Consider the following 42,845-nt stretch of genomic DNA (forward strand, 5'->3'; position numbering starts at 1 on the left):
TTGAGGACAACAAACCGGAAAGAACATCAAGCTGCTTAATATTATAAATTGCTAAATAAACTATGAAACTTAATAAATAATCTATTTAGTGATATCGCTGCCATAACACTGTTACTGGATTTAAATAGATATAACCTTCTAGCAGATAACCCCTGATTTAGTTATTCTTTCCGGTATGTTGTTACCACTTGGTTCAAATAATATGTTTCGCTACTTTCTCCTCACAATTTGCATACTATGCTCATGGGTAGCGAATGCCTATGAACTCAATTCTTATAGTAAGCTCAATCACATTGATAACTATGGCAACCTAGATTTAAGAAACAAACCATACTCATCTTTACCAAGTGGGCTTGTTGTAAAAGGTAACTTGAACATATCTAAAACCCCCATAACCACACTACCCAAAGGTCTAGATGTTGGCGGAAGTTTAGAAGCAACAAACAGTAGCTTAAAGAAAGTGACGCCTGGCGTATCCATTAAAGGCTATGCCAACTTACTCGGCAGTCAAATTGAGAGTTGGCCTAGAGGAGTCAAACTAGGTGGTTATCTAAACCTAACCGACACACCACTAAAACGCTTGCCTAGTCGACTAAAAGTTAAGGGCGATCTTAGCCTAATAAGAACACCGATCGAGTCATTACCAGAAGGGTTGGTCGTTGAAGGCAACCTTTATATTGGAGGCTCTGCGCTAAAAGAGTTTCCCGATACTATGACAGTTAAAGGCAATATCTTCTTAGGCGGCAACAGAATATCTAAGTGGCCAACCACACTAAACCTAGGCGGTGCAGTCGCCCCATGATGGTTTTCTAGACCTTGATGTGAGGAACGAGCTAAGAACTTATAAATAACACGCCTATGTTAAGTTCTCATTCACCTCGTTCCTCTGAACTGGTCGCTTTAGGTTAACGGATTATACTTCTTTGTTGTTAACCGGGTTCGCGTAGCTCGCCACGAGAAATTGCTGTGCGCCAACTGGTAACATCTCAAGCTTTTCTGCTAATTGAGATTTCACCTCATCGGTAACGCTTTCATCTTCGCGCCCTGCTGCAAGCAGGTTGATTGGAAATACGCGGTAGTTGTTGTGAATTTGGCGATCAATTTCACTTGCCAGTTCATCCGGTGTATCGAACTCTTGATCAACGACATCACCAAAAGCAACATGTACCTTGCCTTTGTAACCGATAATCCCCTGAATAATACTCTCTATATCCTCAAACTCCCCTTTCTCATAGCGACCATTTTCTGCTTTTTCAAACAGCTCTTTTGCCTTCGCTATATCACACGGGTCATTTTGATAAGAAATCGATACAGGAACAATCTTGAGTGAACGAGTATATTCACCAAAGCTCATTTTCTGCTTACGTCCTTCAACATGAAACATTTTGAGAATGGCTGGATCTGTGAAATCGTTCCCGTCCTTTGCACGGCCTTCCTTCTGAGCGATCCATATCGAATTGCCAGTATCAAGAGAGTGCTTAATATAGCTTGATAGCTGACCAAGGGCTTTCATCATTTCACGTGGGGCTTTGGCTGAGCGCTTAACAATGAAACTCTTGTTCAATCTCATCAATTCCGTCGCGCACGGTTTTTTCAGCAAGTTGTCACCAATCGCAATACGTACAGTACGATGATCACTTTGGTGTAGTCCGTAGTTAACTAAGGCTGGATCCATAGCAATATCGCGATGATTAGAAACAAACAAGTAAGATGTGTTCTTGTCTAGTTTATCTAAACCATCAAAAGTCACGCCATCTGTGGTCTTATCTAGCGTATCTTGTAGGTATTTTTTCACCTCGATTTGGATCGCTTCCACGGAGTCTAATTTACTCCACTTTGCCTTGAGATAGACACGAATCATCGGGCTCATCAGCGTTTTAAACCAACTCGCTTTGTTTGCAAAACGGTGCTCAATGATCGCACTGATAAATTCGTCGTCTTGAATAAGGCGATCTAACGCCGCTGAAATTTCATCGTCGTTGTAGGGACGAATATCAAAATAAGGATCTGTCTTAGAAGTCATTGTTCACTACATTTCAAAAAAAGCTGGCACATTCTACGCGGAGTTTTGCAAGCCCGCAGCATTTCTCCCCATACTTTTAACATGGTCATACCAGTAACATCACAAGATAATCCCCCAATTAGTCTTTATATCTGGTTGGCATTTGGGGGGTTTAGCGTTACCCTTAGCGCCCCGAAAACTCAGGTCTTTCTAATGAACTACGCGATTGAATTTCACAACGAATCATACTCCCTTCTCACCACGACAGCTCGCAAGAAGACGTTAAAACACAGCTTGTTAACCGTTGTTGAAGGACTCGCAACCATAAGATTGGGTAAACATGAGTATGCCATTGAGCCGGGTAACTCTTTTTGGATTCCTCAAGGATGTTTGAGTTCCATCACTTATTTTCCTAACTGTATTGCTGTTCGCTGTGATTTCTCTGTTCGTTTACGTGACCACTTCTCCTCGCAAGCTGGTTTTATCGAGCGTTCTCTGCTTCTTCAAGCTTCACTTGAGAAACTACGAGCATGCGATGTAGGAACATCACTTCATAATGACCTACTGCGTATTATCAAACATGAAGTGCTTGATGTTGAACCTAAGCTAGTCACATCTAAAGCAAGCGAAGCCTTGATGCAATGGACTCCAATGAGTAAAAATCATGCATTAAAAGAGCTCCACCTTGCTCTGTTGGTACGAGAAGCTCGTAAGAGAACGCTTTCAGGCATAAAAAAAGGGCGAGTAGTTGAAGATTTATTTGATGGCAGTGAGCAACAATGTGATCAACTAAGTGAACTATTGTTAGGCAAAAAACTGTAACCCAGAAAACGAAAAAGCGTGCACTGAGCACGCTTTTTCTTGATTTAGAATGGGACTTCGATTTGCATCATCCAGTTAGCATCGTAGTATTCGTGCCATCGATAATCAAATCTCATTCGAGGCTCTCCATCCCCTTTGTCTCCGAAGCCAACACTAAACATTAGTCCATGGCTTTTCAGCCACTCTTCTGTCGTCATGTCTCTTTCAAAGTCTCTCAGCTCTTCGGGCATCCAAATCCCTAACCCAAAGTAGTTCTTTTCCAAACTTTGAGTCAATATCGGAGTTTCTTCCGGCTTGATTGCCCATTGTTCCCAATAGTTTTCTATCGGCTCATCCAAAAGTACTTTAGGCTGATACCACCTCAGAGCGTCGGCATTGAGAACGCCTACACTATCAAAAAGGTCTTCGCAGATTGACATCGTATTATCGGCAAATACAACTGAACGATCTGATACGTAATTACATGCAGAATAAGCCTGGCTTACAACAAGCAAGGAGCATGTACTCACTAAAATCGTTCTGAACATAGATCTAAGACCTCTTATTTACCGGACGGCATTGTCTTATATAAGTCTTCATCAATCAATATACGGCTGACCGAAAGCGTCGTGTAGCAATCTATGCTATCGCCTTCGTTGATTGCATTGCGAATATCAGTACTTCGGACTTTCACCTTTTCTGGGCAAGCCATCACAGCCCAACGCTTGGTGATTTCTTCTGCTTTATAAAATTTAGCAAATTTGAAAAAATTATCAGGACCAATAACAAAAGTTATATCGGCCGTCGGATAAATTTCTTGAATTTTTGTCAGCAACGCAAAAGTCGTCACACTTTGCTCAGGTTGGTATAAAGTTTGCTCTAGATCCGAGCGTTGAACATTGGAAAGCGCCATATCCTTGATAAATGCATCGACAAGCCTGCACCGAGTTGGGTAATCCAACATATCTTTGCCCCATGCGTGTGCAATGCTTGGCTCTAGAAGCACAACATCGAAATGACTCAATGACTCGATCACGCTTTTGTGACCTAAACTCGGCGGGTTAAATGCACTACCAAAAACGGCGATTTTTTTCATATCCGGTGATTACCTGGTTGAAGAGAGTTTTCTAATCCAATGAATTCGGTATGATACTACTAATCTTTAGAGTTTTTTGACACCAATGCGACGTTTGTGAGCATTAAGTGAGTGTTTTATCACCGTTTAAGAATCATGAACGCTAGCCTCAGCGTGAGTATCTCTATGCAGGCTTGGTGTTTGATATGTTTGCAGGAAAAGGAACCCGAAATGGAACAATCCATCCGCGATGAAATGCGTGTACTACCATCTATCGATCCGCATTTTGAAATTGAACGTCGTGTAGCTTTCATCAAAAGTAAGTTACAAGAATCTGGTTGCAAGTCTCTTGTGCTAGGCATCAGCGGCGGTGTTGACTCAACGACGTGTGGTCGTCTCGCGCAAGTGGCAGTCGAGCAGTTAAACCAAGAATCGGGTGAAAATAATTACCAGTTTATCGCAGTGCGCCTACCATACGGCGAGCAACAAGATGAAGATGAAGCGCAGCTCGCTCTTTCTTTCATCCAACCAACGCACTCTGTATCGGTTAACATTAAAGCGGGAGTTGATGGCCTTCACGCAGCTTCTCACCTTGCATTAGAAGGTACTGATCTGCTTCCAACTGAAGCTGCGAAAATTGACTTCGTGAAAGGTAACGTAAAAGCGCGTGCTCGTATGGTCGCTCAATACGAAATCGCGGGGTACGTTGGTGGCTTGGTTCTAGGTACTGACCACTCAGCAGAAAACATCACCGGTTTCTATACCAAGTTTGGTGATGGCGCATGCGATATGGCACCACTATTCGGCTTGAGCAAACGCCAAGTTCGCGAAGTTGCTGCAACATTAGGTGCACCTGAGCAGCTAGTGAAGAAAGTACCGACCGCGGATTTAGAAGAACTTGCACCACAAAAAGCTGACGAAGATGCATTGAGCCTAACTTACGAGCAGATAGACGACTTCCTAGAAGGCAAGGCAGTATCGCAAGAAGTAAGCGACCGCCTAGTCGCAATCTACAAAGCAACTCAGCACAAGCGTCAACCGATACCAACGATCTACGACTAAATCGTGTAATTGCGAACGTAGACTCGTATCACCAAAATAGAAAAACGCCGCTAAATGATTTAGCGGCGTTTTTGTTTGGTGGAGCATTGTTTGGAAAAGCCAGACTAGATTAGTCTATGAGAGTCACGTCTGTTTCTGGGATGGCACAACACGCCAGCACTTTACCCATCGCACGTTCTTCTGCGCTTAATGCAGGTACTTCCGGATGGTCGACCTGACCTGATTCTAATTGCACCTTACACGCCCCACACAAGCCCGCACGACAGCTGTTAGTGATGCTCTTGCCTGCATTCTCAACTTGTTCAAGTAACGTTTGTTGGTTGTTCCCCATCAACTTAAAGCCGTTGAACTCAATCTCAACAATTTTCTCAGGTTTGGCCGTCGCAACGGCAACACCAAATGCTTCTTGGTGGTAGTTGTCTTCTGGTAGCCCTTTCTTCAGCAGAAGGTTCTTCGCTTTTTGCATAAAGCCATCAGGGCCACAAACAAACACTTGGCGCCGTTCAACATCTTTGATCTGTTTGATATGAGATAAACTAATACGCCCTTTCAGGCCAAACCAATCTACCGCAGGTTGAGTTAAGCAAATCTTCACATCTAAACCAGGATGTTGGCGTTTTAGTTCGTTTAACTCATCTTTGCACGGGATATCAATCTCGCTACTGCATTGATGGTAGAACACCACATCATCGAGTTGATTGTGATCAGCCAAGTAACGAACCATCGACAGCATTGGCGTTACACCGCTACCGGCAGACAGCAAAAGTAGAGGCTGTACAGAGTGTTCTTTTAGATGAAATTGGCCATCTGGTGTTTCCGCTTCCAGTACATCTCCCACCTGTAGATTATCAAGCAGTGCATTGGACACACGGCCGCCAGAAACACGCTTAACGGAAATGGCGTAACGGCCTAGGCGAGATGGACTAGAAGAAAGCGTGTAACGACGCCCAACTTTCTTACCATCGATTTCCACTTCGATAGGCAGATGCTGACCCGGTAAGTATGTTGGTAACTGGTCTTTACTCGGCTCAAGCCATAAGGTTACGAAATCACGCGCAATCTCTTCTCGCTCGACACAGGTGAGCGACATGAGATTAGGAGAGTTATCTGGATAGAACTCAGCGTCTTTGTATTCCAGCACTTCCACTTTGTCTCCCTGACGAATAATGCCTTCGTTAAGGGCAACAAGGTTTTGACCGAAGAACACACCACCACGTTCATTAGCACGGAACTCTTGCAGTGTTTTCAACGGTTCTTTGCTTTCTCGGAATGTACCGCGTTGAGTGTTAACGGTAGTAAGGATGCAACGCTCACAAGGTTTTACTGATTCAAATTCTACTTCACCAATTCGAATGCGTTTCCATGAGTCTTCTTCAAATGGCTTGGTATCAGACACCACAAGGTTGGTTCGAAACTGATCCAACGAGTGCTGTTCAGAGCTTCTGTGATTTAGCTCTTCCAGTGACGCTTCACTGATCACAAGTACTGGATAACCATCAGCAAAGCTAACATTGTGACCCAGCTTCTCTCTCACACGATTTGACTGCTCACCAGTAAAAAGCAACTCGACGCGAAGACCTAATACTTTGCTGAACCAATCATCCGCTCCGTCAGTAGTGGTATATGCCGTAAAATTGTCTTTCCAAACCGTTGCCGGAGCTTCCTGCATTTTGAAGTCTTGATAACGGATCTTTAATGGCTCTTCGCCCTGGCTGGTAAATACCACCCCATCTGGCAATAACGCTGACTTTATAGTCACCATTTGCGGAAATTTTCGAGCTGTAACCATCGAGCCGTCTGATGATGCAAGCATAAATCGGCGATCAAAACTCAATCCTTGTTTTTCCACCCAAGCGGAAGATAACGCGACACCTCCGACAGATTTAACTGGAAAAACATTAATTTGAGACAAAACTGATTGTGACATTGCCTTCTTCCTACAGGTACTTTCTAATTATTGGGCTATCATATCTTCATACGCTTAACGACCCAAGTGCTTATAAAATATCAATTTGTATTCGATATGTTCATATGGCAGTCACTTCGACTACTTAATATGTGTATTAGTGCGTCGCATTTTATGAATAAAGTCCCATAAATTTGCACAGTTTTGACGAAACTAGGATTGCCAAGATGTGATATTGAGCACATAATTCGCCAACTTTTTGACACCACAAATAACCTATCCGGAGCATAGACCATGGATACTAACAAACTGATTCTAATTCTACTTTGTATCTTCCTTCCACCAGTAGCAGTCTACATGGAAAAAGGTCTAGAGAAAGACTTCTTCATCAACCTGATTCTGACGTTCTTCTTCTTCCTGCCAGGCACAATTCACGCACTTTGGTTGACGATGAAGTAACCAACTGAGCTCCTACCGTAAAGAAATGTGAAAAATGGGGTGAAATGGAAGAGCAATTCCACTATCATCCTGTCGCCTAAGCGCAAGCGTTTGCTCTTGAGGTAAATGCAGCGTTTAGGCTCCAAACATAACTTTTTAATGGTGGGAGCAATTAATGACAACACTGACTATTACTCGTCCTGACGATTGGCACGTTCACTTACGCGATGGTGAAGTTCTAAAAGATACCGTTCGCGATATTAGCCGTTATAACGGTCGTGCACTGATCATGCCGAACACCGTCCCACCAGTGACCAATACTGAAATGGCGTTAGCCTACCGTGATCGAATCCTTGCTGAGCAACACGGCGAGCAGTTCGAACCTCTTATGGCGCTGTACCTAACAGACAACACCACGCCAGATGAAATCCGCAAAGCCAAAGCATCAGGCAAAATCGTTGCTGCAAAGCTTTACCCAGCAGGCGCAACCACCAACTCTGACTCTGGCGTAACCGATGCAAAGAACATCTACCACGTTTTTGAAGCGATGGAAGAAGTTGGCATGCTGCTTTTGGTTCATGGTGAAGTGACTCACAACCACGTTGATATTTTTGACCGTGAGAAGGAATTCCTAGACACGGTTCTTGCTCCTATCGTCAACGACTTCCCTAACCTAAAAATCGTTCTTGAGCACATCACGACTGCGGATGCGGCTAATTTCGTAAATAACGCCTCTGACAATGTTGCAGCAACGATTACCGCTCACCACCTGTTGTTCAACCGTAACCACATGCTAGTCGGCGGTATTAAGCCACACTTCTACTGCCTGCCAATTCTTAAGCGTAATACCCACCAACAAGCGCTTATCGAAGCAGCAACAAGCGGTAGCAAGAAATTCTTCCTAGGTACAGATTCAGCACCACACGCAAAAGGCGCAAAAGAGTCAGCTTGTGGTTGTGCAGGTTCTTACACTGCACACGCAGCGCTAGAACTTTACGCTGAAGTCTTTGAGAACGAAGGCAAGCTAGAAAATCTAGAAGCATTCGCAAGTTTAAATGGCCCTGATTTTTACGGTATCGCTCGTAACACAGACACAGTAACACTAGAAAAAGCAGCTTGGGATGTACCAGAAACTATGCCATTTGGTAGCGACATCGTTGTACCAATCCGTGCTAACGAAAAGATTGAGTGGGAAGTGAAGTAAGCACACTCACAAAATGAAAAAGGGTCATGCCACCATATTCGATATGGAAAGGCATGACCCTTTTCTTTTAGCTTCAATAAAACCTCAAAACAAAATTCGAGTTTATTTACCGCGAACCTTCTCCACCACAGTCCAAGCAGCAACCACAACTAGACCGGCAATCACACCAATCACGCCGTTGAGCAGTGTTGGTACAATCGCTGTCGCAACCGTATGACCACGGAAGTCCATAATGATCGGTTCAATAAGGTGATGAATCGCTGGCACGTTGTGAACCACAATCCCACCGCCAACTAGGAACATCGCCGCAGTACCAACAACAGCAAGCATCTTCATCAACTTTGGTGCAAATGCGACCAAAGCACCACCTAACTTGGCTTTCAACCCCTCACCATTAGAAGTACGTTCGAGGTAGAAGCCTAAGTCGTCAAGCTTCACGATACCCGCTACCAAGCCATATACGCCAATAGTCATCAGTACTGCGATTAAACTCACCACCAGAATCTGCGTCACGATGCTTGAACCGGTCACTGTACCCAAAGCAATCACAATGATTTCAGCAGACAAAATAAAGTCTGTACGAATCGCACCAGCCACTTTTCTTTTCTCGTATTCTTCTACCGATTCCCCAGTATTAACCTCTTCTTCCTTTTCTTCATGCTGATGCGCATGAGGAAAGAGTTTTTCTAAGATCTTCTCTGCGCCCTCAAAACAAAGGAACAGGCCACCCATTAAGAGTAATGGCATGATCAGCCAGGGAATAAAAGCACTGATCAACAAAGCCGATGGCACCAGAATCAATTTGTTTTTAAATGATCCTTTTGCCACCGCCCAAACCACAGGAATTTCTCGTTCTGACGCTACGCCAGACACCTGTTGCGCGTTTAGCGCTAAATCGTCGCCCAGTACACCAGCGGTCTTTTTCGCCGCCATCTTAGACATCAACGCGACATCATCCAATACAGCTGCAATGTCATCCAACAGTGTCAGTAAACTTGCTCCAGCCATTTATTTATCTCTTTTATGGAATTGAATAAGTAACAAAATGTAACACCATTAAACCACTCAGCAAAGTTATGATTTTGCAAAGAATAAGGTCACAAATTGTGTTTTCTATTGCCGTCGCTCTGAGACAGGACTAGTCTTGTCTTACCTTTCAAGCACACAAAAGAAAAAGTATAGATGAAAAGCGGATACACTTACCCAATCGGTACCCCAGGTCAGCCATGGGACGAAGCAGAACGTAAAGCTTGGCGTGAGCAACGTGACGTAAAACGTAACTACCAAGAAGAAGTCGTGACAAAAATTGATGCACTACGCGATCGTTTCGATGTCGAGCAATACGGCGCGCTTTCTTACAACGAAGCACGCTTCCCTCTGCTTTGTATCAAGACTCGCAACTGGGATGCTGCGAAACCTGTTGTTTTAGTTACCGGCGGTGTGCATGGCTACGAGACAAGTGGTGTACATGGCGCACTGAAGTTTGTTGATACGCAAGCAGACCGTTATGCAGAACACTTCAATATCGTTGTCGCACCATGTGTCAGCCCTTGGGGTTACGAAGTGATTAACCGCTGGAACCCAAATGCGATCGACCCAAACCGCTCTTTCTACGCAAACAGTCCAGCAGAAGAATCAGCAAACTTGATTAAGCTTGTTGCGACCTTGGGTGATGTTCTAATGCACATCGACCTACACGAAACAACAGATTCTGACGAGACCGAGTTCCGCCCTGCTCTAGCGGCGCGTGATGGCCTTGAATACATCGAAGGCATGATCCCAGATGGTTTCTACACTGTGGGCGATACAGAAAACCCGCAACCAGAGTTCCAAAAAGCAGTCATCGAGTCAGTAGCGAAGGTGACCCACATTGCCCCAGCGGACGACCAAGGCGAAATCATTGGCTCGCCAGTGGTGCAATTTGGTGTGATTAATTATCCAATGGTTAAACTAGGTCTGTGTGGCGGCGTTACCAACTGTACTTACGGCACCACAACAGAAGTTTACCCAGACAGCCCGAAAGTCACTGACGAAGAGTGTAACGACGCTCAAGTGGCGGCGGTTGTCGGTGGTCTAGACTACGTGCTCGCTCAGCTATAACAAGCGGTTCTTATATTGCTCCGGTGTTATGCCGGAGTATTTCTTGAACATAGCAATAAAAGGACTGGCTTGGTTGTAGCCCAGTGTCAACGCTACCTCTTTTACAGTCTGCCCCTTTCTCAGCAACTCCATCGAATGCAGGTAACGCACTCGCAATCGCCACTCGGTAAAGCTCATCCCCAATTCACTTTGGCAATGGCGAGCTAACGTACGCTCTGTAGTGTGCACCTTCTCCGCCCACTCTCCCAAACTAATTTCATCGGTTGGAGCTTCTTCAACAGCTTTTAAGATTGGCTCTAGGTACTTATTGTCAGTGGTTGGCAAAAAGTGATGCTCAACTTCTTGTTTGGCTAGCTGATCGAGAAGGACTTGGACAAGACGCTTATCTTCTTCGTTTTGAGCAACATTAATATCGCGCTGACGGAAATCTTCTACGATCGCCGAGACAATGGGCGTCACTTTGATCAAACTGGTTTTGGAGGGGAAGTGCTTCGTCAACTCTGGTGCAATATTTAAAGAGCAGTATTCCAATGGTTTGCGGTTATAGCTCTTATGTCGAATACCCGCTGGCACCCAAATCGCAAGATGAGGAGGAGCTAAGAAGCGAGTATCTTCCGCATCCATTTCTAAGATACCACCACTGATTAGTTGAACTTGCCCCCATGGGTGACTATGAATACGAGTTTCCGTATTCGACAGGAAGGCCTCAAAATTCATAAATACATCTGATGGTGCTCTATCAATCGATAATGACGGATGAAGATTCCTAGTGCTCTTTTTCAAATTTGTCTTCCTATCGCTTACTATGTCTTTCCAGAGATACTTTTCATTATAAAGACCTGTCAGACTAGCGCCATTAATTATTCTGCGATGAGGTTCTCATGGTTTATTTGCTTCCATTTTTTACTGTCATGATTTGGGGTGGGAATTCCATCGTAAACAAAATGGCAGCGAGTGCCATCGAACCAAGTGCCATGAGTTTCTACCGTTGGTTTGTCGCTATGGTACTTCTGACGCCATGTTGCTTACCAGCTGTGATCAAACAGCGTCATGTGATTCGCCCATATTTAGCTAAACTGGCGTTTCTCGCATTGCTAGGCATGGTCCTTAACCAATCGTTAGGTTACTACGCAGGTCTCACTACTACCGCTTCTAATATGGCGTTGATTACCTCTCTCGTTCCTTTGATCAGTGTTTTCTTGAGTGTGCCTTTATTGGGTAAATCAATTTCCATGTTGAGCGTAGCAGGTGGTGTAATTTCATTAGGCGGCTTGGCATTTATGCTTGGTCATGGCGACATTGCCTACTTCCTTCACCAAGATATGACCCAAGGTGACAGCTTGATGTTGTTGGCAGCTCTTTGCTACGCGATTTATTGTGTACTGCTTAAACGCTGGAAAATGCCTTTCAACAGTATGACTTTGGTTTACATGCAAGGCTTTTTCTCTTTGGTAATGCTTACTCCTCTATGGCTGAGCAGCGATCAATTGTTGCCGAATCAAAGCGCGCTGCCTTTGATCGCATACGCAGGTATTGCAGCCTCAATTTTCGCACCATTAATGTGGGTGAAAGCGATTGATTTGATTGGAGCAGATTCAAGTGCCATGTTCATGAACCTGATGCCAGTGGTTTCGGTGGCTCTTGCTTCGACCATGCTCGGTGAAGAAGTCCATGTTTACCACATCATTGGTGGCATACTGGTTATCTCCGGTGTTATCTTGTCACAAATTAAAGTACGTAGAAAAGGCAAAGTCATCGACTCAGAAGCTCAAACTGCAACGAGCTCATAACACCTAAAAAAGAAAAGAGCCATGAGGGCTCTTTTCTTTTAGCGTGCATTTGGACTAAAGTGCTTCAGCCTGCTTTTCCAATTCTTCACTTGTCTTTTGGCTAACAAACTCTTTGTATAGTGCAGCTTTATCCGTTGGATCAATATCCGTACCCGCCGTTACAGCAGAGTTAAACATCTTTTCTGATTCAATCTTTGGCATGACTACTAACGCGCAAATTTGCTCTACACCACCAATTTCAACTAGTGATACTTGCTCAACTTGGCTCTTTTGAATTGAAGTATTAGTAATTTGCTTCGCTATTTGCTCAAAAGACGTACCAGAAGCTTGACCATCAACTGAACTATTAATTTTTTGATAGTTCTTCTCTAACACACTGACTTTAATATCAAGGTTTTGAGCAAGCGTATTACGCGCTAGAGAAATAGCGTGGTTACGATCGACAGAAAAATTACCAGACGCCGTAACACAGTTTGACGCTGCAAAGCCATTCGCTGAAGTTGGGTTTAGTACCCAACTAGGCACATTGCTGCCTTTGTTGGTTTCCACTTTCGCCGTGTTTTCAGAACCACTTTGACTCGCACAGCCAGATAAGATCACTGCGCTGATAGCCGCGGTAAGAATTTGATATTTCATCTTCAATTCCTTTTAGATAATTGGGTTGGACTGCGCATGATAGGTTTTCATTCTATCGTTGACCTTTTTGAGATATTTGCGAGTCTCGTTATAAGGTAAGTTCTTGATAAGGTGTTCATATACCTCATCAGAGCTCATGGTATTGATTTTCTTAATCGCACTAGAAACACGTCGCTCACCAAATGCTTTGGCCACGTTACCTGACCCCGTGTTGTAAGCCGCAATCACACTGTAAGTCGCACTTTGTGGGTCTTTAATGCCTTTTAGGTATCGACTCTGAAGAATTTTTAGATACGCCGTGCCAGTTTCGATATTCAGGTTAGGGTCGTATAAGTCATTCGCTCTCATCGGCTTATCTTTACCACGATACAGCTTGTTCACGTCATGACCTGCGGTTGTCGGCACAATTTGCATCAACCCGTATGCCGGCACATGAGATTTTGCTTTCGGATTAAAATGCGACTCTTCATGCATGATCGCTAAAACAAGCGCAGGCGGTAGTTCACGCTTTGCACTTTCTTGTTGAATCGCTGGAAGGTACTTATTCGCGCGGTTCGCCAATGATGATTTTGGAATCTTGACCTTATACTCAACCACTTTTTGAGGCTGCTGTTTTAGCTTCTTCTCTTGCTGAACCAACTCTTGTTTCACAGCTGCGATGCGTTTTTCTTCCTGCTTCACCATTTGCTGTTTTTGCTGAACAATCACTTGCTCTTGCTTTTGTTCACTTAACACTGCACTTTTCTCAGCAGCAAAGATGTCAAGTTGACTCATTTGGCGCTCAGTTTGCGCTTCAATCTCTTTCTTTACCTCTTCGAAAGTCTTTGGTTCTACTTTAATTTCCTCAACGAAAACCGTTGTAGGCTCAGCTTTTTTAGGTTGAGTTACACCAACTTCTTCAAACACCTTAGCGTTTTTCTCGATAACGGCATTGACGACTTCAGCTTCAACAACTGGAGCTTCGGCCTTTTCTTCTTCCGCAGACGGTAAGTAGCTAACCGTAATCTCACCTTTCTCCAAATCAACAACGGTTCGTGCGTTATGTTGTTCGTCATAAACCACGACCACATCCGGAGAAGGTATTTTGGTGTCACCCCATTTTTGAATAGAGGCTTTCTGTTTTTTGTCCCAATCCGCTAAGTAAGCTTGCTGCCATTGATTGAACTCTTGAATTTGGGCGGCATACCATTGCTCAAACTCGTCCGTATCATCAGTGGTTAATTGTTCGATTTCTTGGTCCAGTTCAGCAAAAGGATCATTTGCAAAACTTGGTTGCACCACAATTAGGTTTAACAACGCAGCCAGTGCGCAATATTTCAATTTCATAAATTGAGTTACCGTAATTTGTTAAATCAGAAATAAGAAGACAGATCTCCGACACTCTCAGCTTGTTGCTCAAACATTTGATCTTCAATGTCTATCACCAGACGCTCACACTCTCGGCTTGGACACTGCTTTGCAATGAACAAACTTTCCTCAAGTTCTCCTTGCTCAAACTGCCATTGAGCTAGCCAGTGCTTGATTTCACTGTTGGAAATCGCGGGAACATCAACATACTGTTGATAATAATTTTCAGCTTTGGCCACGTCTGATTGAGATAAGAGCAAGGTGACTAAACCTGCGGCATCCATCGCAACGCTAGGTTCTTTGATGATCAACGGTAATATCGGCTTGATGTGCTGGTACTGCTTTGTTGAGTAATACGCAACGGCATAGTTCAGCGCTGTGGTTTGGAGATTGGTTTTGTAGCCAGTATCATTCACATTCGCACGGCACTGAGCTTGACTCTTACTCAGTGAAGAAAACTGAATATTGGTCAGTTCGTAAGTTAGACTCGCGAAAGGCCACGAATCTAAAGTTTCACGAATGAAACCACCTTCAAGCAACTCGTCTTCGTATTTTTTGCGAAGCTCTAAACCAAGCCCTTTACGACACAGTGACTTCATTTGTTTCGTAGTCAGGTCATGCTGCCTTTTCACTTCAACTGACACTTCTGAATCACTGGTTTTAAGCTCATAATCCGTGCCGTTGAACGACCAAGAATGAGAGTCGGAAGCAAAAGCTGGTAGACCTAAAAGGCCTACCAGAACAAGCAAGTATCTGTGGTTACAGATCATTTGCGTTACTCACTTGACCAGATGGCCCTTGAGTATTGTTGCTTCCGTCAGTCAGGCCACCAGTTGTTGAAATTTTGTGGTCTGAGCTTGCATTTTGACCTTCACGAACACGCTTTTTGTTTTCTGCAGCCGCTTGCTTTGCCGTCGCCTCTAAAGAAGGGGCATAGACCGCAACGGCTAACATCCAGTCACCATCGCTGCTCTTAAAGGTTTTAACAGAAACACCTGGAGGAACTTGACCCGCAGCAAATGATTTGTACGAATCAAAGCTCTTGATGTTGTTCATGAACGTATGTTTGTCTTCTGCCAATACTTTCGCATCTGCTGGGTTAACGCTCTCAGGTGGGTACTCGAACTGTTCATTCTTCTCTAACTGGTTCTCAGTGAAACCACCTTCCCAGTAAACTTGTTCACCTTGCATTACTGCAATCAGACCGTTTCTCGCTTTAGCTTGCGCCTGAGATTTAGACATACCAAGCAGCTTGCGCTTCACGCTCTTATTCTTGTTATCACGAATGATCGAAGAACCGAAACCAAGTACAAACGACTCGCCCGTTTCAGCGTTGGTAATCACTTTCGCACCTACAGGAGGCATCACACCCGCTTGCAGATCAGCGATGATTTGTTTGAAAATCACGTTCGGTTCTGTTGTCTGAGTCAGAGCACCCACTTTACGCTTCGTTTGCTCACGTGTTTTCGGCGTTGAAATCAAACTAACACGAACTAAGTTTTCACTCGGATCATCATACACATCGAACGTCACGTAACCTGCCAACGCGCCTTTTACTGACTCAGCACAGTTATCGCTCATCATGCTTGTGGTGTTTGCCGCGCCTTCTGTCGCAGTATCAATCACGTCCATGGTTTCGTTGATTGCTGTAGCACACATGTTGCTCATGCCTTCCATGTTTTCCACTAATTGCTTTTTCGCAATTTGGAAAGCTTTCATGTATGCGCCACGCTTAGATAACAACGTCGCGTTACGGTTTTCGTAAGTTTCGTAGCTACCAGAACCTGTAGATAGAATACCGATACCCGAGCCAACTGCGATCATCTTAACGCCATCACCTTCGTCTTCGATCAGGCTTTGGTGAGCAACAAGTACTGCGGCTTTCGGGTCTGCTGCCACAACGAGATCACCCACCTCTTTTACGTCATCTGTATTTACAGCTTGTGTTTCAGAAGGGGCATCGGTTGCAGGAACGAGATCATTAAGGTCAAAATCTACATTTGCATGTGCAGAAGCAAAGGCACTTGCTAGTACCAATGAAAGAAGTGTTTTTTTAAACATAAATATCCTGTAGAAGTCTTAAAGCACGTTGATTTGGTAATCGTTCAAAACACGTAGCTTGGACTGATAATTTGGCTGATGAATGCGCAACGTTGGCTGAATAAACTGAGCAAGGTCATTGGCGTTGTTTAATGAGCGAAGTCGGACAATCACCTTGCCAGAACGACTTTCAATCTTGATATCAGAAACACCGTTAATCGCACTAAGCAAGGTATAAAGTTGACCTTGTTGACCCGCCGCTTTCGGCGTAAAGATCAATTCTCGAACCGGGCCACCACGCATTGCCATCTTTTGGACTGCGCTATGTAACGCTTGAGTCAGCATTTTCTGGTTTTGATCGACAGCCAAGTGTACTGACGCTAGTTCATTCAGCATCCCCTCTTTGTTAGGAAGGGTCATCAGTGTTGGATCGTTGTGCCAATTACCGTATTCATTACCCGCTCGGTCTAATAGCTTAGCCGCCAATTCCAACTGCAAGCCGGAAGGCGTCACTTTCTCTTTTTCTTGAACTTGAAGAATGATGGTTGCCTGCTCTGGAGTACCAGAGAGATCGAAGCCCATCTGAGCAAGAGAGCTACTGAACGTGGTTTGAACAACCGGAAGGTGCGCATCCACGTAAACAGCAGGTTGCCCTAAGCTCTTGATAAGTTGAGCGATCTTAGCCTCAACCTTTTGGCGTTCAACAGACACATCGAGCGTCACGACAAGCACACCATTTGGTTTAGTTTGGCTAGAAATTTCGCTCCAACCAGTAATCATACCTTGCGATTGCATTGATAAGGATTGGACAGCCACATCATGCAAGTTAAAGTCATCACTGACCGCATTTGCCGACATGCTTGAATAGGTTTGCTGAAGGTAGCCAGATTTAACCATCACGCCCAAAACTTGGCTGATAGCACGACGAAATGCATCTTGCTCAGCCGCTTGGCGCGCACTTAAACCTTGCTTAGCGTTCGGGATACCCTCACCGATTACCACAACAGAAATCGTTGAGTCAGAACCCCAAACAATACCCTCGTCTGAGTCTTCTTCTGTTTGCGTTGGTGGCATAAGACGCACATTCACACAGGTATCATCGCCGTAGATTTCAGGTTGCCCAAAATCCGCAGTGATCATCCCTCTCTCGATTCCAGTTACTAACATTTCTCGAGCAGCTTGATTAAACTGTTCGTTGAGTAATTCGGAATCTTCAGAAGATAAAGAAAGTGAAACCTGCCCATTTAAAAATAGTCGCAGGTTATTGATCGCATCCGCTTTCGCCCCCTCTATCGCTAACGCACCACGACCATAGGCGCACCCCTGCTCAACAAGAGCCAGTGTTGACTGGCTCTTATCAAGTTCAAGCGCAACTACAGGTGCAGCCGAAAGCAATCCACCGAGGGTAAGACTAAGACTTATCCCTTTTGCGCCCATGTGCTGCGTTCCTTCATGAATTCCATCGGGACACCGACGCTAACTGCAAAGATTCGACGCTGACGATCTGGACGGTAAATACCCTGCTCAGCTTCGTCTTTCACTTGATCAGCAAGCTTACTGTCTTTCCAGCGTACGATTTTGCCTTGAGCACTTTGTTGGCTAGGGTTAACCGTTGCCACACCGATTGGCTCAACAAAACCTGCACTGTACTCAAACACAACCATGGTTTCATTTGGTAATACACCAGCATTTTGACCACGATCTAGCGAGATTCGGTCGCCTTTGATGCCCATAACTTGTGCTGTTGCCGGCATCTCTTTTAGCAGACGAGTCAACATGATATCGAAACCACGTGATGCCATTTCGTTCATCACGGAATCAACGTCTTTGCTACTGGTGTAGTTAAAGCCGCGGTAATAGTCACCATTTGCGATTACGGTTGTGAAGCTTTCTTTATCACGAACATCAAAGTTAGAAACACGGATCTTACCAATATTTGGGTAGCTCAGCTTTTCACGAGTGTACGGGTCAATAACTCCCGTCGTCATTTCCATTGATGTTTGGAATAAAGACTGCGTCGAACCAAAGAGCATATCGCCGGTTTTAAGCACGTCGACCTTCATGATGTAGTCCGTCGATAGCCTGTCACGACCACTCATTTTTTGTGCGACTTTTGCTGCACCTTCATCGGCAAGAATCTCTTCCATCGCCGCGTTTACTGACTTAGTGTCACGCGTCAAGATACGGAAACGGTTCACACCAGCAAATTGGTTTTCTAACGTGTTCTCAAGCGCTTTCGTTTCGAACTTACCAATACTTGAATGCATTGCATTGAATACATCGGCAGATTTTCCTTGAAGGCTCTCGCTAACGTCAGTTTGAACGTCACCGAAGTAAAGTCGAATAGTCTTTTTAGCGAGCGGACAACGGCTATCTTTCTCGTTTGCTTCGTAAGTACAGAATTGAAGACCTTGAGTGTTGAAGTATGCTGGCACTTCAATATCACTGTTGGTAAATTCAAACGCCGATTTACCAATGATTAAAGACGAGTTTCCTGCGTTGCTCTCAACTGCGTAAGTTTGTTGGCTGGGCGTGCTATTACACCCAGCTAAAACAAGACCAGCAGCGACAAGTGTTGCGATCTTTGAATATTTCATTACGACTTAACTTTCTCTGCTAAAACTTTGTCTAGGTTCTCTAGTTGCTCGATTGTGTTTTGGTCTAGAGAAATCATGTCGTTTGCATCGTAAACAAGAAGAGAACGTGCTTTCATCTCGTTGTAAGCTTCAACAACTGGCACTTCTTCTTTTGCTTCTGCATCCGATTCGCCTTCTTCTTCAGACTCATTCGATAAGAAAGAAAGTGCGTTGCCTAAACCAGCCATTGCAGAATCTTGAGCAATTACAGCCGCGTTGTCTGAAGCGATAATTGCAATTTCAGCCGCCTCAAGCGCGATGTCTTTCGCTAGCTCAACGTTCTTGTCAAAGATTGAATCAGACGCAGCTTTGTACGCTTCAACTTGTGGACGAATTTTCTTGTTTTCAGCTTTGCCTTCATCGAATTGATTCATCGCAACAAGAAGCTCTTCATCGCTCTTATCAGCATTGATCTTTAGGAAACCTGCTACGTCTGCATGCTTGTCAGCTAGTGTACGGTAGTCTTGGAATACAGCACATTGGCGCTCTTGAATCGACACCATCACTTTAGACACTTTATCTACAGCGTAAGATACTGGCGTGTACTCAGAGCCTAGCTCGGTACAAGATTTAACAAGAGCTGCACTCATTTCGTTGCGGTCAACCGTCGCAGACTCCATACCTGGCATTGAAGAACAACCTGCTAGTGCGGTAGCAAATAGAGAAGCCATGACTGTTTTTTTAAACATTTTTGTATCCTTTAGATCAATACTGAATAGATAGACTTATTAGTAAGCTTTTTAATTATTTTTTGCTCAGCAGCGTGCTTTGCCGCCGCAGAGCTAGCTTGGGATTTACCTAACACGGTGATTACCTTTTGGGTCACCATATGAGATGAATTTGAATCGAAGACTTTGAGTTGAAGACTTTGCTTGGAGACAAAGTCTTTACCTTGTCGTCCCTGCTGGGATTTCGTCTTGATATAAACGGAGATACCACCATGATTCGACGCAAATGCGTGACGTGATAGCAACTCGTGAATTTGATGAGAAAAAGCATCATTCGATGCGACAAACGAAATTGAGAGCATTGCTCTCTTTGCGTTCATCGCTTCGCTAATCTGTAAGTGCTGTGCACGGTATGACTCTGCAGCATCGGAATCTAAAATACCGAGCACATCAAGCTGAACAGAACTTCTTGTCACTAGCTCTTCAGCATGAAAGTAGTCCTTCACACCACGCCAGTTGTTGCTGAGATTTTTAAGTTCTATCGCAGCCGTTTGGTACGACGCAGTCAAATCATGCTCAACCTGTTTCTGCCAGGTTTTCTTACTCAGCCGATAACGATACTCACAACCTTTTTCACCACATTTGTGACTTAAAACTTCCAAGTGCGGAACTTGGATAGGGAGCGAGTGAATAGATGAATCCTGAGAAAAAAATGAGTCGACACCACGAGAAGTTTTAACAATAGATGACTTTTCATTCACTTTAATAACACTAATCAAGTTAAGTGCCAATTGCTTCTTAGCATCTTTTAGAGCGACATGCTCAGAGTCACCAAACCCTGAAGCATAGAGATACCCAGAGTCCACATCAGCATATATCTTTATACTAATTAACGAGATAGCTAAAGCGAGACTTAGAGAACGAAACAAGAGACTAACCATAAAGTGTTATTTAAAAGCGGGCAAAACCATACGAAATAATTAAACTATATGCAATTGAGCAAACAATCACCAAATAACGCCTAAAGTGAATACTTATTCAAATAGACATTTATGTGATATGCATTCCATAACTACAATTTCTTACACAAGCCTTACAAATAAAGACACGCCAATCTCAAAAGTAAGATAATCAACCAGGCGAATATTCAATTAATTGAATTAGTGTGTTTATTATCAAAAGTGTATTTTTTTAATAAGTGTGACTTATATTTTATCTATCAAATGATAAAACTCGAATTTTGAATGATTTTTAACCAGATTTTGAATTGCTAAATTCAAATAGATAATGTAGTGATGTAAGAAATGTTTTACTGACATATTTAAGAGCTATTGCATTGCTGTTACATTTAAGCTGGATAACTAACAAAGGAATGACAGATGAGCAGCGGTCAAAGAGACATTACCCTTCGTTTTCTTGCTGAGCCAGGAGACGTAAATTTCGGAGGGAAAGTACACGGTGGTGCGGTGATGAAGTGGATCGACTTAGCCGCTTACGCATGCAGCGCAGCTTGGAGTGGTAAATACTGTATAACTGCTTATGCGGGTGGTATCCGTTTCGTTGCACCAATTCATGTTGGTAACTTGGTAGAAGTGAGTGCAAAGGTTATCTATACAGGCCGTAGTTCAATGCATATCGCGATTGATGTACAAGCAAGTGATCCCAAAGAGCTCAAAAATCGCCTGACTACACACTGTATCGTTATCATGGTTGCGGTCGATGAGGATGGAAAACCTACCGATATACCTAAGTGGATTCCTGAATCAGATGAAGATAAAGCTCTAGAGCAGTCAGCAATACGCCTAATGAACATGCGCAAAGAAATTGGCGAGGAGATGGAAGCACACGTCAAATATCTCAAATAGTTTGCTTTACTGTGGAGCGATGACTTACTGGCTTTAATCGCTCCTCAATACTCAAAATTTTGCTCCTCTACCCATCATTTAAACAGTCCTGTCCCCTTCCCTTTGTCATATTTCTTTCACTTTATTTTGCTTAAATCTCTGCACTGTCAGGAAGCTTGAGCGTAAGCCTTGAAAATAATTACAACTCTTAGTGAAACAACACTTACTAATCTTAAAGCCGTCGAATATCAATGGGTAAGGACCATGTATGTTGAAGGGTACAAAGACGAAGAAATAAACCATTACATCCAAACTTGCTTTGGAGGTGATGCTACCTTTGCCGATCTATTTCGCCGCGTTGCATTACAACAAACAAGCTTATATACGTTACTTCAATATGTTGGATGTGCACCATCAAGTCGAGAGTTCTAATTGTCTCTCAACTAGCTAAATGTAAGCGAACCATCTCCTACTATTTATGTGAAGTGCGACGCACGGCGTTCTAACCGTACTGTGTAATCCTTTGCAAAACCGCTAATCTCATCTGACTAAAAAGACGATTTATAGATACAAAAAAGCCCGAGCTAAAACTCAGGCAATGGTTACAAAAACTGTTAGTGATTTTCATAGTAAGGAACAAAGCTAACAGCCAGCTATGCGTAACGCCAATGGCTAATATTACTGATCGGCGGCCAAACCAAGAATGTAATATCAACGCTATGTAAAAGGGCGACCATTGGTCGCCCTATTTTTGTTATTCCGTCTATACTTAGCGACCAAACTAAGTATTAACCTTTCACACCACCTGCTGTTAGACCACCAACAAGCCAGCGCTGTGCAAGTAAGAATACTGCAGTAATTGGCACTGCTGAAAGAACCGCAGCAGCTGCAAAGTCACCCCACAAGTAGTTTTGAGGATATAGGTATTGCTGCATACCAACTGCCAATGTGTAAGAGTCTACATCAGAAAGCAGTAGAGATGCTACCGGAACTTCACCAATCACCATAATGAATGACAGGATGAACACTACCGCTAGGATAGGCACAGACAGCGGTAGAAGTACCAGTCTAAACGCTTGCCAAGGTGTTGCACCGTCCAGTGCAGCGGCCTCTTCCAGAGATGAGTCAATACTCTCAAAGTAGCCTTTGATTGTCCAAACGTGCAGTGCGATACCACCCAAGTAAGCGAAAATCAAACCACCATGCGTATTCAATCCTAGGAACGGAATGTACTGACCTAGCTTGTCAAACAATGCGTACAGAGCTACAAGAGCAAGTACAGCTGGGAACATCTGGAAGATCATCATCGCTTGCAGGATGGTGTTCTTGCCTTTGAACTTCATACGGGCAAATGCATAAGCCGATGTAGTAGACAGTGCCACAATGATGATTGAAGAAATGCCACCAACCTTAACTGAGTTCCACAACCAAGTCATAACCGGGAATGGAGGTGGTGTCACCGTGCCGTCAGCATTAGTAACTGCAATACCTAACGCTAGCTTCCAGTGATCCAGCGTTGGGTTGTCTGGGATCAGGCTACCCGTTGCAAAGTTACCTTCGCGGAATGAGATAGCGATGACCATTAATAAAGGGAAAATAATCAGTGCTAAGAACGCCCACATTGCGGCGTGCGTAGCCCATACACGATACTTTAATGACTTACCTTGTACCATTGCCATTGTAATGTCTCCTTAATCTTGAGCTACTTTAGTTACACGCAGGTTGATAAGTGCTAATGCGCCAACCAACAGGAAGATAAGCGTTGCTACTGCACTTGCCAGACCAAAGTCCTGACCACCCGCACCTTCAAATGCGATACGGTATGTGTAGCTAACCAATAAGTCGGTGTAACCTGCAGGTTCTGAAGTACCGATCATGTTCGGACCACCACCTGTCAACAATGCAATCAGTACAAAGTTGTTGAAGTTAAACGCGAAGCTGGCAATCAGAAGCGGCGTTAATGGCTTGATCATCATTGGCAGCGTGATACGGGTAAAGTTTGAGATAAAGTTAGCGCCATCGATTGCCGAAGCTTCATACAAGTCGTCCGGAATCGCTTTTAGCAGACCCATACACAGAATCATCATGTAAGGGAAACCTAGCCAAGTGTTCACAATTAAGATCATTGCTTTTGCCATGAATGGGTCAGAGAACCACGCAGGGCTGATACCAAACAAGCCTTCAAGCAACATGTTGATCTCACCAAAGCTTTGGTTAAACAAACCTTTGAAGATCAGGATGGAGATAAATGCTGGTACGGCGTATGGCAAGATAAGTAGTAAACGGTAAACGGAGCGGCCTTTCAGCTCTTCCCACTGAACCACACTCGCTAGTACTAGGCCGATAATGAGAGTAAACAATACTGATAGTGCAGAGAATACAATTGTCCAGATGAAGATACTGATGAACGGCTCTTTGATACCATCATCTTTCCATACGCGTTCAAAGTTGTGTGAACCGATCGTTACGATGAAACCTGGTGAAACAGTGTTACCGACAAACTGGCCGTTTTCATCGACTGGCTGGTAGTAACCGACATCCATATTAGGACGTAGAGTCTCTTGAGTACGGTTGTTGTATAGCGTTTCGCCATCATCTTGTAGCGTGTAAAGAGGAACCACAGCCGCAAACTTACGAAGACCGCTCATACGGATGTCATCACCATTTGGCAGGTGTAAATCAACACCACTTAAAGCACTACGGTTTTTAACGATCGTTTTAATTGGTTCTTTGTCGCCCGTTGCTTCTGTGATTGGTGTTAAGTCTAAATCTGTCGCAGAAAAGCCTTGCAGCTCAAAGGTTGGCGTTGCTAAAAGCGCTTCGCCTTTCTCAACCACAATTTGGTAACCCTGCTCATTTTTGTACAGTGTGAATGGGTAACTATCACCACTTTGGAATGTTCTATCGAGCAGTACCGTCTGTGCACGGTCAAATGAAAGCTGGTTTTTCGCACTGTAGTTGGTGAACGCCAAACCTATGGTGTATGCCAAAGGGAAAAGGATGAAAAGGATCATCCCTGCGATACCAGGGTAAATATAACGGTGAGCATAAGTCTTCTTGCTACCGAAAATAAACAACGCTAAACCGGTAAGAATTAGTGTTAGCAATGCAAACGCAATCTCACCGCGAGAATACATTAGAATTGTTGCGTAGCCATTGATGATGCCGACTGTGCCTAATAGTGCCCATTTGATAAACACTTTTTTGCTGCTCGGAAGGTTGGCTTCTGGTGCTGTCATAGCATTTGTACCTTGAACTGACTGCATAGGGAACCTGCTAGCGAATATAGAATAAATATAGAAAAGTAAGGAGGAGTTGCCCCCTCCTTAAAAGGGTATTACAAATTATTTAGTCATTTGTTTTTCTGCATCTGCTAGAGCAGCATCTACAGTTTGACGACCGTCTACAACGTTGATGATAGCGTTCTTAGCAGCACCCCAGAATGCGTTCATTTGTGGGATGTTTGGCATGATTTCGCCGTTCATCGCGTTATCCATTGTTGCAGCGATACGTGTATCTGAATCTAGTTCACGTTGGAAAGAGTTCAACGCTACCGCACCTAATGGTTTATCGTTGTTAACCATACGTAGACCATCGTTAGTCAATAGGTAGTTTTCGATAAACTCTACTGCTAGGTCACGGTTAGGTGATGCAGTGCTGATACCAGCAGTTAGAACACCAACGAATGGCTTAGAAGACTGGCCTTGGAACTTAGGAAGTGTTGTTACGCCGTAGTTGATACCAGATTTCTCGATGTTGCCCCAAGACCATGGACCGTTGATAGTCATCGCTGCAGTACCTTGGTTAAACGCTGACTCAGATACTGAGTAGTCCATATCTGGAGAGATAACTTTGCTATCAACTAAGCCTTTAACGAAGTTCATCGCGTCTTTCACGCCTTCTTTCGCAATACCAGCATCTTTCACATCGTAGCCTTCAGATGTGTATTTAAATGCGTAACCGCCGTCAGCAGCCATTAGTGGCCATGTGAAGTACGGTTCTTTTAGGTTCCACATGATTGCAGACTTGCCGTCTTTCTTAAGTTTTGCGTCTAGCGCTGCAACTTCTTCCCATGTCTTAGGTGGGTTTGGAACAAGGTCTTTGTTATAGATTAGAGATAGAGACTCAACCGCTACTGGGTAGCCGATCAATTTGCCGTCGTAACGTACTGCATCCCATGCAAAATCAACGATGCCTTCTTGGATGTCTTTAGAAGGTTTGATCTCTGCTAGTAGACCAGCTTCTGCGTAACCACCAAAACGGTCGTGAGCCCAGAATACGATATCAGGACCATCACCAGTAGCCGCTGTTTGAGGGAACTTATCTTGAAGGCCGTCTGGGTGAGCCACTGTTACTTTAATACCAGTGTCTTCTTCAAACTTTTTACCAACTTCAGCTAGACCATTGTAGCCTTTGTCGCCGTTGATCCAGATCGTTAGTTGTCCTTCTTCGATGGCAGCATTAGCACCAAAAGAACCCAAAGCAACAAGAGTACCTAGTGCTAGAGCGCTTAATTTTTTCATGTTCGTATCCTTTTTATATTTTTGATGTAGGGCTAGTCCATTGAGGTTCAGCCGTATTTCGACATATATCATCTGAAATATTCCAATATGTCTCATCCTCCTAATCCCTACGCCCTTGTAATTATGACGTATTTTCGTGATCTGAATCGCCAAGGGTTAGCGACCCAAATCACAAAATGAACACTTCTTGTGATCGATTTCACCTTTAGGTCGAGCAATAATGTGATATCCGCCCAACTTGCTCTCTACTCCTCCTTTTCCACTCCTCCCTGCCTACTCCCCCTGCAATTATTTCTATTGGGAGGATGTAGCAGTGAACAGAATCTTAGAAACTGCAGTCATCCAAGAGTGGATGGTAAGAACCCTTTCCCAGCAGTACCTACCCTATAGGTAACAAGATTTGCTGGTTTTGCATTGCCATACGAGTGGAATGTCATTATTGGTGTTGTTTGTGGTAATTATTTCACGGGGGAGACAACACGAATAATGTGGGGGAGAGAAACTCGTACTTGGCCTTGGTGGGTAGCGCTCGTTAAGAGTTTTATATGAGCGCTACCCTGTTTTTCTTACCTCCATTAATAACTTACCGATTCCTACTGTTACTGCTCGCTAGAAAATTCATATAATGATGAGCGGTGAAAAATAAAAATTGATCGAGGACGAGCTACATGGCGAGTGTCACGTTAAAAAATGTTTGTAAAGCGTATGGCGACGTACTGATTTCTAAGAACGTAGACCTAGAGATCAACGAAGGTGAATTCGTTGTTTTCGTTGGTCCATCTGGCTGTGGTAAATCTACCCTTCTACGTTGTATTGCCGGTCTTGAAGACATTACTTCAGGTGATTTGTATATTGGTGACGAGCGCATGAACGACGTAGAACCATCCAAACGAGGTGTTGGTATGGTATTCCAGTCTTACGCTCTTTACCCACACCTAAACTTATATGACAACATGTCATTTGGTCTTAAGCTGGCAAAAGCAGACAAAGCTGAAATTGATAAGCGCGTAGAACACGCAGCTGAAATCCTTCAACTTGGCCACCTACTAGAGCGTCAACCAAAAGCGCTATCAGGTGGTCAACGTCAACGTGTTGCAATTGGTCGTACCTTGGTTTCTCAACCAAACGTATTCCTTCTTGATGAACCACTTTCTAACCTTGATGCTGCATTACGTGTAAACATGCGTGCGCAAATCACCAAACTACAACGCCAACTAGGCTGCACCATGATCTACGTAACGCATGATCAGGTAGAAGCGATGACCATGGCAGACAAGATTGTAGTACTAGATGGTGGTTACGTATCCCAGGTTGGTAAACCTCTAGAGCTATACCACTACCCACAGAACCGTTTTGTAGCTGGCTTTATCGGCTCTCCAAAGATGAACTTCATGAGTGTATTCATTGATGAAGTAGAAGCGGAGCGCGTAAAAGTACAACTATCGAATGGTGTGTCATTCTGGATTCCAGTAGATGGAACCACAGTAAACCGTGGTGACCGCATGTCTCTAGGTGTGCGTCCTGAGCATCTGCTTTCAGCGTCTGAGTCTGATGCAACCATTCACGGTGAAGTAATGATTGTAGAGAAGCTTGGCAACGAAACTCAGGTTTACCTAAACCTTGACGGCGCTGATGCCGACGTCATCTACCGTCAACCGGATACATTACCAGTAGAAACTGGTGATAAGCTTGAAATTGGTATTCCAGCTCATCGCTGCCACCTTTTCCATAGCGATGGCCGTGCATGTAGACGCCTATACAAAGAAAATGGCATCGACGTAGAATAAGAATTCAATCACCTTTGCTTGCTACCAATCCCTCTCACTCGAGAGGGATTTTTTGTTTTCAAACCAATTAACCACAATCACGAACTTCAGCTCTCTACTTTATCGTGAGTTTAAATGAGCCAGAGTAAACCTTAGTTTTTACTACAAAGTCCCTCCTCTACCACTTTTCCCACTCAACTTTCTAAAAGTACTATTTTTTTCTTAACTCAACTGAAATCAGCCCAGAGTGAAATTTCATGCTTATTTCCACTTAACTAAAGAGTGTGAATTCCTACACTATTTTGCGCTATTCAGCTCCGCCATTCTTTGTTGTGGCACTTAATTACAAGCCGAACTAGCCCTTCAAAACCACCCTATAAATCACGGATTTTGAGAAACGACACTCAAGGGCGGTAGCATGCGTAAAAAGGAATTCGCTTATGAAACACAAAGGTTTGATACGCTCTCATGAAATGGAATTCGCCTTTCTATATAGAGTTGCAGACTTATTCGTCATTATTTCTCTTATGGTGATATTTCTCATCACTGGCCCCCAAACTATCGCAAAAGACTCTATCATCCTATCTGGCGTAGCGAGCCTTTCATTTTTGGTTTTAGCAGAAAGCGGAAAACTCTATCGCTCATGGCGTACCAGTTCGTTTAAAGAGCAAGTCTTTATCGTTTGTATCTCATGGTTTGTGAGCTGCGCTTTCTTGTTCATCGTTGTTTATTACTCTCAAACTTACACGCTATTCAATAAATCGCTCATCACCAGCTGGGTTCTATCTACACCAATCTTCTTAATCTCATGGAGAATGATTGTGAGAAGCCTGCTCTCTTACCTACGCAAGCAGGGATACAATACTAGAACCGCGATTATCGTCGGGCAAACACCTCACGGTCTTACACTAGCTCAAGAGCTAAAAAAACATGGCGAGCACGGTGTTGTATTCGATGGATTCTATGATGAACGCACGCCAGATCGACTCCCTAACAGTCCTAACTATCCAATTAAAGGTAACGTAGCCAACGCTCTTGAACGCGCCAAAAACGGTGAGGTTGATTACGTTTATATCGCAATGCCAATGCATGCAAACGAACGCATTACGACTTTCCTAAACCAGTTTTCTGACACAACGGCGAATACCTATCTTATTCCAGATTTTTTCACCTACAACTTACTTCATTCTCGTTGGGATCAAATTGGTGACGTACAAACATTAAGTGTTTTTGATACACCGTTTTCTGGCTTTGCAACGTGGGTGAAACGAGTAGAAGACATAGTGCTGTCGAGCCTCATCTTGCTGCTTATTTCTCCCCTTCTAATCGCTATCGCTATAGGAATAAAACTAACTTCAAAGGGGCCGGTTATTTTTAAGCAAGATAGATACGGATTAGATGGCCGTAAAATAGCCGTTTGGAAATTTCGTTCTATGACCACGATGGAGCAAGGTAACGACGTAAAGCAAGCAACAAAAAACGATCCTAGAATCACCCCGTTTGGAGGGTTCTTACGCCGAACTTCACTTGATGAATTACCACAGTTTATCAATGTACTTCAGGGCACGATGTCTATCGTTGGCCCGCGTCCACATGCAGTTGCACATAACGAAGAGTATCGCCAGATAGTCAATCGATACATGCTCCGTCACAAGGTTAAACCGGGTATTACCGGATGGGCTCAAATCAACGGTTACCGAGGAGAAACGGACACCCTAGATAAAATGGAAAAGCGTGTTGAGTTCGACCTAGATTACATTCACCACTGGTCGGTATGGATGGACATCAAAATCATCTTTATGACTGTCTTCAAAGGGTTCACAGGCTCCAATGCGTATTAAGTCACTTACTCTCGCTACGGCTTTTGTCCTGGTATCTAACAACCTAAAAGGTGAACCGATGTCTTACGCTACGGAATCAGGACTTGAACTGACTCCGAAACTAACGTTGGACTACGAATACAATGACAACATAGCCAGGATAGAGAAGAATCATTCTCCAGCAGTATCGATTTATTCTGCTATTCCAAGTATCGATATCGCCATTGAACGCAATTTATACAAAAGCCTACTGAGCTATAAGTTGAATTCGGGGATCTCTTCCGATGAAAGTAACGACTTCAATGATCATACCGTTAGATGGTTTAACCATTTCGAGTTCAATCATAGAAACCGATTTAATGTGCGATATCAGTATCAACGCAAACATGAGAATCGTGGTGAAGGTTTGACTGAAGGACAAGGGGATACACTTCCCGACCTTATTTATTTTCAAACTCATCAGTTGAACACCAAATATCGATTTGGCGCTAATGGCGCGCGTGGAAACATTGAACTAGGCATAAACTACCTCGATAAGCGCTATATCAACTACCGTGAAAATCTACCATTTTCACTAACTAAAAAAGCGAAATACAACGACTTTCGCTCACCTTCAATGATCGCTGAGTTCTATATGAGAATGGCCGCTGATACTTACTGGTTGATTGGTACCGAGCAAAAGAAAACAACCTACTTAACGCCTAATCCAAACCAAATTTCTCGTGACGGTTTATCTTCCACGTATTTTACAGGTGCGAGTTGGGAAATTTCTGGTAAGACAACGGGGATTGCACGTGTAGGTATGCAAGACAAACACTTTAATTCAACACAGAGACAAGACTTTACCGGCCTAAGTTGGGATATCGGTGCTGAATGGACACCACAAAATCAAACTCTAATCCGCCTATCAACCAAACAAGCAGCAATCAATCCAGATCTATATGGCGACTACAACCTACAAACCCGTATTAATTTGGCAGTTGAACATAACTGGAATAGTTACCTTAAGAGCGAATTCTCAACCTTCTATCTCAACGAAGACTACACCGGAGTCGACAGAGAGGAAGACTCTTACTCGCTAAAGGTCGGCATTGATTACCAGTTTAGGCGCTGGCTTAGCGTTAGTGCCAAATGGCAATTCTTAGAAAAAGAGTCTAACTGGGCTGGTTATAGTTATGACCAAAATCTGTGGTCTCTCGCTTTTTACCTTTCTCTGTAGCAAGGATAGAACAACATGTTCAGAACTATTTTTATCTTATTTTTGAGTTGCATGCTCAGCACCGCCTTTGCCGAGCCTATCGAACAAAATTATGTGCTTGATACGGGAGACAGTATTTCGATCCAAGTCTACGGTGAACAAGACCTTTCTATCGAACGCATTCTGATTACGTCTGATGGCTACTTCGACTACCCCTATTTAGGTCGTATTAAAGCTATTCAAAAGACACCAAAACAACTAAAGGAAGAGCTCGAAACTGGTCTCAAGGGAGACTATCTGATTAATCCCAAAGTGATGGTTACGATCACCAGTTTTCGACTATTTTTTGTCAACGGCGAGGTACGAAAACCAGGCGGTTTTGCCTATCAGCCAGGATTAACCATCGAGAAAGCCATCGCACTCGCTGGAGGGCTAACCGATCGGGCCTCAAGAACACAAATTCACCTTACGCAGCACTCTACTGGTAAAACAATAGAGAAGGCAAAGATGCAAAGAGCAGTTGAGCCCGGTGATATTTTGTTTATCGATCAAAGCTTTTTCTAACACGCAGGCACCACAATGAATGGAACTCACATGACAAGCCCTCAATCAAATACTGCTGAACTCATTCGCTTTAGCCTGCATTGGCAAACACTAAAAAAGCACTGGTTCAGTATTGCATTATTTACACTGATCTTTTCTTTAGCCTGCACATGGCACATCTACTCAAAAAAGTCGGTTTATCAATCGACCGCTACTCTACTCATACAAGAACAGCAGAAAAGTGCTCTCTCCATTGAAGAGGTCTATGGCGTAGATACCACCCAGAAAGAATACTTTCAAACTCAAATCGTGATACTGAAATCTAATCATATTGCGGAGAAAATTATCAACGAGTTTGAACTTACTCGTCATCCCGAGTTTACTGGCACCAGCAAAGTCAAAAAGCTGTTCAATGAACTTAAGTCGATCCCATTTGTTCAGCAGGCCTTGAATGTATCACCAAATCCAAAAGAAACATCGCAGTATTCAAACTCTTTTTACCAGGCACTTCATTCATATAAACGCAAACTAGATATTGAACCAATACGAAATACACAGCTCGTAAAAATACACTTTCGCTCAACTGATCCACAGCTAGCGACCGATATCGCTAACGCAATCGGGCAGGCCTATATCGACTCAAATTTCGAAGCCAAGCTTGTTGTGACTCAAAATGCCGCGTCATGGCTGACAAACAACGCGAATAAGCTAGAAGAGCGCTTGCGTTCATCAGAAATAGCATTACAAAACTACCTTCTTCAAGAAGGACTTATAGATATCAACGGTATCGATGATATCTATGCTAATGGACTAGAAGAGCTCAATAAGAAACTAAACGTTGCTGTGAATAAGCGAATCGAAGCCCAAACGCTCATTGAGCTATTGCAGAGTAAATCATCACAAAACCTGGATAGCCTGTTATCCATAAATGAATTTGCAAACCACGCACAAATCAGAGATTTAAAACACTCAGAGGCTCAAGTTCAGAAAGCATTGTCCGAGCTTTCACAGCGATACGGGCCAAAGCACGACAAAATGATTCAAGCGACAGCACAACTTAAATCCATTCAAAGCCGCGTGCGTCAGTTGATTAAAGAACTGTCCATGAGTAAGCAGCAAGACTTATTGGCAGCAAAGGCACAGGAAAACCTCCTGCGAACAGAGCTAAATAACAAAAAGTCTGATTTCCAATCCCTTGGGAAGCAAAAAGCAAAATACGACCAACTCAAAAGAGAAGTCGAAACTAACAAAAACCTGTATGAAACGTTCTTGAGCCGCCAAAAAGAGACAACCGCAACCAGCGATTATAAGAATGTGACCGCTCGATTTACTGATCAAGCGATCACCCCTCTGCTACCAGTTGCGCCAAAGCGCATCAAATTGGTGGCAATAGCATCAACATTTGGATTCATCATTGCCTGTGTGTTAGCTCTTATCATCGAAACATTGAGAAATGTAGTAAGAACCCCGCTTGAAGTAGAAGAAAAACTAGGGGTGATTTGCTTAGGTTCAATACCTAAAGTCAAACAGTTTAAATTGCGTAAAAATGGTATTAATCACCGCGTATATAACCATGAAAAAGAAACGCTGTTCAGGGAAGCCTGTCGCTCTATTCGCACATCATTACTACTTAAATTGGTGAATAAGAAACAGCAGGTCATCCCTTTCACATCTGCCATTCCAAAAGAAGGAAAAACATCGACCGCCATTAGCATGGCAACGTCACTTTCATCGATGGAGAAGGTCATCATCATTGATTGTGACCTAAGAAGACCTTCGATAGCTAAACGCTTTGAACTACAAGAAGATAGCGTGGGCTTAACGCACCACCTAACCATGGGGGTCCCATTATCAGACTGTATATATCATATAGAAGATACCGAACTAGATGTATTACCTGCAGGGCTCCATTCACCAAACCCACAAGAACTACTCTCTTCATCTCAGTTTCAGACTCTGATAGAGCAGCTCTCTACTCAATATGATCGAATCATCATTGATACTCCGCCACTTCTGTCTGTCTCGGACGCGCTCATTATTGGCAAAATCGCAAACGGCTTGGTTACTGTTATTCGCTACGAATCAACCAAAGTTTCACTCGTTAAACTCGCCCTTTCAAAACAGTTTAGCCACTCAATCCCTATATTGGGCTCGTTAATTACTCAGGCTCAATTCGAAGTTGGTGAAGCGCAATATATAAAACGATACGCATACCAGTAATTACATAAGGGAGAGTTTAAGTGAAAATTTTGCATATTATTAATGACTTATCAAAAAATGGTGGCGCTCAAAGATTCCTAATCGACCTCGTATCGCACTACGAGCCGCATTTGAAGATTAAGGTTCTCATCCTATCAGATGAAAATGAGTACCAGGCTGAGCTAGAGGAATGTGGCGTCGAATGTCTGAGTTGGAAATCCCTTACTTTAGCGCAAAGGTGGAAGCTGCTGCGTTGGCCTGACCTAGTTCATGGCCACTTGTACCCTTCGATCTATCTAGCCCTCCTTGCGATTGGCAAAAAAAGGTTACAAACCGAGCACAACACGACAAATCGCAGAAGAGACTACCCGATGCTCAAGTTTATGGAATATTGGCTATATAAAAGTTTCGACATGACGATTTGTATTACGGGTCGAGTTCAAGAAGAGCTCATTAGGTTCATGCCAAAATACCAAAGCAAGTATAGCGTCGTTTACAACGGTGTTGAATTAAGCAAGTTTACGATGCAACCAAAAACAAGACACTCTTTTGCTAATGATAAAGTGTTCAAAATAGGCATGGCTGGCCGTCTACATAACCATAAAGACCATGAGTCTTTATTACGTGCAATTCAATCTTTGCCGCAGAATTATGAGCTCCATTTGGCTGGTGGAGGCCCCAAGCAAGAAGAGTTGCAAGCACTTGCTACATCGTTAGGAATAGAGCAACGAGTACACTGGTATGGTGTTATCTCTGATATACCGAATTTTTTAAATAGTTTGGACGTCTACGTCCAGTCGTCTTTGGTTGAGGGGTTTGGCCTAGCCTCTGTGGAAGCTATGGCGAGTGGTTTGCCCGTATTGGGTTCCGATGTCCCTGGTTTAGATGAAGTAATTGGCCATCCTAACTACCTTTTCCCTACGGGATCACCCATTGAACTTGCAAATAAAATTCTGACTATTACTGGTGATATTAACGCGTACAACAAAGCATGTTGTTACTCCGTAGAACGTGCCAGCCTATATACTATCGATAAGTTTCGGGAGGGATATTATGCAGCCTACGCTCAACTATGTCCCGAGAAGTAAGTCATATAGTTATTTAGCTGCTTTGATCCTTGCTCTATTTTTTATCCCAATAAAAGTATCGATATTTGGCATAAAACTGGCGCTTTCCGATCTCGCTAGCCTCGCATCACTTAGTCTGTCTTTACTTATCATTCTTGAAGGGAAAGCCACACGACTATATCACCCATGCTTTGGCTTTCTACTCTGCTTCATTGCCTATATCGGGCTTAATGGTTTATTAAACCAAGTGCCTACCAAATTCATAATAACTGAAGCAACTCAATGGCTAGCAATCCTAAGCTTGTTAAGCGTCCTCTATGCTTACAAGCTCTTTGAAGACAAACGCACCATCATTTGCTTGATTCAATGGCTGTTTTTGATTTGCTCCTTTGTCGCAACATGGCACTTCATACAAGGATACCAATCTGGCTTTAAGTTACTTGGGACCAGTAAGTATGCGTTTGGTGCTCTCTGTGCCCTGCTTTACATCTATCGCAGCCATGTGTCTTGGTTCAAACTTATGATGCTATGTGCCTTTGCTATGCTGATTCTTTCCCAGGAAAGAAAGGCACTACTCGCATTTTTCTGCATGGTCGCTTTTGATCAAGTGATATTAAAAAAAGAGCAAAATAAACGCTCAAGCAACTTGCACTTTGTTTTACTTATATCAACCTTACTTTTGATCGCCTTAACCTTCTGGTCTTCTGTCTTCTACTTCGGTTCAGAGCAGTTATCAGAACTACTAGAAATTACTCGAGAAGACATCGTTTTTGCTAATCAAAGTGAGGCCCGCTGGGTATCTAACTTACATAGAAAGCTTTTGTTAGTTAATGGCACTGACATTTTAATGAATAATATTATGCTTGGCGTCGGTGCAAAAATGTTACCTTCTTATATGATCAATTACTTTACCTACGATCAACTCGCCATTTATACGCATAACTTTATACTCGACACTTCTATTGAGTATGGCGTAGTGGGTATTGCTATCCTATTTGGTGGCTATTTGTCTTTCATATTAAAAGGGATAAAAACCTTAGATAAAAATAGGTCAACGGTACTGCTTTCTATCTACTCTTTAATCATGGTCTTTTTTGTTGCTGTTAATACAACCATCATTTTACTGCTTTTAATACCAGTCGCAATGAGCCACCACTCACATACATTTCAAACCAAACTCACTGTAATCTCTGAATAATATTACCATTTAGAAATCAAGGAAGAATTAATGAAGTATTCTATTCGTCGACAATTAGACAAAAATAAATATCTTAGTGAAGATAATTTTGTACTTGTTTACCAAATGGGCAAGGTTGGGTCGTCTTCGATCGAGCACTCATTAAACCTCAATAATATCCCTAGTTATCATATCCATACATTTGATGATCATGAAGAGTTTCACATGTATCACAACACCCATGATGTCAAAAAATTTTTTGAGCCAACTAAGCGACTTGCTTACCGTTTGGTGCTAAAACACCGCAAGCACCTGCTTCAAAAAAGAGAAAGCTTAAAAATAATCACATTGGTTAGAGACCCTGTTGCCACGGTATTGTCACGTTTCTTTCAAGACTTACATATACAATTTATCGAAGGAAAAAAGAACGAATCTATCCATAATGATATGAATGCAACTTATCTTCATCTCGAATATTGCTTTGATAATCACATTAATAAAAGCTACTTTTCAAATTGGTTTGATAATGAGTTAAATAGAAATTTCAATATAGACATATTCAAACAAGAGACTGACAAATCACAGCCATCCTTCCGATTTAGTAACAACAATCGAGATGTTCTATTAGTAAAATGTGAATCTCTATCAAAATTAGACAGTGAATTATCTAACTTTCTCCAGATAGACGACTTTAAATTAACAAATAGTAATGAAGCCAAAAATAAATGGTATTCAAATATATATTCAGATTTTAAGAAAAGGTACGACTTCTCAAAGTTATTTTATATGTACGATCTTCCTCTATATCGCCATCTCTACTCCGATCAGGAAATAGAACAGTTTAAGAGTAAGTGGTTAACGGCGATGGAAGGTACCCGATAATGAAAAAGATTCTCCACATAACAGAAGCATTTGGCGGCGGTGTACAAACCGCACTTTATAGTTATCTTCAATCTTCTCGAGCTGAGCCATACCAACACTTTCTCTTTGCCCGTGCTCGCCAAGAAGATATGACTAGAGAAAGTGGTGAAGATGAATTTCATCACGTTCAATGGAGTCAAGGTAATGTCCTCCAGTTTATGTTGAATGCAAATAGGTTTATCGAGCAAGTTCAGCCCGACATTGTTCATTTACACTCAAGCAAGGCAGGATTTCTTGGTCGCTTCCTCCGCTTCGGCAAAGCACAACTTGTCTATACACCACACTGCTACTCATTCGAACGTAAAGACATAACTCCTCTTGAAAGAGCTGTTTATCGGACTCTAGAAAAACTTTTGATTCAGCGTATAGATATTGTCGCTGGTTGCAGTCAGCGTGAATGTGATTTGGCATTGCAGTTAGGGGCTAAAAAGTCAGAGCTATTAAACAACTTTGTGACGTATACTGATATCGCTAGCCCCCCTTCTATCGATACTGATACCATCAAAATCACAATACTTGGTCGTGTAGCGCCCCAAAAAGACCCTCAATTTCTGATTGATACTCTTACAGAGCTAAAGCATCTACCGATAGCTAGGAAGTACACGGTAAATTGGATTGGCGGAGGTGACTCTGAACTTGAAATAGCGTTAAAAAACTGCGGTATAAACGTCTCAGGAATGCTACCTCGAGACGAAGTAATGACTCGCCTGAAAGAATCCGACTTGTATTTACACACAGCAGCGTGGGAAGGCATGCCATTAACGATCCTTGAAGCATCCAAACTGCACGTCCCAATGGTAATCCGTTCTATCGGGGCAACCGAAAACCTCAACTACCCATTTTTGGCAAAAACGCCCAACGAAATGGCTAAGCAGATCGCTCACTGCATAAATCATTATCACGACATAGATTTCGAGTGTTTTTCACAAGAACTCAACCACACTTTCAGTGAAAATAACCAGCGCCTCGCGCTCGTTAATATTTATGGTTAGGGTCTGTTGACCTTGCGAGCTGATTTTTGCAGCGAATTGTTGGGGATTTATACAAGGCAGAGACTTTGATGTGTAGCTAGCCTACATGAGAAGTCGATAACGAAGTAGAAATAACCAACAAATGCTGCCCAGAGGGTTCGACTAAAATCGTTTCATGCTTTGTTAAGGAGTATTTGCTTAGAATGACTAGGCTACACACTCCTTGCCTCGCTTAAAACGATTTTATCTCGAACAAAACTTAACCACGAAAGATCAACAGACCCTAGTAATGCAAATTAGAGCCTTTAATTATCTAAAAGAATATAGCCGCTACAAAGATAAGTTATTCAGCTCACTCGTAATTGCTGGTGCGTTGAGAGTGGTTAGCTCGGCTTGCGCCATTTCACTAACCATTTTGGTGGCGCATATTTCAAATGCTCAAACCACAGGTGAATTTTTCCTTATGTTCAACCTGTTGTTTTTTTTTATCTATCGTTGGTCAGCTCGGATATGACCATGCCTTACTGAAAACGAATGCAATTGCTCATAGTAACCAACACAGAACACAGCAATGTAAAAACCTTCAGGTTGCCCTGCAAAATAGCCTGCTCTTCTGTTTACTGCTTTGTGGCTTGGCATTCATGGCTTTTCGATTGTTTATGTCGCAAACAACGATACCAGAATCGACCTTTATAATGATGCTTTTCGGTGTACCACTGGTCGCTTTCAGCCAGCTTATTAGTCGCGCCTTGCAGGCACAGAACAAGCTGTTTTCATCGTTATTTTCATTTCAACTTGGAATTAACAGCTTAATAGTATTGGTGCTAATCAGCATACCGCTAAAAAGACCATTAAGTAGCGATGAGCTTATGGGAGTTCTGCTAACAGTAATTGCGGTAGTGGCGATGCTCTCTGCCATTTTGGGAATTAAATCCGGCGCTCTTACTTCAATAAAGCCAGCACGCAACAAGGCATTAACCAAATCAGCTCACGAAATATGGCTAGGAAATATTGTTTTGCAATCCGCACAATGGCTGAGCCTACCGATTGCTGCGCTGTTAATTACATCAAGTGAACTGGGTTTACTCGCAACAGCTCAAAGAACATCACTTGTTGTCGGTTTTATACTTGTCACAATTAACTTTGTATTTTCACCTAAATTTGCTTCTTATTATCAACAAAAAGAGCTCAACAAACTCAAAAGGTTGAGTCATCTATCCTGCCGATTAAGTCTGATGGTATCGGCATTTCCTTTAATAGTCTTACTACTCTATTCCGAATACATCATGAGGTTGTTTGGTGATGAGTTTGCCTCAGCAGCATCGCTATTAAAAATACTCGCGCTTGGGCAAATGGTTAATGCAGCAACGGGGTCAACAGGCTGCCTCTTACTAATGACAGGGTTTGAGGAAACAGTAAGAAAAATCTCCTTTACTTCATCATTTATTCTCATCGTTTTGCTGGTTGTCTTCACTTATCTTTTTGGCGTTCTCGGCTCAGCCTGGGCAATAACTATCAGTACGACACTGCAAAATCTCATGTTCCTTTACTACGTCAAAGTCAGGCTAGGATTTTCACCTATAGGCTAACAACCATGCACTTCACGCTTTCACGAATCATTTTTATCATTGTCATTCTCATCGCCTTGTCTCTCACCACATGGAAGAGCTCAAGCTTTTATCATCCAGAATACCTTTACTTCGAGAATTTTTTTGGAGGCTCCATTACATTTCATGCCCTGTTTAGCTTCCTAATTGGACTCACATCCGTATTCAGCTTTCCAACTCTCACTCGTACGACAGGCCATGACCTTTTTGGGATTCGACTCCTAATCCTTTTACTGCTTATTGTCTCCCTAGAGGAGTTCAGCCAACTATCTATTGCAACTCGCTCTTTTAGTTTTGACGACCTTAGCACCAACTGGATAGGTACTATCTTTGGCTATTTCTGTGCCAAATTTATAAAACTCGTGGCTAATCAGTAGCTTTTTCGACCCACTCTGCACTCTAAAACGACAAACTATACGCCTCGAAATAGCAACTCAACATAGGCGTCTTTGGTGAGTACTTTTTTGGATATTTTTCTTAAAGGGCGAGATATACTCTTGCCCTATTAGATTAATATGAGCATCGGTTATGTCTTCACATCCAACTAAAATCACCTTCTTTGAGTTCCTAACGCCACTTATCACTGCAGGTAAAAAGACGATCACGATTCGTGATGAATCAGAAAGCCACTACGTGCCAAATACCGAAGTGGAAGTATTTACCCTAGAAACAGACCGCAAAGTATGTGACATCAAAATCCTATCAGTGGCACCACTGAAGTTTGATGACATCAATGAGTTCCACGCAGAACAAGAAGCGATTGAACTGCCAAAACTGAAAGAGCTTATCCGCGAGATCTACCCGAACATCGATGAGCTGTATGTCATCGAATACGAACTGATCAAGTAAGACCCACAAAAATCTAGACGACTGGTCTAATCGCTTTTATAGTATTAGTCATGAATGCAAAAACGAACGATACACGCCAACACATTCTTGATGTCGGCTACCAATTGGTAGTGACCAAAGGATTTACCAGTGTTGGACTCTCTGAACTTTTAAAGGTAGCAGATGTGCCGAAAGGCTCTTTCTACCATTACTTTAAGTCAAAAGAGCAATTTGGTGAGGCGTTGATTGAAGATTACTTCGCACGCTACCTTAAGATGATCACTGTCCACTTTACCGAGAGTGAAGGCTCTGGTTGCGAGCGTCTATTGAGCTACTTCGAGCGCTGGATGGCAATTGAAAATGGCCAATGTAATGCCAACAAATGCTTGGTGGTGAAGTTGAGTGCCGAAGTCTCTGATCTTTCAGAAGCGATGCGTGCAAAACTGGCTTCTGGTGCCACGCAAGTGGTGCAAGCCATCGAAAATTGTGTCCAAGTAGGCATTGAAGACGGCTCTATCCAAGTTGAGTCAGCAGAACAGACTGCCCACTTGATTTACCACCAGTGGATTGGCGCTAGTTTACTCAACAAACTGTATCAAGATCGTTCCGGTTTAATGCGCAGCCTTGAGAGCACTAAGAGTATGCTAAAAGGCAAATAACGAACCACACTTAATCCGCCTTATCTTTACCCAAAAAGTACGGCGGATTTTTTAGGAAACAAAACTAGACGACTGGTCTAATAATTAATATAGGAACTTACCATGACCCAAACGCTTAACCGTCAAATCGTATTGGCTAACCGTCCAAAAGGTTCGCCAGTCCCAGAGAACTTCCGTTTAGAACAAACTGCCATCCCTACTCCAAGTGATGGTGAAGTGCTTCTGCGCAGCGTATACCTATCTCTCGACCCATATATGCGCGGTCGAATGAATGAAGGCAAATCCTACGCAGATCCTGTAGAGCTAAACGACGTGATGGTTGGCGGGACCGTTTGTCAGGTCGTGGAATCGAAGAACTCTGACTTCCAAGCAGGCGAATGGGTGGTAGCTTACACAGGCTGGCAAGATTACGCGCTATCTAACGGCGAAGGTCTGTTTAAATTAGGCAGCGAGCCGACGCATCCGTCTTATGCCCTTGGTGTACTTGGTATGCCAGGCTTTACCGCTTATGTGGGTTTATTGGAAATTGGTCAGCCTAAAGCTGGCGATACCCTAGTTGTCGCAGCTGCAACCGGTGCGGTTGGTTCTATGGTTGGTCAAATCGGTAAGCTAAAAGGTTGTCGTGTGATCGGTGTCGCGGGCGGTGCGGAGAAGTGCCAGTACGCCAAAGAAACACTCGGTTTCGATGAATGTCTTGATCACACCGCTGAAGACTTTGGAGAGCAACTAGCAGCAACATGTGACAAAGGCATCGATGTCTACTTCGAAAACGTAGGCGGAAAAGTCTTTGATGCCGTATTACCTCTGCTTAACGTCGGTGCTCGCGTGCCACTTTGTGGTTTGATTTCTCAATACAACGCGACAGCGTTACCAGAAGGTCCAGATCGTATGTCGATGCTGATGGGTAACATTCTGGTCAAACGCATCAAGATGCAAGGCTTCATCATTTTTGACCACTACGAGCAAAGCTACACAAACTTCGTCAAAGATGTAAGCCAATGGCTAGCAGAAGGCAAAATCCACTATCGTGAACATTTAGTGGAAGGCTTGGAAAACGCGCCTGAGGCTTTCATCGGTCTTCTGCAAGGCAAAAACTTCGGCAAGCTTGTTATTCAAACGAATCAACCTGTATAAGAAAGGATTCTTCTATGATTAAACTGCATCATTTAAATCAGTCTCGCTCAAAACGCATCATTTGGTTATTAGAAGAACTAGGTGTAGATTACGAGATCGTGCCCTACCTTCGTGACAGCGTCACCTTTCTTGCGCCACCTGAGCTAAAAAGCATTCATCCACTCGGCAAGTCACCTGTATTGGAAGATGGCGAGGAGATCGTTACAGAGTCGGGTGCAATCACTGAATACTTAATTGAGAAGTACGCGGACGGGCGTTTTGCACCAGAACGTGGCAGCAAAGCTTACACGCAATACATTCAATGGATGCACTTTGCAGAGAGCTCAGCCATGGTTCCATTGCTTCTCAAAATGTTTGTCGCTAAAGATGGCGCGCAAACGAATTTCCTAGCGGACTATGCAGATGCGGAAACCATGAAAGTCATGGGTTACGTTGATCAAAGCTTAGAGGGGAAAAGCTACTTTGTTGAAGAACGCCTAACCGGTGCTGATTTCATGATGTCGTTTGTCGTTGATGTCCTGAACAAGTTTGGTGTTATTGAGCGTTTCCCTAACATTCAACGCTATGGCGCACAGCTTGCGACTCATACTGCGTTCCACAAAGCAGAAGAGCTTGAAGTAACATTTGGTTAACCTTTAACTTCCCGCTTAGTTTTCTTCTTATTCATCCAAAAACGGGAAACAAGCGGGAACATCAAAGATTAGGGTCTGTTGACCTTTTGCGGTTAAATTTTGTTCGAGATAAAAGCGTTTTAATCGCGGCGAGAGGTTTGTAGCCTAGTTATTCTAAGCAAAATCCTCTCAACAAAGAGTAAAACGCTTTTAGCCGAACCCTTTGGGCAGCGTTTGTGGCTCCTTTCTACTGCGTTATCGGCTTATCAGGT

Annotated in this window: 40 protein-coding genes; 23 read left to right on the forward strand and 17 right to left on the reverse strand. The window is 43.2% G+C overall.

Annotated elements, in window-relative coordinates:
* Window positions 1-202: 202 nt before the first annotated feature.
* Entirely contained in the window at window positions 203-802 is a 600-nt protein-coding gene (locus ACTS60_RS14585) for a hypothetical protein (protein ID WP_440888818.1), read from the forward strand.
* 111 nt (window positions 803-913) lie between these two features.
* Here ACTS60_RS14585 and ACTS60_RS14590 read toward each other — a convergent pair whose 3' ends face one another.
* A complete protein-coding gene (locus tag ACTS60_RS14590) occupies window positions 914-2,023 on the reverse strand; it encodes a 1-acyl-sn-glycerol-3-phosphate acyltransferase (RefSeq protein WP_440888819.1) in 1,110 nt (369 codons plus the stop codon).
* Between the two features lie 192 nt (window positions 2,024-2,215).
* Between ACTS60_RS14590 and ACTS60_RS14595 the strand changes: the two genes are divergently transcribed.
* Window positions 2,216-2,824 carry an AraC family transcriptional regulator gene (locus tag ACTS60_RS14595; RefSeq protein WP_440888820.1) on the forward strand — a complete coding sequence of 203 codons (609 nt, stop codon included), beginning with the start codon at window positions 2,216-2,218 and terminating at the stop codon, window positions 2,822-2,824.
* A gap of 44 nt (window positions 2,825-2,868) precedes the next feature.
* Here the strand turns inward: ACTS60_RS14595 and ACTS60_RS14600 are convergent, their stop codons facing one another.
* Both ACTS60_RS14600 and ACTS60_RS14605 read right to left on the reverse strand, forming a co-directional pair.
* On the reverse strand, window positions 2,869-3,351 hold the full coding sequence (locus ACTS60_RS14600) for a hypothetical protein (protein ID WP_440888821.1): 483 nt from the start codon (window positions 3,349-3,351) through the stop codon (window positions 2,869-2,871).
* Window positions 3,352-3,365: 14 nt separating this feature from the next.
* A complete protein-coding gene (locus ACTS60_RS14605; RefSeq protein WP_440888822.1) occupies window positions 3,366-3,899 on the reverse strand; it encodes a nicotinate-nicotinamide nucleotide adenylyltransferase in 534 nt (177 codons plus the stop codon).
* 210 nt (window positions 3,900-4,109) lie between these two features.
* Here ACTS60_RS14605 and nadE point away from each other — a divergent pair, with 210 nt between their 5' ends.
* Window positions 4,110-4,940, forward strand: a complete 831-nt coding sequence (nadE, locus tag ACTS60_RS14610; RefSeq protein WP_440888823.1) for an ammonia-dependent NAD(+) synthetase — start codon at window positions 4,110-4,112, stop codon at window positions 4,938-4,940.
* Window positions 4,941-5,049: 109 nt separating this feature from the next.
* Here nadE and ACTS60_RS14615 read toward each other — a convergent pair whose 3' ends face one another.
* Window positions 5,050-6,867 carry an MOSC N-terminal beta barrel domain-containing protein gene (locus tag ACTS60_RS14615; protein WP_440888824.1) on the reverse strand — a complete coding sequence of 606 codons (1,818 nt, stop codon included), beginning with the start codon at window positions 6,865-6,867 and terminating at the stop codon, window positions 5,050-5,052.
* 273 nt (window positions 6,868-7,140) lie between these two features.
* On the opposite strand from ACTS60_RS14615, the gene ACTS60_RS14620 reads away from it, so the two are divergent.
* The gene (locus ACTS60_RS14620; RefSeq protein ID WP_005453437.1) at window positions 7,141-7,305 is read left to right on the forward strand and encodes a YqaE/Pmp3 family membrane protein; all 165 of its coding nucleotides are present in this window, start codon (window positions 7,141-7,143) and stop codon (window positions 7,303-7,305) included.
* A gap of 154 nt (window positions 7,306-7,459) precedes the next feature.
* On the forward strand, window positions 7,460-8,488 hold the full coding sequence (pyrC, locus tag ACTS60_RS14625) for a dihydroorotase (protein ID WP_440888825.1): 1,029 nt from the start codon (window positions 7,460-7,462) through the stop codon (window positions 8,486-8,488).
* Window positions 8,489-8,590: 102 nt separating this feature from the next.
* On the opposite strand, the gene ACTS60_RS14630 is transcribed toward pyrC, so the two are convergent.
* Window positions 8,591-9,496, reverse strand: coding sequence for a DUF808 domain-containing protein (locus ACTS60_RS14630; RefSeq protein WP_440888826.1), 906 nt, complete (start codon window positions 9,494-9,496; stop codon window positions 8,591-8,593).
* 174 nt (window positions 9,497-9,670) lie between these two features.
* Here ACTS60_RS14630 and ACTS60_RS14635 point away from each other — a divergent pair, with 174 nt between their 5' ends.
* Entirely contained in the window at window positions 9,671-10,588 is a 918-nt protein-coding gene (locus ACTS60_RS14635; RefSeq protein WP_440888827.1) for a M14 family metallopeptidase, read from the forward strand.
* On the opposite strand, the gene ACTS60_RS14640 is transcribed toward ACTS60_RS14635, so the two are convergent.
* Window positions 10,583-11,371, reverse strand: coding sequence for an AraC family transcriptional regulator (locus ACTS60_RS14640; protein WP_010452704.1), 789 nt, complete (start codon window positions 11,369-11,371; stop codon window positions 10,583-10,585). The two genes, ACTS60_RS14635 and ACTS60_RS14640, sit on opposite strands and share 6 nt — an antisense overlap.
* Before the next feature lie 98 nt (window positions 11,372-11,469).
* Here ACTS60_RS14640 and ACTS60_RS14645 point away from each other — a divergent pair, with 98 nt between their 5' ends.
* Window positions 11,470-12,378, forward strand: a complete 909-nt coding sequence (locus ACTS60_RS14645) for a DMT family transporter (RefSeq protein ID WP_440888828.1) — start codon at window positions 11,470-11,472, stop codon at window positions 12,376-12,378.
* A gap of 54 nt (window positions 12,379-12,432) precedes the next feature.
* Here ACTS60_RS14645 and ACTS60_RS14650 read toward each other — a convergent pair whose 3' ends face one another.
* Genes ACTS60_RS14650 through ACTS60_RS14685 form a run of 8 tightly spaced genes read right to left on the reverse strand, consistent with a single transcriptional unit; the run spans window position 12,433 to window position 20,571 of the window.
* The gene (locus ACTS60_RS14650; protein ID WP_440888829.1) at window positions 12,433-13,014 is read right to left on the reverse strand and encodes a hypothetical protein; all 582 of its coding nucleotides are present in this window, start codon (window positions 13,012-13,014) and stop codon (window positions 12,433-12,435) included.
* Window positions 13,015-13,026: 12 nt separating this feature from the next.
* The gene (locus tag ACTS60_RS14655) at window positions 13,027-14,340 is read right to left on the reverse strand and encodes a transglycosylase SLT domain-containing protein (RefSeq protein WP_440888830.1); all 1,314 of its coding nucleotides are present in this window, start codon (window positions 14,338-14,340) and stop codon (window positions 13,027-13,029) included.
* A gap of 26 nt (window positions 14,341-14,366) precedes the next feature.
* Entirely contained in the window at window positions 14,367-15,131 is a 765-nt protein-coding gene (locus tag ACTS60_RS14660) for a hypothetical protein (protein ID WP_440888831.1), read from the reverse strand.
* Window positions 15,121-16,422, reverse strand: coding sequence for a hypothetical protein (locus ACTS60_RS14665; protein ID WP_440888832.1), 1,302 nt, complete (start codon window positions 16,420-16,422; stop codon window positions 15,121-15,123). Before ACTS60_RS14665 ends, ACTS60_RS14660 begins: the two co-directional genes overlap by 11 nt.
* Window positions 16,423-16,440: 18 nt before the next feature.
* Window positions 16,441-17,838 (reverse strand): hypothetical protein, encoded by a 1,398-nt coding sequence (locus ACTS60_RS14670; RefSeq protein ID WP_440888833.1) that lies wholly within the window; start codon window positions 17,836-17,838, stop codon window positions 16,441-16,443.
* On the reverse strand, window positions 17,820-18,998 hold the full coding sequence (locus tag ACTS60_RS14675; protein WP_440888834.1) for a hypothetical protein: 1,179 nt from the start codon (window positions 18,996-18,998) through the stop codon (window positions 17,820-17,822). The genes ACTS60_RS14670 and ACTS60_RS14675 overlap by 19 nt, the downstream gene beginning before the upstream one ends.
* On the reverse strand, window positions 18,998-19,726 hold the full coding sequence (locus ACTS60_RS14680) for a hypothetical protein (protein ID WP_440888835.1): 729 nt from the start codon (window positions 19,724-19,726) through the stop codon (window positions 18,998-19,000). The genes ACTS60_RS14675 and ACTS60_RS14680 overlap by 1 nt, the downstream gene beginning before the upstream one ends.
* Window positions 19,727-19,737: 11 nt before the next feature.
* Window positions 19,738-20,571 (reverse strand): hypothetical protein, encoded by an 834-nt coding sequence (locus tag ACTS60_RS14685; RefSeq protein ID WP_440888836.1) that lies wholly within the window; start codon window positions 20,569-20,571, stop codon window positions 19,738-19,740.
* A 513-nt stretch (window positions 20,572-21,084) separates the two neighbouring features.
* Between ACTS60_RS14685 and ACTS60_RS14690 the strand changes: the two genes are divergently transcribed.
* Window positions 21,085-21,570, forward strand: a complete 486-nt coding sequence (locus ACTS60_RS14690; RefSeq protein WP_440888837.1) for an acyl-CoA thioesterase — start codon at window positions 21,085-21,087, stop codon at window positions 21,568-21,570.
* A gap of 767 nt (window positions 21,571-22,337) precedes the next feature.
* Here the strand turns inward: ACTS60_RS14690 and malG are convergent.
* The 3 genes from malG to malE form a co-directional block, all read right to left on the reverse strand.
* On the reverse strand, window positions 22,338-23,228 hold the full coding sequence (malG, locus tag ACTS60_RS14695) for a maltose ABC transporter permease MalG (protein WP_440888838.1): 891 nt from the start codon (window positions 23,226-23,228) through the stop codon (window positions 22,338-22,340).
* A gap of 12 nt (window positions 23,229-23,240) precedes the next feature.
* Entirely contained in the window at window positions 23,241-24,815 is a 1,575-nt protein-coding gene (gene malF / locus ACTS60_RS14700) for a maltose ABC transporter permease MalF (protein ID WP_440888839.1), read from the reverse strand.
* A gap of 78 nt (window positions 24,816-24,893) precedes the next feature.
* Window positions 24,894-26,072: a maltose/maltodextrin ABC transporter substrate-binding protein MalE gene (gene malE / locus ACTS60_RS14705; RefSeq protein WP_440888840.1), complete on the reverse strand. Its 1,179-nt coding sequence runs from the start codon at window positions 26,070-26,072 to the stop codon at window positions 24,894-24,896.
* A 668-nt stretch (window positions 26,073-26,740) separates the two neighbouring features.
* On the opposite strand from malE, the gene malK reads away from it, so the two are divergent.
* The 15 genes from malK to ACTS60_RS14780 all read left to right on the forward strand — a co-directional run bounded on the left by malK (window position 26,741) and on the right by ACTS60_RS14780 (window position 42,594).
* The gene (malK, locus tag ACTS60_RS14710; protein ID WP_440888841.1) at window positions 26,741-27,859 is read left to right on the forward strand and encodes a maltose/maltodextrin ABC transporter ATP-binding protein MalK; all 1,119 of its coding nucleotides are present in this window, start codon (window positions 26,741-26,743) and stop codon (window positions 27,857-27,859) included.
* 419 nt (window positions 27,860-28,278) lie between these two features.
* Window positions 28,279-29,679, forward strand: a complete 1,401-nt coding sequence (locus tag ACTS60_RS14715; RefSeq protein WP_440888842.1) for an undecaprenyl-phosphate glucose phosphotransferase — start codon at window positions 28,279-28,281, stop codon at window positions 29,677-29,679.
* Between the two features lie 58 nt (window positions 29,680-29,737).
* Window positions 29,738-30,877, forward strand: a complete 1,140-nt coding sequence (locus ACTS60_RS14720; RefSeq protein WP_440888843.1) for an outer membrane beta-barrel protein — start codon at window positions 29,738-29,740, stop codon at window positions 30,875-30,877.
* A gap of 15 nt (window positions 30,878-30,892) precedes the next feature.
* Window positions 30,893-31,420, forward strand: coding sequence for a polysaccharide biosynthesis/export family protein (locus ACTS60_RS14725; protein ID WP_440888844.1), 528 nt, complete (start codon window positions 30,893-30,895; stop codon window positions 31,418-31,420).
* A gap of 15 nt (window positions 31,421-31,435) precedes the next feature.
* Entirely contained in the window at window positions 31,436-33,619 is a 2,184-nt protein-coding gene (locus ACTS60_RS14730) for a GumC family protein (RefSeq protein ID WP_440888845.1), read from the forward strand.
* A 20-nt stretch (window positions 33,620-33,639) separates the two neighbouring features.
* Complete coding sequence (locus tag ACTS60_RS14735) at window positions 33,640-34,686, forward strand: glycosyltransferase (protein WP_440888846.1); 1,047 nt, start codon at window positions 33,640-33,642, stop codon at window positions 34,684-34,686.
* Entirely contained in the window at window positions 34,652-35,863 is a 1,212-nt protein-coding gene (locus ACTS60_RS14740) for an O-antigen ligase family protein (RefSeq protein WP_440888847.1), read from the forward strand. The genes ACTS60_RS14735 and ACTS60_RS14740 overlap by 35 nt, the downstream gene beginning before the upstream one ends.
* 30 nt (window positions 35,864-35,893) lie before the next feature.
* Complete coding sequence (locus ACTS60_RS14745; RefSeq protein WP_440888848.1) at window positions 35,894-36,724, forward strand: putative capsular polysaccharide synthesis family protein; 831 nt, start codon at window positions 35,894-35,896, stop codon at window positions 36,722-36,724.
* Window positions 36,724-37,755, forward strand: coding sequence for a glycosyltransferase (locus ACTS60_RS14750; RefSeq protein ID WP_440888849.1), 1,032 nt, complete (start codon window positions 36,724-36,726; stop codon window positions 37,753-37,755). Before ACTS60_RS14745 ends, ACTS60_RS14750 begins: the two co-directional genes overlap by 1 nt.
* 413 nt (window positions 37,756-38,168) lie before the next feature.
* The gene (locus ACTS60_RS14755; RefSeq protein WP_440888850.1) at window positions 38,169-39,323 is read left to right on the forward strand and encodes a capsular biosynthesis protein; all 1,155 of its coding nucleotides are present in this window, start codon (window positions 38,169-38,171) and stop codon (window positions 39,321-39,323) included.
* A gap of 5 nt (window positions 39,324-39,328) precedes the next feature.
* Window positions 39,329-39,718: a VanZ family protein gene (locus tag ACTS60_RS14760; protein WP_440888851.1), complete on the forward strand. Its 390-nt coding sequence runs from the start codon at window positions 39,329-39,331 to the stop codon at window positions 39,716-39,718.
* A 151-nt stretch (window positions 39,719-39,869) separates the two neighbouring features.
* Window positions 39,870-40,190 (forward strand): N(4)-acetylcytidine aminohydrolase, encoded by a 321-nt coding sequence (gene yqfB, locus ACTS60_RS14765; RefSeq protein WP_005432046.1) that lies wholly within the window; start codon window positions 39,870-39,872, stop codon window positions 40,188-40,190.
* A 50-nt stretch (window positions 40,191-40,240) separates the two neighbouring features.
* A complete protein-coding gene (locus tag ACTS60_RS14770; RefSeq protein ID WP_440888852.1) occupies window positions 40,241-40,828 on the forward strand; it encodes a TetR/AcrR family transcriptional regulator in 588 nt (195 codons plus the stop codon).
* Between the two features lie 102 nt (window positions 40,829-40,930).
* Window positions 40,931-41,962: an NADP-dependent oxidoreductase gene (locus ACTS60_RS14775; protein WP_440888853.1), complete on the forward strand. Its 1,032-nt coding sequence runs from the start codon at window positions 40,931-40,933 to the stop codon at window positions 41,960-41,962.
* Between the two features lie 14 nt (window positions 41,963-41,976).
* A complete protein-coding gene (locus tag ACTS60_RS14780; protein ID WP_440888854.1) occupies window positions 41,977-42,594 on the forward strand; it encodes a glutathione S-transferase family protein in 618 nt (205 codons plus the stop codon).
* Window positions 42,595-42,845 lie beyond the last annotated feature (251 nt).

Origin of the sequence: Vibrio sp. WZ-1, from assembly GCF_052037695.1 — a bacterium.
In the GTDB taxonomy this organism is placed as follows: Bacteria; Pseudomonadota; Gammaproteobacteria; order Enterobacterales; family Vibrionaceae; genus Vibrio.

Coding starts and splice junctions, on each gene's coding strand:
- ACTS60_RS14585 (WP_440888818.1), top strand. CDS start 203: ATGTTTCGCTACTTTCTCCTCACAATTTGCATACTATGCTCATGGGTA.
- ACTS60_RS14590 (WP_440888819.1), bottom strand. CDS start 2,023: ATGACTTCTAAGACAGATCCTTATTTTGATATTCGTCCCTACAACGAC.
- ACTS60_RS14595 (WP_440888820.1), top strand. CDS start 2,216: ATGAACTACGCGATTGAATTTCACAACGAATCATACTCCCTTCTCACC.
- ACTS60_RS14600 (WP_440888821.1), bottom strand. CDS start 3,351: ATGTTCAGAACGATTTTAGTGAGTACATGCTCCTTGCTTGTTGTAAGC.
- ACTS60_RS14605 (WP_440888822.1), bottom strand. CDS start 3,899: ATGAAAAAAATCGCCGTTTTTGGTAGTGCATTTAACCCGCCGAGTTTA.
- nadE (WP_440888823.1), top strand. CDS start 4,110: ATGGAACAATCCATCCGCGATGAAATGCGTGTACTACCATCTATCGAT.
- ACTS60_RS14615 (WP_440888824.1), bottom strand. CDS start 6,867: ATGTCACAATCAGTTTTGTCTCAAATTAATGTTTTTCCAGTTAAATCT.
- ACTS60_RS14620 (WP_005453437.1), top strand. CDS start 7,141: ATGGATACTAACAAACTGATTCTAATTCTACTTTGTATCTTCCTTCCA.
- pyrC (WP_440888825.1), top strand. CDS start 7,460: ATGACAACACTGACTATTACTCGTCCTGACGATTGGCACGTTCACTTA.
- ACTS60_RS14630 (WP_440888826.1), bottom strand. CDS start 9,496: ATGGCTGGAGCAAGTTTACTGACACTGTTGGATGACATTGCAGCTGTA.
- ACTS60_RS14635 (WP_440888827.1), top strand. CDS start 9,671: ATGAAAAGCGGATACACTTACCCAATCGGTACCCCAGGTCAGCCATGG.
- ACTS60_RS14645 (WP_440888828.1), top strand. CDS start 11,470: ATGGTTTATTTGCTTCCATTTTTTACTGTCATGATTTGGGGTGGGAAT.
- ACTS60_RS14650 (WP_440888829.1), bottom strand. CDS start 13,014: ATGAAATATCAAATTCTTACCGCGGCTATCAGCGCAGTGATCTTATCT.
- ACTS60_RS14655 (WP_440888830.1), bottom strand. CDS start 14,340: ATGAAATTGAAATATTGCGCACTGGCTGCGTTGTTAAACCTAATTGTG.
- ACTS60_RS14660 (WP_440888831.1), bottom strand. CDS start 15,131: ATGATCTGTAACCACAGATACTTGCTTGTTCTGGTAGGCCTTTTAGGT.
- ACTS60_RS14665 (WP_440888832.1), bottom strand. CDS start 16,422: ATGTTTAAAAAAACACTTCTTTCATTGGTACTAGCAAGTGCCTTTGCT.
- ACTS60_RS14670 (WP_440888833.1), bottom strand. CDS start 17,838: ATGGGCGCAAAAGGGATAAGTCTTAGTCTTACCCTCGGTGGATTGCTT.
- ACTS60_RS14675 (WP_440888834.1), bottom strand. CDS start 18,998: ATGAAATATTCAAAGATCGCAACACTTGTCGCTGCTGGTCTTGTTTTA.
- ACTS60_RS14680 (WP_440888835.1), bottom strand. CDS start 19,726: ATGTTTAAAAAAACAGTCATGGCTTCTCTATTTGCTACCGCACTAGCA.
- ACTS60_RS14690 (WP_440888837.1), top strand. CDS start 21,085: ATGAGCAGCGGTCAAAGAGACATTACCCTTCGTTTTCTTGCTGAGCCA.
- malG (WP_440888838.1), bottom strand. CDS start 23,228: ATGGCAATGGTACAAGGTAAGTCATTAAAGTATCGTGTATGGGCTACG.
- malF (WP_440888839.1), bottom strand. CDS start 24,815: ATGCAGTCAGTTCAAGGTACAAATGCTATGACAGCACCAGAAGCCAAC.
- malE (WP_440888840.1), bottom strand. CDS start 26,072: ATGAAAAAATTAAGCGCTCTAGCACTAGGTACTCTTGTTGCTTTGGGT.
- malK (WP_440888841.1), top strand. CDS start 26,741: ATGGCGAGTGTCACGTTAAAAAATGTTTGTAAAGCGTATGGCGACGTA.
- ACTS60_RS14715 (WP_440888842.1), top strand. CDS start 28,279: ATGAAACACAAAGGTTTGATACGCTCTCATGAAATGGAATTCGCCTTT.
- ACTS60_RS14720 (WP_440888843.1), top strand. CDS start 29,738: ATGTCTTACGCTACGGAATCAGGACTTGAACTGACTCCGAAACTAACG.
- ACTS60_RS14725 (WP_440888844.1), top strand. CDS start 30,893: ATGTTCAGAACTATTTTTATCTTATTTTTGAGTTGCATGCTCAGCACC.
- ACTS60_RS14730 (WP_440888845.1), top strand. CDS start 31,436: ATGAATGGAACTCACATGACAAGCCCTCAATCAAATACTGCTGAACTC.
- ACTS60_RS14740 (WP_440888847.1), top strand. CDS start 34,652: ATGCAGCCTACGCTCAACTATGTCCCGAGAAGTAAGTCATATAGTTAT.
- ACTS60_RS14745 (WP_440888848.1), top strand. CDS start 35,894: ATGAAGTATTCTATTCGTCGACAATTAGACAAAAATAAATATCTTAGT.
- ACTS60_RS14750 (WP_440888849.1), top strand. CDS start 36,724: ATGAAAAAGATTCTCCACATAACAGAAGCATTTGGCGGCGGTGTACAA.
- ACTS60_RS14755 (WP_440888850.1), top strand. CDS start 38,169: ATGCTCAAACCACAGGTGAATTTTTCCTTATGTTCAACCTGTTGTTTT.
- ACTS60_RS14760 (WP_440888851.1), top strand. CDS start 39,329: ATGCACTTCACGCTTTCACGAATCATTTTTATCATTGTCATTCTCATC.
- yqfB (WP_005432046.1), top strand. CDS start 39,870: ATGTCTTCACATCCAACTAAAATCACCTTCTTTGAGTTCCTAACGCCA.
- ACTS60_RS14770 (WP_440888852.1), top strand. CDS start 40,241: ATGAATGCAAAAACGAACGATACACGCCAACACATTCTTGATGTCGGC.
- ACTS60_RS14775 (WP_440888853.1), top strand. CDS start 40,931: ATGACCCAAACGCTTAACCGTCAAATCGTATTGGCTAACCGTCCAAAA.
- ACTS60_RS14780 (WP_440888854.1), top strand. CDS start 41,977: ATGATTAAACTGCATCATTTAAATCAGTCTCGCTCAAAACGCATCATT.